Source organism: Acinetobacter sp. SH024 (assembly GCF_000163635.1).
Classification (GTDB): domain Bacteria; phylum Pseudomonadota; class Gammaproteobacteria; order Pseudomonadales; family Moraxellaceae; genus Acinetobacter; species Acinetobacter pittii.
On record NZ_GG753600.1, the window covers coordinates 323,082 to 380,752 of the forward strand.

At 37.3% G+C, this 57,671-nt stretch carries 54 protein-coding genes (2 of these 54 cut by a window edge); 22 read left to right on the forward strand and 32 right to left on the reverse strand.

Annotated features, from left to right (window positions below; genetic code table 11):
* Positions 1-259, forward strand: partial view of a DUF2797 domain-containing protein gene (locus HMPREF0013_RS07450; protein ID WP_005076175.1) — the 3' portion only. The gene continues 611 nt to the left of window position 1, outside the view; only the last 259 of its 870 coding nucleotides appear in the window; its start codon lies beyond the left edge, outside the window; its stop codon occupies positions 257-259.
* A gap of 36 nt (positions 260-295) precedes the next feature.
* On the opposite strand, the gene lpxB is transcribed toward HMPREF0013_RS07450, so the two are convergent.
* Positions 296-1,471: a lipid-A-disaccharide synthase gene (lpxB, locus tag HMPREF0013_RS07455; protein WP_002122187.1), complete on the reverse strand. Its 1,176-nt coding sequence runs from the start codon at positions 1,469-1,471 to the stop codon at positions 296-298.
* 220 nt (positions 1,472-1,691) lie between these two features.
* On the opposite strand from lpxB, the gene HMPREF0013_RS07460 reads away from it, so the two are divergent.
* The 4 genes from HMPREF0013_RS07460 to HMPREF0013_RS07475 all read left to right on the forward strand — a co-directional run bounded on the left by HMPREF0013_RS07460 (position 1,692) and on the right by HMPREF0013_RS07475 (position 5,984).
* Positions 1,692-3,791, forward strand: coding sequence for a TonB-dependent siderophore receptor (locus HMPREF0013_RS07460; RefSeq protein ID WP_002122191.1), 2,100 nt, complete (start codon positions 1,692-1,694; stop codon positions 3,789-3,791).
* Positions 3,792-3,857: 66 nt separating this feature from the next.
* Positions 3,858-4,157, forward strand: a complete 300-nt coding sequence (locus HMPREF0013_RS07465) for a hypothetical protein (RefSeq protein ID WP_005802273.1) — start codon at positions 3,858-3,860, stop codon at positions 4,155-4,157.
* Complete coding sequence (locus HMPREF0013_RS07470) at positions 4,150-5,706, forward strand: PepSY-associated TM helix domain-containing protein (RefSeq protein ID WP_005802274.1); 1,557 nt, start codon at positions 4,150-4,152, stop codon at positions 5,704-5,706. The genes HMPREF0013_RS07465 and HMPREF0013_RS07470 overlap by 8 nt, the downstream gene beginning before the upstream one ends.
* Complete coding sequence (locus HMPREF0013_RS07475; protein ID WP_005076181.1) at positions 5,703-5,984, forward strand: hypothetical protein; 282 nt, start codon at positions 5,703-5,705, stop codon at positions 5,982-5,984. Before HMPREF0013_RS07470 ends, HMPREF0013_RS07475 begins: the two co-directional genes overlap by 4 nt.
* On the opposite strand, the gene HMPREF0013_RS24305 is transcribed toward HMPREF0013_RS07475, so the two are convergent.
* Positions 5,959-6,075, reverse strand: coding sequence for a hypothetical protein (locus HMPREF0013_RS24305; protein ID WP_002122212.1), 117 nt, complete (start codon positions 6,073-6,075; stop codon positions 5,959-5,961). The genes HMPREF0013_RS07475 and HMPREF0013_RS24305 overlap by 26 nt on opposite strands.
* Positions 6,076-6,136: 61 nt before the next feature.
* Here HMPREF0013_RS24305 and HMPREF0013_RS07480 point away from each other — a divergent pair, with 61 nt between their 5' ends.
* Positions 6,137-7,024, forward strand: coding sequence for a sulfite exporter TauE/SafE family protein (locus HMPREF0013_RS07480; RefSeq protein WP_002122277.1), 888 nt, complete (start codon positions 6,137-6,139; stop codon positions 7,022-7,024).
* A gap of 96 nt (positions 7,025-7,120) precedes the next feature.
* Positions 7,121-8,230, forward strand: coding sequence for a 3-deoxy-7-phosphoheptulonate synthase (locus tag HMPREF0013_RS07485; protein ID WP_002122179.1), 1,110 nt, complete (start codon positions 7,121-7,123; stop codon positions 8,228-8,230).
* Positions 8,231-8,300: 70 nt separating this feature from the next.
* Here the strand turns inward: HMPREF0013_RS07485 and HMPREF0013_RS07490 are convergent, their stop codons facing one another.
* From HMPREF0013_RS07490 to ybaK, 9 genes are all read right to left on the reverse strand, one after another.
* Positions 8,301-9,044 carry an adenosylcobinamide-GDP ribazoletransferase gene (locus HMPREF0013_RS07490; protein ID WP_002122174.1) on the reverse strand — a complete coding sequence of 248 codons (744 nt, stop codon included), beginning with the start codon at positions 9,042-9,044 and terminating at the stop codon, positions 8,301-8,303.
* A gap of 106 nt (positions 9,045-9,150) precedes the next feature.
* Positions 9,151-10,719, reverse strand: coding sequence for a histidine-type phosphatase (locus tag HMPREF0013_RS07495; RefSeq protein WP_002122128.1), 1,569 nt, complete (start codon positions 10,717-10,719; stop codon positions 9,151-9,153).
* Positions 10,720-10,842: 123 nt separating this feature from the next.
* Positions 10,843-11,442 (reverse strand): histidine phosphatase family protein, encoded by a 600-nt coding sequence (locus tag HMPREF0013_RS07500; protein ID WP_002122157.1) that lies wholly within the window; start codon positions 11,440-11,442, stop codon positions 10,843-10,845.
* Complete coding sequence (gene cobT / locus HMPREF0013_RS07505; RefSeq protein ID WP_002122261.1) at positions 11,435-12,490, reverse strand: nicotinate-nucleotide--dimethylbenzimidazole phosphoribosyltransferase; 1,056 nt, start codon at positions 12,488-12,490, stop codon at positions 11,435-11,437. The genes HMPREF0013_RS07500 and cobT overlap by 8 nt, the downstream gene beginning before the upstream one ends.
* Position 12,491: 1 nt before the next feature.
* Positions 12,492-13,010, reverse strand: coding sequence for a bifunctional adenosylcobinamide kinase/adenosylcobinamide-phosphate guanylyltransferase (gene cobU / locus HMPREF0013_RS07510; RefSeq protein ID WP_002122244.1), 519 nt, complete (start codon positions 13,008-13,010; stop codon positions 12,492-12,494).
* The gene (locus HMPREF0013_RS07515; protein WP_002122173.1) at positions 12,998-13,624 is read right to left on the reverse strand and encodes a 2'-5' RNA ligase family protein; all 627 of its coding nucleotides are present in this window, start codon (positions 13,622-13,624) and stop codon (positions 12,998-13,000) included. Before HMPREF0013_RS07515 ends, cobU begins: the two co-directional genes overlap by 13 nt.
* 100 nt (positions 13,625-13,724) lie before the next feature.
* A complete protein-coding gene (gene mtlD / locus HMPREF0013_RS07520; RefSeq protein ID WP_005802285.1) occupies positions 13,725-15,872 on the reverse strand; it encodes a bifunctional mannitol-1-phosphate dehydrogenase/phosphatase in 2,148 nt (715 codons plus the stop codon).
* Between the two features lie 563 nt (positions 15,873-16,435).
* Entirely contained in the window at positions 16,436-18,667 is a 2,232-nt protein-coding gene (locus HMPREF0013_RS07525) for a TonB-dependent receptor (protein WP_002122230.1), read from the reverse strand.
* 158 nt (positions 18,668-18,825) lie between these two features.
* Entirely contained in the window at positions 18,826-19,293 is a 468-nt protein-coding gene (gene ybaK, locus HMPREF0013_RS07530; RefSeq protein WP_002117920.1) for a Cys-tRNA(Pro) deacylase, read from the reverse strand.
* Between the two features lie 189 nt (positions 19,294-19,482).
* Here ybaK and HMPREF0013_RS07535 point away from each other — a divergent pair, with 189 nt between their 5' ends.
* From HMPREF0013_RS07535 to HMPREF0013_RS07550, 4 genes are all read left to right on the forward strand, one after another.
* Complete coding sequence (locus tag HMPREF0013_RS07535; RefSeq protein ID WP_005076193.1) at positions 19,483-19,785, forward strand: hypothetical protein; 303 nt, start codon at positions 19,483-19,485, stop codon at positions 19,783-19,785.
* Between the two features lie 233 nt (positions 19,786-20,018).
* Positions 20,019-21,392 (forward strand): ABC1 kinase family protein, encoded by a 1,374-nt coding sequence (locus HMPREF0013_RS07540; RefSeq protein ID WP_002117909.1) that lies wholly within the window; start codon positions 20,019-20,021, stop codon positions 21,390-21,392.
* Between the two features lie 228 nt (positions 21,393-21,620).
* Positions 21,621-22,904, forward strand: a complete 1,284-nt coding sequence (locus tag HMPREF0013_RS07545) for an acyl-CoA dehydrogenase family protein (RefSeq protein WP_078210404.1) — start codon at positions 21,621-21,623, stop codon at positions 22,902-22,904.
* 23 nt (positions 22,905-22,927) lie between these two features.
* The gene (locus HMPREF0013_RS07550; protein WP_002117964.1) at positions 22,928-24,133 is read left to right on the forward strand and encodes an acyl-CoA dehydrogenase family protein; all 1,206 of its coding nucleotides are present in this window, start codon (positions 22,928-22,930) and stop codon (positions 24,131-24,133) included.
* A 126-nt stretch (positions 24,134-24,259) separates the two neighbouring features.
* Here the strand turns inward: HMPREF0013_RS07550 and HMPREF0013_RS07555 are convergent, their stop codons facing one another.
* Complete coding sequence (locus HMPREF0013_RS07555; RefSeq protein WP_002117927.1) at positions 24,260-25,471, reverse strand: alkane 1-monooxygenase; 1,212 nt, start codon at positions 25,469-25,471, stop codon at positions 24,260-24,262.
* 189 nt (positions 25,472-25,660) lie between these two features.
* On the opposite strand from HMPREF0013_RS07555, the gene HMPREF0013_RS07560 reads away from it, so the two are divergent.
* Positions 25,661-26,605, forward strand: coding sequence for an AraC family transcriptional regulator (locus HMPREF0013_RS07560; protein WP_016803370.1), 945 nt, complete (start codon positions 25,661-25,663; stop codon positions 26,603-26,605).
* 48 nt (positions 26,606-26,653) lie between these two features.
* Here the strand turns inward: HMPREF0013_RS07560 and HMPREF0013_RS07565 are convergent, their stop codons facing one another.
* The 3 genes from HMPREF0013_RS07565 to HMPREF0013_RS07575 form a co-directional block, all read right to left on the reverse strand.
* Positions 26,654-28,519, reverse strand: coding sequence for a SurA N-terminal domain-containing protein (locus tag HMPREF0013_RS07565; RefSeq protein ID WP_002117996.1), 1,866 nt, complete (start codon positions 28,517-28,519; stop codon positions 26,654-26,656).
* A gap of 131 nt (positions 28,520-28,650) precedes the next feature.
* A complete protein-coding gene (locus tag HMPREF0013_RS07570; protein ID WP_001043034.1) occupies positions 28,651-28,923 on the reverse strand; it encodes an HU family DNA-binding protein in 273 nt (90 codons plus the stop codon).
* Positions 28,924-29,092: 169 nt separating this feature from the next.
* Positions 29,093-29,548, reverse strand: a complete 456-nt coding sequence (locus HMPREF0013_RS07575; protein WP_002117904.1) for a phasin family protein — start codon at positions 29,546-29,548, stop codon at positions 29,093-29,095.
* A gap of 208 nt (positions 29,549-29,756) precedes the next feature.
* Between HMPREF0013_RS07575 and HMPREF0013_RS07580 the strand changes: the two genes are divergently transcribed.
* The 8 genes from HMPREF0013_RS07580 to fdx all read left to right on the forward strand — a co-directional run bounded on the left by HMPREF0013_RS07580 (position 29,757) and on the right by fdx (position 35,872).
* Positions 29,757-30,404, forward strand: coding sequence for a hypothetical protein (locus HMPREF0013_RS07580; RefSeq protein ID WP_002117991.1), 648 nt, complete (start codon positions 29,757-29,759; stop codon positions 30,402-30,404).
* A 109-nt stretch (positions 30,405-30,513) separates the two neighbouring features.
* Positions 30,514-30,987 carry an Rrf2 family transcriptional regulator gene (locus tag HMPREF0013_RS07585; protein ID WP_002117915.1) on the forward strand — a complete coding sequence of 158 codons (474 nt, stop codon included), beginning with the start codon at positions 30,514-30,516 and terminating at the stop codon, positions 30,985-30,987.
* A 1-nt stretch (position 30,988) separates the two neighbouring features.
* A complete protein-coding gene (locus HMPREF0013_RS07590; RefSeq protein ID WP_002117998.1) occupies positions 30,989-32,206 on the forward strand; it encodes an IscS subfamily cysteine desulfurase in 1,218 nt (405 codons plus the stop codon).
* A gap of 66 nt (positions 32,207-32,272) precedes the next feature.
* Positions 32,273-32,659, forward strand: coding sequence for a Fe-S cluster assembly scaffold IscU (iscU, locus tag HMPREF0013_RS07595; RefSeq protein WP_002117907.1), 387 nt, complete (start codon positions 32,273-32,275; stop codon positions 32,657-32,659).
* Between the two features lie 30 nt (positions 32,660-32,689).
* The gene (gene iscA / locus HMPREF0013_RS07600; RefSeq protein WP_002117986.1) at positions 32,690-33,010 is read left to right on the forward strand and encodes an iron-sulfur cluster assembly protein IscA; all 321 of its coding nucleotides are present in this window, start codon (positions 32,690-32,692) and stop codon (positions 33,008-33,010) included.
* Between the two features lie 90 nt (positions 33,011-33,100).
* On the forward strand, positions 33,101-33,619 hold the full coding sequence (gene hscB, locus HMPREF0013_RS07605) for a Fe-S protein assembly co-chaperone HscB (protein WP_002117921.1): 519 nt from the start codon (positions 33,101-33,103) through the stop codon (positions 33,617-33,619).
* Between the two features lie 37 nt (positions 33,620-33,656).
* On the forward strand, positions 33,657-35,516 hold the full coding sequence (gene hscA, locus HMPREF0013_RS07610; protein ID WP_002117967.1) for a Fe-S protein assembly chaperone HscA: 1,860 nt from the start codon (positions 33,657-33,659) through the stop codon (positions 35,514-35,516).
* 17 nt (positions 35,517-35,533) lie between these two features.
* A complete protein-coding gene (fdx, locus tag HMPREF0013_RS07615; protein WP_002117947.1) occupies positions 35,534-35,872 on the forward strand; it encodes an ISC system 2Fe-2S type ferredoxin in 339 nt (112 codons plus the stop codon).
* A gap of 54 nt (positions 35,873-35,926) precedes the next feature.
* On the opposite strand, the gene HMPREF0013_RS07620 is transcribed toward fdx, so the two are convergent.
* From HMPREF0013_RS07620 to HMPREF0013_RS07655, 8 genes are all read right to left on the reverse strand, one after another.
* Entirely contained in the window at positions 35,927-37,393 is a 1,467-nt protein-coding gene (locus HMPREF0013_RS07620) for an adenylate/guanylate cyclase domain-containing protein (protein WP_005802303.1), read from the reverse strand.
* Between the two features lie 56 nt (positions 37,394-37,449).
* Positions 37,450-37,884 (reverse strand): HIT domain-containing protein, encoded by a 435-nt coding sequence (locus tag HMPREF0013_RS07625; RefSeq protein WP_002117900.1) that lies wholly within the window; start codon positions 37,882-37,884, stop codon positions 37,450-37,452.
* A gap of 201 nt (positions 37,885-38,085) precedes the next feature.
* A complete protein-coding gene (gene mfd / locus HMPREF0013_RS07630) occupies positions 38,086-41,547 on the reverse strand; it encodes a transcription-repair coupling factor (protein WP_002117941.1) in 3,462 nt (1,153 codons plus the stop codon).
* Positions 41,548-41,681: 134 nt separating this feature from the next.
* Positions 41,682-42,038: a hypothetical protein gene (locus HMPREF0013_RS07635; RefSeq protein ID WP_002117971.1), complete on the reverse strand. Its 357-nt coding sequence runs from the start codon at positions 42,036-42,038 to the stop codon at positions 41,682-41,684.
* Between the two features lie 81 nt (positions 42,039-42,119).
* Positions 42,120-43,052: a Dyp-type peroxidase gene (locus HMPREF0013_RS07640; protein ID WP_025464091.1), complete on the reverse strand. Its 933-nt coding sequence runs from the start codon at positions 43,050-43,052 to the stop codon at positions 42,120-42,122.
* 141 nt (positions 43,053-43,193) lie between these two features.
* Positions 43,194-43,976, reverse strand: coding sequence for a glutathione S-transferase N-terminal domain-containing protein (locus tag HMPREF0013_RS07645; protein ID WP_078210398.1), 783 nt, complete (start codon positions 43,974-43,976; stop codon positions 43,194-43,196).
* A gap of 21 nt (positions 43,977-43,997) precedes the next feature.
* Positions 43,998-44,504, reverse strand: a complete 507-nt coding sequence (rraA, locus tag HMPREF0013_RS07650; RefSeq protein ID WP_002117938.1) for a ribonuclease E activity regulator RraA — start codon at positions 44,502-44,504, stop codon at positions 43,998-44,000.
* A 12-nt stretch (positions 44,505-44,516) separates the two neighbouring features.
* Positions 44,517-45,182, reverse strand: a complete 666-nt coding sequence (locus tag HMPREF0013_RS07655) for an NAD(P)H-binding protein (protein ID WP_005802305.1) — start codon at positions 45,180-45,182, stop codon at positions 44,517-44,519.
* Between the two features lie 212 nt (positions 45,183-45,394).
* Between HMPREF0013_RS07655 and rpsT the strand changes: the two genes are divergently transcribed.
* The gene (gene rpsT / locus HMPREF0013_RS07660) at positions 45,395-45,661 is read left to right on the forward strand and encodes a 30S ribosomal protein S20 (protein WP_002117906.1); all 267 of its coding nucleotides are present in this window, start codon (positions 45,395-45,397) and stop codon (positions 45,659-45,661) included.
* Positions 45,662-45,718: 57 nt separating this feature from the next.
* Here the strand turns inward: rpsT and HMPREF0013_RS07665 are convergent, their stop codons facing one another.
* On the reverse strand, positions 45,719-46,453 hold the full coding sequence (locus HMPREF0013_RS07665) for a histidine phosphatase family protein (protein ID WP_002117975.1): 735 nt from the start codon (positions 46,451-46,453) through the stop codon (positions 45,719-45,721).
* Positions 46,454-46,510: 57 nt separating this feature from the next.
* A complete protein-coding gene (locus HMPREF0013_RS07670) occupies positions 46,511-47,368 on the reverse strand; it encodes a 3'(2'),5'-bisphosphate nucleotidase CysQ family protein (protein ID WP_002117974.1) in 858 nt (285 codons plus the stop codon).
* A 294-nt stretch (positions 47,369-47,662) separates the two neighbouring features.
* On the opposite strand from HMPREF0013_RS07670, the gene HMPREF0013_RS07675 reads away from it, so the two are divergent.
* On the forward strand, positions 47,663-48,031 hold the full coding sequence (locus tag HMPREF0013_RS07675) for a hypothetical protein (RefSeq protein WP_002117993.1): 369 nt from the start codon (positions 47,663-47,665) through the stop codon (positions 48,029-48,031).
* 59 nt (positions 48,032-48,090) lie between these two features.
* Here HMPREF0013_RS07675 and HMPREF0013_RS07680 read toward each other — a convergent pair whose 3' ends face one another.
* From HMPREF0013_RS07680 to HMPREF0013_RS07710, 7 genes are all read right to left on the reverse strand, one after another.
* The gene (locus tag HMPREF0013_RS07680; RefSeq protein ID WP_031944137.1) at positions 48,091-48,750 is read right to left on the reverse strand and encodes an SOS response-associated peptidase family protein; all 660 of its coding nucleotides are present in this window, start codon (positions 48,748-48,750) and stop codon (positions 48,091-48,093) included.
* 107 nt (positions 48,751-48,857) lie between these two features.
* Positions 48,858-50,591 carry an ABC transporter ATP-binding protein gene (locus tag HMPREF0013_RS07685; protein WP_002117924.1) on the reverse strand — a complete coding sequence of 578 codons (1,734 nt, stop codon included), beginning with the start codon at positions 50,589-50,591 and terminating at the stop codon, positions 48,858-48,860.
* A gap of 12 nt (positions 50,592-50,603) precedes the next feature.
* The gene (locus HMPREF0013_RS07690; protein WP_002117973.1) at positions 50,604-51,746 is read right to left on the reverse strand and encodes an ABC transporter permease; all 1,143 of its coding nucleotides are present in this window, start codon (positions 51,744-51,746) and stop codon (positions 50,604-50,606) included.
* Between the two features lie 7 nt (positions 51,747-51,753).
* The gene (locus tag HMPREF0013_RS07695) at positions 51,754-52,692 is read right to left on the reverse strand and encodes an ABC transporter permease (protein WP_000881922.1); all 939 of its coding nucleotides are present in this window, start codon (positions 52,690-52,692) and stop codon (positions 51,754-51,756) included.
* 12 nt (positions 52,693-52,704) lie between these two features.
* Complete coding sequence (locus tag HMPREF0013_RS07700; RefSeq protein WP_005802309.1) at positions 52,705-54,738, reverse strand: M3 family metallopeptidase; 2,034 nt, start codon at positions 54,736-54,738, stop codon at positions 52,705-52,707.
* A complete protein-coding gene (locus HMPREF0013_RS07705) occupies positions 54,739-56,562 on the reverse strand; it encodes an ABC transporter substrate-binding protein (protein ID WP_016803302.1) in 1,824 nt (607 codons plus the stop codon).
* A gap of 15 nt (positions 56,563-56,577) precedes the next feature.
* On the reverse strand, positions 56,578-57,671 hold the 3' portion of the coding sequence (locus tag HMPREF0013_RS07710; RefSeq protein ID WP_005802311.1) for an ABC transporter substrate-binding protein. Its footprint extends 697 nt past the window's final position; only the last 1,094 of its 1,791 coding nucleotides appear in the window; its start codon lies beyond the right edge, outside the window; the stop codon is at positions 56,578-56,580.

Here is a 57,671-nt window from a genome sequence, read left to right on the forward strand (position 1 = left end):
TAAAATTCAAACTATTCGTGAAGAATTTAGTCAAAACCTTGAATTTAACGAAACGGTTGAACTACTAGAAAATGAATTGCCACGTGAGTTTGTATACCCAGTTGAACAATATCCTGAAAAAATTAAGTCTCTAAACTTAGATAAAACACCAAAAATTCGCGGTGTATTACAAGGTATTAAAGGCCAATATTTAATTTTTGATATTGGTGTTATCAACATTCGTAAATATACTGGTTACGAGCTGATTGTACGTGCCTGAGTAGATTTAAAAAGCCCCTAAAAATGGGGCTTTTTTTTACTTTTCAAGTACTTTTAAGATTGTTTGGACTGGGTCTTCTGTATTTCCAGAAATAAGCTGTTTATGCATAGTTAAATATTGCATCACTTGAATTTGAGCGGTTTCTATATTCATCAATTTTTCTATTTCAGCTGCTAAATTTTCAGGTGTGGCATCAGCTTGAATTAGCTCTTCAATTACTTTTTTACCCGCAATAATATTAGGCAAAGAGTAATAAGGAATTTTCACCAAGAATTTAGCAATTAAATAAGTTAACCAATGCAATTTATAGAATGTGACCATTGGGCGATGCATGAGCATGGCTTCTAATGTCGCTGTTCCAGAAGCTAAAGCAATAACGTCACTCGCATTCATGACTATACGACCAATTTTCGATTCACTATCCGTATTTTCTAAAATATGAATTTTTGCTTTTAATTGAGGCGCTAATTGTTCAACACCCTGCTCAATCTGTTGTTTACGAGCATCATTAATTGCCGGAATTAAAAATTGAATGTCTGGATGTTTGGTATGCAAAATATTGGCAGCCCCCAGTAACATAGGAAGGAGTCGCTCTACTTCACCTTTTCGGCTGCCTGGTAACAACGCAATATGCTTCTGATTTTCATTAAGACCTAATTGCTGTTTAGCAATTTGAATTGGATTCTCAAGTGGCAATTGTTTAGCTAGCGGATGTCCTACAAATGCTGCCGGAACTTCATATCGTTCATAAAAAACTTTTTCAAAAGGAAATAAACAAAGTACTAAATCTATGCTCTGTTTGATGCCATGAACACGTCCTTGGCGCCACGCCCAAACAGAAGGACTGACATATTGAACTGTTTTTATTGGAAGATTCTTTTCTTTAATACTTTTCGAAAGTCTAAGGTTAAAGTCTGGTGCATCAATACCAATAAAAATATCAACCGGATGTTGAGTCCATTGATTGATTAGACCATCACGCACGGCGAATAATTTTTTTAAATCTTTTAAGACCTCAACAATCCCCATCACAGATAGAGTTTCCATTGGGTAATAACTGTTAAAACCTTCAGCAATCATTTGGGGACCACCGATTCCCTCAAATTCAGCATCGATTCCCTGTTCTCGAAAACTACGCATAAGTTTCACACCAAGCGTATCTCCAGAAACTTCCCCAACTACAATACCTATTTTAAGTTTTCGGTTTGCCAAGGTGATTTACCCAAGAATTTGAAATAATGCATTCTAGCATAGAGGTTTATCAATCTTGAACTTGATCTATATGTACTTACCAAGAGCGGCCACAGCACAAGCTATCTAAAATTACACTCATTCACCATCTTTTAATCTAAATTAACAATGCAATTTGAATTGTAGCTTACATTTACAAACAATAAAATAAATGAGAATTATTTACATTATCTTTAATCTTATGAATTTCCCACCTCTACCATTTAAGCTTACCGTAATCGCCTGCGCGATTTGTTATGCGAACCTCTCTCATGCTCAGGACTCAGAGGTACAATCTTTACAGACGATTCAAGTTAAAGCATCAAATGCTGAACAGTCTTCTGAACAAACTAAAGCATATAATGTTAAAAAATCGAGTAGTGCAACCAAGCTTAATATTGAGGCTAAAGAAACTCCTCAAACCATTAACGTCGTTACTCGTCAGCAAATTGAAGATTTTGGGCTTACCAGTACCCGAGATATTTTAAGTAATACACCCGGTGTAACTGTAACCGGATTGGAAACAAACCGCACAACTTATACTGCTCGTGGTTTTGATATTTCAAATATTCTGGTTGATGGAATCGGTATCCCTCAAGTTGACAGCTATAACTATAACAATAGTGATGCAGATAGTTATTTCTATGATCGTGTTGAAATTGTCAAAGGTGCTGATGCCCTGACAAATGCTCTAGGGGATCCTGGCGCTACAATTAATTATATTCGTAAACGTCCCACTAAAGAATTTCAAGCAAATGCTGGGGTGAGCTATGGTTCATGGGATACACAACGTTATGAAGCGGATATCTCTGGTTCTCTTACACAAGATGGACGAGTACGAGGACGTCTTGTAGGTTATGAGAAAGTAGGAGATTCTTATCTAGACCGCTATTCAGAAGAAAAGAATGGATTTCAAGGAATTTTAGAAGCTGACGTTACAGACACCACAAATGTTTCAGCAGGATATTCGAAAACTCGTCAATACGCTAATGGTTCTCAATGGGGTGCTCTACCCTTGGTTAACTCCAAAGGTGAACCATTAAGTTATTCTCGTAACTATAATTATGCACCGTCATGGACATACTACGATTGGGAAATAGATAATTACTTTGCCAATATTGAACAAAAATTATGGGGAGACTGGAAGTTAAGATTAGGCTATAACCTTAAGAAATCAGATGTTAAAGATAAAATGCTTTATCTCAGTGGTTTTCCTTCTGCTAGTGACAATACGTCTGGTATTTCACTATATCCAGAAATTTATAATCAGAAATTTAAAGAAACTACTGCTAATGCAGACATTCAAGGTACTTTTAATTTATTAGGACAGCAACACGAAGCAAATATTGGTTATAACTGGTCAAAATATAGTGCTCAAAGTGTTTATTCGTATGGCAGTAGTTTAGGTGTTATTACCACAGACTTACCAAGCTGGACTCCTGAAGAACCGACTTGGGGAGACTTTACCTATGCAGACCCAGAAGAAAGAACCATGAAGTCCGTTTACGGTGCGACTCGTATTCATTTAGGTGAGGATCTGAAATTTATCTTAGGTGCCAACTACACTGAAATCGATACTTTAGAATATAAAAAGAATAAAGTTTCTCCATATGCAGGTATTACATATAACTTTACTCCTGAATATACAGGTTATATGAGTTATACCTCTATTTTTAGACCACAAACTGTTATTGATCTTTCTACTAAACAAACAGCTGTACCAGTAGAGGGTGAAAGCTATGAATTAGGTGTAAAAAGCGCTTGGTTAGATGGGGCTTTAACAGGAAATATCGCAATCTTTAGAACAGATGAAGATAATTTTGCACTAAACCCATTATGGGATCCGCTTTATAACAAATACTCATCTCCAATCGGAACAATTAGATCACAAGGTGTTGAGGTCGGATTAACTGGAAAATTAACTGATAACTTAGATTTAGTTATTGGTTTTTCAACATTTAGTCTAAAAAATATGGAAACGGGTGAAAGAGGTAGACCTAATATCCCGACTCAAACACTTAATGTTTTAGCTTCTTTTACTGTTCCACAGATTCCAAAATTAAAAGTTGGTGCAAGCATTAAGTGGCAGGACGATATACATGACACCTCTTACTCAACTGTAAAACAGGATGCGTATGCATTACTTAACGTTATGGCTAGTTATGATTTAAACGAACACGTACTGTTCCAAGTAAATGGTAACAACCTGACAAATGAAAAATATTTGACAGGTTTATCTGGTGGCCAAGGTTACTATGGCGCTCCAGCAAATTATACAGTTGCTGTAAAGTTTAAATATTAATACCGTAGCCAATCCCAATTTAGGGATTGGCTTTACTTATTATTCTTTGTTTATGTGTCAGTAAAGATGTCCAAAACTGTAAATCTCCCTGTGTCATATCGTATAAAAGTTTTCTATCGATTCTTGCTAGTTTTCGGTATGGGCTTTGCCTGTATGACGTATTTAAGTCTTGGACTCACTGGAATTTTCCTTTTGAATCTGGACAAAGCTGAGGCTATCTATCTTTCAGCATTTATATCGATTTTATTTTACGTAGTCTTTGTAATTGTTGGTTTCTGCATTCAATCATTAGTACGACTGACCATTTTATCAATCGCACTATTTGCCCTTTTCTTTATTGTGACACGGACGGTGGGTTATGCATAAAGGTATACGTCAATCTATGGCATGGCTACACTCATGGACTGGCTTAATTTTTGGATGGCTCGTGTTTGCCATTTTCTTAATGGGTAGCCTATCTTATTACCGCCACGAAATTAATTTATGGATGCAGCCTGCACTTGCGCAATATGAGGTAAAGCAAGATATTGCTATTAAAACAGCATATCAATATTTACAAGAAAACGCTCCAGACGCCAAATCTTGGTACTTAACTGTGGCTACACCAGAAAGTCCCGTCAACACCATGTATTGGGAAAAAGCTGACGGCGGTTATGGTAATGCCACACTTGATGCTAACACGGGAAAAGAACTTCAACTTTCGGCAACCCTAGGCGGAGATTTTTTTTACCGCTTCCATTACCAACTTTTTGGCATTCCAATAATAGTTGGGCGATTAGTCGTATGTCTTGCCGCATTTATTATGCTGATTGCTTTGGTTTCAGGCATTATTACCCATAAAAAAATATTCACTGACTTTTTTACTTTACGTACATTTAAGTCTCAGCGTTCGTGGCTAGACTTTCACAATATTTCTTCAGTCGTTGCACTGCCCTTCTTTTTAACCATTACATTTACAGGCTTAGCTATTTTCTTTTATTTATATCTGCCTTGGGGAATGCAAAAGATTTACCCTGAAAACCCTTATCAATATTTTACCGAAATACGTACAAAGACTGTACTTGAGAATCAATCGATTCAACCTGCTCAAAACTTAGCGATTGAGAAACTGCTGAGCCAAGTTCAACAAAGTTGGGGCAACCAACCTTTATCAACAATGAGTGTAAAAAATCCAAATACCAATCAAGCTCAAATTACATTTATTCAAAAAGAAGACCGCACTATTACTCGAAATCAGCCTCAAATTACATTAAATGCTTCAACTGGCAAAGTCTTAGCAGATACACGTAATCATAGTCCTATTGCAACATTGAATGCGGGTGTTTATGGCCTGCACATGGCAACATTTGCTCAGCCTTTGCTTCGTTTAGGATTCTTTTTCTCAGGCATTTTAGGCTGTGTAATGATTGCCTCTGGTTTGTTACTGTGGAGTCTTAAACGCCAAATTCAAAATAAAAGTAGTCAGTTTCATTTCGGGCACTACTTAGTCGACCGTTTAAATATTGCAGCATTTGTAGGATTGCCTTGTGCAACTGTCGCCTATTTAAGCACCAATCGATTGTTTACAGTTACTGCAACCACAATCAATTATGAAATTTATAGCTTTTTCTTGGTTTGGTTAATCAGCTTAATCATTGCATTAATCACTAAAAAACAGCATTTGTGGCGAACTCAACTTAGCGTTTTTATTATGCTGTGTCTTGCACTTCCAATCTTAAATCTAATTTATTTACTTAAACATGAGTATGTTCAAAGCCTCAGTGATTATTGGACCTTTGCACGTGTAGATGTATTTTTGTGGATCTTTGCAGCTTTAGCCATTTTTATATTTTGCAAAATTCAACCTATCCAGCATAAAGCCGTAGAAAAAATTCAAAAAAAACTGAATAAATTAAATACTGAGGTGAGCTCATGATTCTTATAGCTTTCATCTTAATTTTATTAGGGATGTATATGTTGTTTATGGCGAGCGAGAAATATCGATCGCCGAAATCAACAGGTCATTTCAAATCGTTAGCTCAAAAGTATTACCGATATTTCAAAATAGCCGCATTCATGCTATTTGGTTTATGTGCATTTATTCTTATTCAACAATATAAATTTTCAATTGGTTTTGTCAGTTGGTGGATCTTTGCAACGCCATTAACTTTTATTCTTATACTTTTAATTAACCCACTAAAGTCATCAAAATAATCATTTTCTTTAAAAAATGATGAAAAATAGTACAAGCTAAGCAAAATTTTCGTTGCTTAGCTTTTTTTTGCATAAGTAAATCATTATTCATGACAACTGTTTATCTCTAAAAGGAATAAGATATCTGCGTTTCGTGATAAGTGGCGATAAAGATGTCTGGTGCTTTTGAATTTATCTTAGCGGGTATGTTAGTTGGTTTCTGTGTAGGGATTACAGGAGTTGGTGGTGGATCATTAATGACACCAATTTTAATTAGCCTTTTTAGAATTGAACCTCATATCGCGATTGGTACCGATTTACTTTATGCAGCAATCTCAAAATTTTGTGGATCAATGGTTCACGCTAGAAAACTCAATATTGTCTGGCCAATTGTTTTATGGTTAGCCGTAGGTAGTATTCCTGCATCTTTCATTACTTCATGGGTACTTGAGCATTATTTAAGCCAGTCAACACACTATAAAGCTGTACTCACCATGGTGTTAGGTTTTATGTTGACCTTAACTGGTGTTTCCATCATTTTCCGTACGCGTATTGAGAAATTTTTTAATAAATTCAGAACTAAAGAAGTCACTCAAAGTGAAAATGAGCAGTTGGCAATCGATAAAAAACGTAGCTTTATCGTGATTATGGGTATCATTTTAGGTGTATTCGTAACTCTTTCATCAGTTGGTGCGGGTGCATTTGGAATCATGGCACTTGTGATTATGTTCCCGAACTTGCCAATGATCCGAATTATCGGGTCGGATGTTGTACATGCAGTATTGCTTACCTTAGTGGCTGGCCTTGGACACATGAGTGCTGGTAACGTCGACTTTACACTTCTGATGTGGTTATTGGTGGGTTCAATTCCAGCAATTATTATTGGAACATTAATTAGCTCTCGTATGCCTGAACGTTTAATCCGAAAAATTCTAGGGCTTACCCTATTTGCCCTCGGTGTTAACTTTATGGTTCATCCAGTCAAAGCAAAACCGAAAGCACCTGTGGTACAACAACAAGCAGTAGTTGCCGAAAAAACAGGCAACTCGACTGAAAGATAGTAAAATCAATAGGATTTTTCCAATCTGAAATACCATGAGATGTAGTATTTTCATAATTATTTCATGGTATATTCAGTACACAAAACAACCTTTAGTATGATCGAACCAGTGACAGCAATGACTACACATTCAAATTCCGTTTCAAAGCCAGATATCGACGACGTTAATATTAAAAGCATTCAAACTCTTGTAACACCAAATGAGCTTAAGTCAGAACTTCCGTTATCTGATGTTGCTTCGCAAACTGTTCTAAAAGGCCGCGAAACTATTCGTAATATTTTAGATGGTTCAGATAAACGTTTGTTTGTTGTTATTGGTCCTTGCTCTATTCACGACCCAAAAGCTGCTCACGAATATGCTGATCGCTTAAAAGCGCTAAGCGAAAAGGTTAAAGATACCCTATATCTAGTTATGCGTGTTTATTTTGAAAAACCACGTACAACAATTGGTTGGAAAGGCCTAATCAATGACCCAGATATGAACGACTCATTTAACATCGAAAAAGGTTTACGTATTGGTCGTAAACTCTTGCTTGAGTTAAATGAAAAAGGTTTGCCATGTGCAACTGAAGCACTCGATCCTAACTCTCCACAGTACTACCAAGACTTAATTTCATGGTCTGCGATTGGTGCACGTACAACCGAGAGCCAAACTCACCGTGAAATGTCTTCTGGCTTATCTTCACCAGTTGGTTTTAAAAATGGTACAGATGGTGGTTTAACTGTTGCAACCAATGCGATGCAATCTGTTAAATATGGCCATAGTTTCTTAGGCCTAAATGAAGATGGCCAAGTTTCAATTATTAATACAAATGGTAACCCTTATGCACACGTTGTATTACGTGGCGGTAATGGCAAACCGAACTATGACGCTGGCTCTGTTGCGGAAGCAGAAAATGCTTTAGCAAAAGCAAAAGTGAGCAACAAAATCATGATTGATGCGAGCCATGCTAACTCAAATAAAGACCCGTACTTACAACCGCTTGTTCTTAAAAATATTACTGAACAAATTTTAGATGGTAACAAGTCAATCGTAGGTATTATGGTCGAAAGTCACTTAAAAGGCGGCCGCCAAGATATTCCTGAAAATCTTTGTGATTTAGAATATGGTAAATCAGTAACTGATGGCTGTATTGACTGGGAAACTACCGAAAAGACGTTGCTTGAAATGCATGAAGTTTTAAAAGAAGTTTTACCAAACCGCTAATTCATCTTTTTAAGATTGAAAATTAAGCCCTCATTTTTGAGGGCTTTTTTATTTTTGGGTGAAATTCAAATCAAACTAAATAAAAATAACTCACACTAAAAGCAAAGAGTAGCACGGTTTCACTTAGCTCAATCGCTGCACCGACAGTATCCCCCGTAATACCGCCAATTCTTTTAATAAACAGATGTCTTAAATAAACCAGACTGATCAAAAAGCTAATAATGGCGATGAGCCCTTGCAACTCCCAATACAAAGGTAATAGTAGAACGAACCCAGTGATTATCCATGAAGTTGTATTAGGTAAGTGATCTGTCAAAGAACGCCCTAAACCTTTTTCACGTACATATGGTGTAGTTAAGAATAAAATAGATGGCACCACACGCCCAAGGATAGGAACAATGACTAAAAATAACGTTTGATGCTGTTCAATCAATACATAAACCAATGCAAATTTGAGCAAACATATGATAACTAAGCTGAGGACTCCAATTGGGCCACAACTTGGATCCTTCATGATTTGTAAAGTACGGAGTTTGTCTCCAAAACCACCTACCCATGCATCTGCCGTATCTGCTAGCCCGTCTAAATGCAGCGCACCTGTTAGCCAAATCCATAAAGTCATTATGATGGTAGCAAGCAAAAGAATGGGTAATTTGGCAAGAAGACAGGCAATAATAAAAAGTATGCCACCAATAATCAGCCCAACCAGTGGATAAAACAAAATAGCTCGACCATTTTGTTGCGCCGTCGGCATTGTCTTTAGCTCAATAGGCAGAACAGTTAAAAATTGCAATGCAATCCAAAAAGGTGTCATATCCAAGTCTCTAACTGGTCTATATTTAAAAGCAAATTGAATTATGAAGAAATAAAAATGGGAATAGCAATCCCTATTCCCATTAAAGACTTCAAAAACTGAAAATCTATTGCATTTGATAGCACTGTTTCAATTTGATGTAGTCGTAGTAAAAGCTAGTTGGCGTATAACGTGCATAGTTACATGCAGATTTGAACAAAGTTTCTTTTTCGTTATAAAGCATTTTAACCAAAGTAGAGCCTTGGCTATTTTGGTAAATATCCCATTGAACATTTGCCGCCATAGGTGAAACTACTTCACCACGCCATGCGCTGGTTGAGTAATTATAAGTCTGACGTAGTGGTAAAGGCTGCATCATATTATGTAAATCTAGACTGGTTGCTAGAGGAATAATAATTTCAGCATGGGCAAAACGTAAAACTGCTTTGTATGGTTGAGCTTTATTTACAACCGCATCAACTTGTTGGAACAAGTCCTGTTTGAGTCCTTGGGCAATTTCACTCGTGACTTGATTTGACTCTGTGAAACTTGGACCTTTTTCATAAAAATCATTCGCATCATTAAATTCAGCATAAAATTTTGCAGCGTCTAACGGCATATATTTATTAAAATCAATATCTTTCAACTCATCTTTCATACCACCAGAAATTGAATAGAGCTCATAAATATAAGCTGCTGCATCTACTGCACTAGCAATCGTATTTTTGCCCTTACCTTTTTCTGTAATTTGCTCACCTTTAGGTGAGGTGACTGTAAAAGATCCAGTGTTACTAAAACTATAACCTGTTGTACCAAGTTTTTTAATAAAGTCTGCTTTAAAAATCGGGCTGAGCACTGTTTGAGCTGTTTTTTCAGCCTCGGTATTTTTCGATAACTCATCTAACTTTTGTGCTAAATCTTTATTATTTTCTTCAAAATCTTGATAGGCCTGGCTAGCATCATAAATTTTTTGTTGGCTAGCACTCAAGGGTTGAACTAAGTCTTCGTCTGCATTCAAACTATGAAAATAGAGTTTGAAACGATCAACGCCACCATCTTCAACACTTGGCACGCTTTCACTCGATAAATTGGTATAAGACAATGGAACAATTTTATCTTTCAGTGGCGGTCGTTGTTTGATGAGTTCAGCAGTGAAGAATTTTGCACTATCTACAGCACGATCCACTCCAGAACTTTGTACCAATATAGATGCTTGCGAGTTTAAAAGAGTTGGTAAGCGCTGTAATAAGCGATCGGCAATGCCGCGGTGTTCTAAAATACCAGTCATGGTTTCATTCCCATAACCGTACTGGCGGATCCCTTCCACACCATAACCTAATAAGATATTTGCCTTCATCATGGCTTCTAAATCAGCACCTAATTGCTCACCTAATGGTGTTAAGGCATTTTCTGCTTTTGCCTGTTTCCATAAATTATAAAGTGCCAAATCATATTTCAGACTTGAGAGACCTCTTGAACCGTGACGTGCCACTAGCTCTGTAAAAACTGGCTGGAATCCATTCGGTGTTTGTTCATAGTTTTTTATTTCTTGTTGCGGTTGGTAAGGCGTTTTTGTTTGATAATATTTTGATTGGTTTGTGGATGGTGCAGTTTGAGCTTCTTGATCATCATTATCGTTACACGCAACGAGTAATAGTGATGCGGCGAGCACAGTCGTTTTAAATAAAATATTCATAAGTCAGATGAGTGGTTATAAGAAATGCCAATAGCTTAGTTTCTAGCAATGACAGTTCTATTACACAGGCTAAAATAATATTGTAAAAATAATAACTTACAAGTGTATAAAAATATAAAACTACTATCTTAATATAAAAGTTAATTGACCATCTGTTTCAGAAAATTCAAGAGAATATAATTTCCCAAGTTCTGCCGGCATTTTAAGTAAGTCATCTAGAGGCTGTTGTCTGGCTAAGCAAGCCAATAGCTTAATTACACCGCCATGAGTTATAACCAGTGCATGCTGTAAGTTTTGCTTTTGCATATGCTTCAGCAAATCTTGAAAGCCTTTAAGGACCCTTATTTGAAACTGGTTTAATGTTTCTGCGCGAGGTGGACAATATTGACTAGGTTTTTGCCAAAAATTTGCAAGTAATTCGGGTGAAGTTTCATAAATTTGCTGAGTTGAGACGCCTTCCCAATCACCAAAATACATTTCCTTTAAGTCATGATTTAGAAGTAAAGGCAGCTGAGTTGTCTTCGCAAGTTGCTCAGCAAAACAAGCACAACGCTTTAATGATGAACTTATAATGACATCCCATGCCTGATTAGTCACTTGCTCAATGGTTGACTGCATTTGCTGCCAACCTTTTGCTGTTAACTCATCATCTAAATGGCCACGTAAAGTATGGCTATATTGACTTTCGCCATGTCTGAGCAAATCAATTCTAAATTTACCCAATTTTATCCCCGCTTACAGCAGCTTGAGCAAAGGTAGCCATTTGGTTGTGTAATACACATGCCATTTTAACCAATGCCAAAGCAGCGCCAGCACCACTACCTTCACCTAAACGTAAATTCATTTTTAAAATCGGCTCAGCATTGAGTTCTTGTAAAATACGTTGGTGGCCATATTCTGCCGATTGATGGCCAAAAAGCATCCAGTCACGCACTTTAGAGTTCATCCGCACTGCGCATAAAGCAGCGACCGAACTAATAAAACCATCCACAATGATAGGTAAGCCCACCTGCGCACAGCGGATATAAGCACCTGTAATTGCCGCAATTTCCAATCCACCAACTGCACACAGTGTTTTGAACGCATCGCCAGTAACATGTTTATGATGAAGTTCAATTGCCTTTTCAATTACTTCAATTTTATGTCTTAACTGATCGGCACCAATTCCAGTACCGACTCCGGTTAATTGCTCGGCAGTATCATTTAATAAAAGACATGCTAAGGCAGAAGCAGAACAGGTATTTCCAATTCCCATTTCACCAGCAATATAAATATCTGCACCTTTAGATTTGGCCGTGTCTACACTGTTTTTTCCTAACTCTAAAGCAGCACGACATTCATCTGCATTCATTGCGGCTTGTTTAGCAAAATTTGCTGTACCGGCACGGATACAATGGCGTTCAACGCCCGCGTATTCGTATGCTTCACCAACTGTACCGCAATCAATCACTTGTAAATGTGCTTGATGATATTTGGCAATGACACTAATTGCTGCACCACCAGTCGTGAAGTTTTGTAACATTTGACGGGTTACGGCTTGAGGATATGCAGAGATATTTTCTTCAACCACGCCATGATCGCCAGCAAAAACTGTAATCCATGGATGGTTAATGTGTGGATGTGCATTTGATTGCAAACTAGCAAGTTTTACTGCTATCAGTTCTAGATCACCTAAAGCACCTGTAGGTTTGGTCAGTTGAAGCTGGTGTTGCTCAGCTTGTTGTTTTGCGTCCACATCAGGTTGCTGTACAGATTGTAACCACCAGTTCATTTTACTTATCACCTTTTAAAATCATTGGAAAACCAGCCACACAAAACACAACCTTATCTGCAATTTGCCCTAAACTCTGATGCAGCCTGCCTGCTTCATCGACAAATCGACGACTAATCTCACCGAGTGGCACAACGCCTAAACCCGTTTCATTACTTACTAAAATAATTTCTGACTGAAGCGTGGGTAAAATTTTTAACAGCTGCTCACATTCAAATTGCTGAACATTTTGATCTTCTAAAAGTAACAAATTGGTTAGCCAAAGTGTTAAACAATCCACCAGAATAATTTGATTAGGTCGATCAATTTTTTGCAGAATCTTTGCTAAATATAAAGGTTCTTCAACCAAAGACCAGTGAGAAGGACGCTGATTTTGATGATGTGTTATTCGGCTTTGCATTTCAGGATCAAGCGCTTGCGCCGTTGCAACATAAGTGACAGCTAATTGCCTATCTATTGCCGTTTGTTCAGCCAGCCGGCTTTTGCCGGAACGGGCTCCACCCAAAATCAGTTGCAACATGGATCACCTAAAAACAAAAGCTGATATGGATATAACTTACCTTGTAAAGTTTGAGCTTGATAATAACCAAATGTTAAATGCTCAACTTTAAAGTCAAATTCGGTCTGTTTATATTGTACAGGTAATTCAGAAATTTTTCGTAAAATCAAATCACTACTATAGTCTGTTTTATATAATCCCAAAGTGATGTGCGGACAGTAATCTAAAGCCGCAATTTCATTAGAAACTAGGCCGAGTTTTTGGCGTATCTGAAATAAGATATTTTCCGTGTCTCCTATTTCTACAAATAGAGCACTACTAAAGCTATCGATTGAACCAATTTTTAAATGAAACGGAGCAAAATCTTCTTTTTTTAAGATTTCTCTTTGCTGTACAAACTCACCAAAACTAAAGTCATCACCATAAATTTTAGTTTCGTTAGTTAAGAATCCACATATAAATAATGTGACATGATATTGGCGATGATTAGGTTCTATTAAAAATTCTGAAAAATGTGCACGCAAGGCATCTAAATAATCAACTATTTTTTGATCATTAATTTCTAAATACCATAACGCATAATTTTGGCGCCCAAGATGCCACTCAGGATAATCCCGTATAGATGTTGGCATCATGAACGTCGTGGGTTTTAGCAACACAGCTTTAATTCAAAATCATTAAGTTTTTGTATTAAAGCATGTTTGCCTTTCAGTTGTAGAGCATAATTAAAAGGATTTAGGCATATTGAGTTCGCGCTTTTTGTGAGTTGACAATATTCATGTTTAAAGGCTGTTTGCCTTGTTCAGAAAATAAATATTGAACTAATTGTGTTAACTCAACTTCAAGTTGTGCTTTTTGAGCAGCACTCATATCCAGTTTTTTAACTTGCTCGTGCAAATGTTTAATTGCATCAGTCTCTTCAATTTCTAAAAATTGAATCGCATAGGCATAACCCAAAGCAGCACCTTTTAATAGGTTTTTATAAGGTAAATCATGTGCGATATTTACCTCAATTGATGCGATTACTCTTTCATTATGAGTTAACTTGCGAAGTGGATCTCGTGCCACTCTTTGACAAGGATCTTTAAAAGCATATTCACATGAGTCTAGAAAGCTTTGTGCCATGCGGTCCAGATCTTTTGCATAATTAGGTAATACAATTGCAAGCCCTTGCTGTACTTCTCTAATTAAGTTTTCTGCAAACACTTTAACTGAATGATCCCCCATGGCAACACCAATAGACTCATAACCTAGTAAAGATGCGTACCAAGCAAGCATGGCATGCACGCCATTCCATAGTCGGTTTTTGATTAATTGAATGTCTGTAATCTGATTAACCAAGACAACTTGACGCAACTTTTCAAGTAAAGGGCTGCCTTTTTCTACATAAATTGGCATATCCGTTTCGCTATGAAACAGAATTAGATCCATGCTTTGTAATATATGGCCTGGCTGAAAATTACGGCGCATGTTATCAACATATAAAGATGCCTGATTTTGCTGATCTTGAGTCAATTTATTACAGTCTTCAATTTCGATTTGTTCCTCGTTTTCCACATCTTCTAAATGCTGTTCAAGAAAATTATGCTTAATACGAAGTTGGCGATATAAATTTTGATTAGATAGCTTTGAAACCATACGGTTTACAACGGTGTCGCAAAAGTAATGTTCTTTTAAAATATGCTCAGTCACATCTTCATCGTTGGTCAACTCTAGTAGAGCTTCTCTAAGATGCTTCATAACTAAATATTTCGCGCCGACTTTATTTAAAATAATTAGAAAAGTTAGTGGTTCAATACATGCTTCAAGTGATGAGTTAAAACGTGCATATAACCCTTTTGCAATTATTTTTGCCTCAACTTCGATGGCCTGTTCGGGTAAACAAAGTGCAATTAAACTTGAATGAGTATACATCTCCAACATTTGTTGTTCATTTTCAGAATCAACAATGGTCATATTCTCAATACGTTCATCATAAGAAAATTGCCCATAGCGAATGCTATATGTTCCAAATGCATTTACGGCTTCTCGAAAAAGACTATTACGTGTTGAAGCAATAATTCTTTTTGGTTTTGTGTACCCATCCCAATGTGACAAGATTTGCGCTACATAACCACCGCCAATAGCACCGAAACCATGTATTCCCACTGTCAGTTGATTCAGACTTTGCGGAAAAGTTTCCTGCATTTCTGGCATGTCCATAACAGGGATAAATTGGTCGAGATCGGTTAAAAAGTCATACATCTGATCATAATAAAAATGTGCTTTTTCCAGCATTTCGTCATTTGGTTCTTTAATATCTTTTAATAAAATCGTTAAACCTTTTGAAGTGTGAGCTGAAGTTAAACCATTTTCAGAATCTTCAAACATAAGACACTGGTTAGCGTCCAAGTGAAGTTGACTAGCAGCTTTTAAAAAGATTTCTGGATGCGGCTTTCCTTGCTCTACTTCATCACCACAGGTAATCACATCAAAAAATTTATAAACATTCGCATTAATTAAATATTCTTCAGCAATTGCCCTACGGCTTGAAGTCGCAACAGCCATTCTTAAACCCGATTTTCGTAAACGCTCTAAAACTTGAACTAAACCCTTTTTGATAGGTACGCCGTGTTTTCGAATATATTCGAGTTCCATCTCATCAGCTTTTTTTCGAATTTCTTTATATGGAACATTTACGCCATATAGACGTTGCGCCAATTGCTCAGCAGTAGTTGCACTTAAACCTAAACATTGCATTAAATATTCGTGTGAAAACTCCTGTCCAATGAGTTCTTGAGATGCCTGTTGCAATGTTTGAAACCGTAATCGCTCAGTGTCAAACATTGTCCCATCCATATCGAAGATAGCTCCGTGAACAGGTTTTCCATGAAAAATAAGCACGTTTTTACCTCTTTTTTTGATCATGTTTTATTCAGGGTATACAAAAAAACGGCTAAAAAGGCAGGATGTTAATAAATGAAACATTAGTGGTTATTTTTTAATCAAAAATATAATCGATCTGTTACTGTGTAGAGTTAAATATCCAAAATAGTTGAAATGTATAAATAACTATGAAATTAACTTTAACTACAAAAGCAGCAGGCCATCCTCGCCTGCTGCTTTTGATTAGTTCTTTTTGTTGCGCTGATAGTATTTATTTTTCTTAGTTCCATTTACCGCTACTTGCACCCGCATATTTTTATAATGTCGCGCAGGTGTCACATACCAGGAATCAACTCACCTTTTTCAACACCATTGTTATTGGAGTCTCTGGTATAACTTTAAATCGCCTAAAACTTAGCATTACAGTAGTAGACGTTAATCTTAATTACTAGAACGTTTCTCAACCTTCAATATAGATAATGATAATCATTTGCATTTAATAATGCAAGTTTATTTTATTATTTTTTTAAATTTATTAAGGAATACCTATGATTTATAGATATTCCCTATCTCACTTCACATTAATAATTAAATGTATAACTGAGGCCGTAAGTACGTCCTTCAGCTGGTATACTTTCTACAAGACCATATACTTTTTCTGCTTGTTGACTATAGACAGTTCGATAGTCTCTATTCCAAACATTATATACACCAAAATCTATACGTCCTTTCCAAGCTGGAAAATGAGCCAAAACATCCATCGTGCTATAGCCTTTAATTTTTACAGCTGAAAGTGAACCATCTTTTACTGCTTCATTTGTACCTTTTATAGCAAGCATTTGCACACGAGCGCCATAACCCTCATCGCTACTCCATTCGGCAAAAACCGTACCTTTTATTGGTGAAACTTGAAAAGCATTCAACTCTTTCCATTTACCATCCGTATCTTTATATTGACCTCGCGTATAACCAAGTGTTCCCCCAACTTTAAACTCTTCCATAAATGGATAGGTCGCCGTTAGTTCAGCACCATATACACGCTGGTCTTTGTCCATAACCTCAGCAACAGTTTCTTTATTACTGTTCTTGTAGAATTGAACAACTTTGTCTGAGGTATTATAGAAACCCGTTATACCTAGATTTAGACTCTGCTCTCCTTGTAAACGCCAGCCTAATTCATAGCTGTTTACACTAATAGGTTGGATATTAGCGGTTGATATATTAAATGCATCACGCATCATCCGTTGTACATCTGGAAAGCTAAAACCTTGAGAGAAATTAGCAAATATTTGCTGCTCATCTGTTAATTTATATATCGTTCCCAAATTGAATAAAACAGCATCGTCATTTACAGATCCGCTTGTTTGTATCCCATTTTTAGTCGAATACTGTTCTGTTTCAGCTTTAATATATTGGTAACGAGTACCAGCCTGGACATTCATACGGTCTGTTAAAGCGTAATCACCTTGTATAAAAACGCCAGCACTTTGAATTGTTGTATTTGGACCGGCATCGGAAGTTTTACCTGTAGGTTTATAGGTCAAACCTGTATTAAATGCTGTGAAATGCTCGTAGTATTGATGATCTTTTTCATGTTCATAATCTAAGCCATAAGTTAGATTAAGCTCACGATTCATAATATTTAAATCACTTTGTACTGTTGAGCGCAGACCAGCCACTTCGATTTCAGATTGAGATTGTTTTGCTTCCGTACCTTCCCCTCCTAAAAAGACTGGAAAGAAACGAGCATCTTCTTTACGGTAATATCCTTCTAAATTTAAGACCTGACCTAAAATATCTTTATTTTGGTATTGAGTGTTGAATGCATAGCGCTCTGTAAAAGGCTGATTAGATATTTCTAAACCCTTTTTCCCAATATATGAGTTAGGCGCTCCTCCATAAATATAATTTTTCCCATAATCAGGACCATAATTCGTATCTTGTTCATCTTTATAATATTGCGAACCCAAACTTAGTGATTGGTTATCAGTTAAATCTATATTTATACGACTATTAATATCAATTGTATCAGTATCAGGACGGCTACCTTGCATAGGTGCTATAGCAATACGATCACCATGGCTATCGAACTGAGATCCGCGACTAGTGAAATTAGCCCCTAAAAAACCATTTACATTATCTTTATTAAATGAAATGGATTGGCCAATTTCATAAGCTAGACTATCACTCCGAAATGTATCGGAAGACGTAATACCAAGTTTAGTTTCAAAACTTACTGGTTTAGTCGAATCAGCACGTTTCGTAATAATATTAATAATCCCGCCGGTAGAACCTGATCCATAAATACTTGTAGCTCCTGAAAGGACTTCAATACGTTCAATCATGCCTGGACTAATACTATTTAGTTGCCGAGCAACATCGCGTGAGCCATTTTGCGATACGCCGTCAATCATAATCATGACCTCACGACCACGCATTGTTTGCCCATAGTTGGTAGTTGTTCCACTACTCACCCCAAGTGATGGAACCAACTGAGCCAATATATCGGCAATTTTTCGTCCAGCAGTTGCCTGTTGTTCAATTTGCTGCTTTTCAATCGTTTGAACTGTGCCTGCAATTTCAGCAATATTTTTTGGCGTCCTTGTCGCCGTCACTATAATTTTTTGCAATTGAGCTACAGGCTTTTGTGTCGGTTGATTATTAAGGGCTGCCTTTTCAATACTTGTATTTGCATAAACCTGCTGCGCAAATATTGCTGCTAGAGCAATACAACAAGGTTTTAATTTAAAATATCGTGATTCTGCACACATCAGATGATTTGAGTTAGCCCCAACCTTTTTGTATCGATGCATTTTCCCTTTCTCCAAACCCAAAAGTTATTAGATAGTTATAAGGCTCGGGATAATACTAAATATAAATAATAATGAGAATTGTTTTTATTAAAATAACTTGATTTAATACTACCAATCTTAAAATTAGTTAATTTAATGAGATAAGAAAAAGATTTATTTTACTCATCAAGTACATCAACAAATTGAGCATTTAAGAGTTGTGCTAGATCTTTCGGGTTTAAGCCAATATCTAGTCCCCGTTTTCCTCCACTCACATAGATTTTGCTGAACGCTTGTGCAGATGCATCAATAACGGTTTTTAAACGCTTCTTTTGACCTAAAGGACTAATCCCTCCGACCAAATACCCCGTTAAACGTTCAGCGTCTTTTGGATTGGCCATTTGCAATTTTTTGCAGCCAAACGCCGTAGCCACTTTTTTTAAATTTAATTGATGATTAACTGGCAATACTGCAACAAAAAAATTCTTATCATCGCTAACCATCAATGTTTTGAATACTTCCCTTACATCTAAATTTAGTTTTTCTGCTGCTTCTAATCCAAAACTTTTAGCATTTGAATCATGTTCATATTCATGAATAGAAAATTCGATTTTATTACTTTTTAACAGTCTACATGCAGGAGTCATAATAAGTAGTGTTATAGATGAAATTATTTGGATTATAGGTTTTTTAGAAAAATTTTTAAATTTGCTTAGGCTATTTACAAGAATTACATAAAAAATCAAACAGCAACTGAATAAAAAATAATCTCAACTTGATATTCATGGCTCGACTCCATATATTTTATTTAGATTTAAGTCTGAGCTGACAATTTTATGAGTTATAAACACAACAATCTGATGGCTATGCGCCACCGTTTTTGGGATGAATCTTCAGATTATGTCTTAAATGAAAAGCAGTTTTTACAGCAGACGTTAATTGAACAAGGCATCTTTAATAATGCAACACTCGAGGATGTTAAGTATTTTTTCTATACCTTACCCAGCATTATTATTGTAAAAGCTCATGCACTTGGTTTTATGCATGATTCAGTCAAACAAATGTTATTACAGCATATTCAGTCCAATCGCCTTCACTTAATGCAGAAGTCTGAATTAAAGATCCAATTTAAAATGTAATTTAAGTTTTTGTGAAAGATCTGTTTTTACCCTAGTTTTACTCACCTGAACGCTGTAAGTTTCTTAAATTTTAAAATTGCTTAGGCTATTTTAAATTAATGAAATAAAGATAGCCATTTCGACTGATCATTCAGTCTGAGAGAACTATTTTAATACGCTCAAAACATGTAATATTCGTTACAATTTTAGATCACCAGCGTTTGGCTGCATGATGCGCATAGGATTCTATTTTCATGTCAAATCAGAAAGATAAGCTTAAGAGTTTAAAAACTTCTTCCATGGATCGACGCTTATCAATCGCGAAAGCTTCTTTACTTGCAGGAACACGTTGGGCAACTGCAAGTGCCTCTTCTTTATTTTCTAATGAGGAAGAAAAAGAAAAGAAACGCAAAAAAGCGATGAGCGAGCAAGCTAATTATCTGGTTTCTGAAATAGGTAAACTTAAGGGTTCTATTGTTAAGATTGGCCAAATGATGGCCCTTTATGGTGAACATTTTTTACCTGAAGAAATTACACAAGCATTAAACACCTTAAATAACCAGACAGTTGCTTTGGATTGGCCTGCAATTAAGCCGCACCTTCAAGAGCAATTGGGCGCTAAATTAAATGATTTAACAATTGATCATGAGCCAATTGGTACGGCCTCTCTCGCACAAGTACACCGTGCAACGCGTAAATCAGATGGTTTAGAGTTAGTTTTAAAGATTCAATATCCAGGCGTTGCAAATGCTATTGACTCCGATATGAGCTTGTTTAAAAACATGCTTAAACTGACGCGTATGGTTCCACAAACCCGTGAATTTGATCAGTGGTTTGATGAAGTACGTGAAATGATGCATCGCGAAGTTGACTATGATGTTGAAGCTGCCACTACTCGTCGCTTTGCTGAACGCTTAAAAGATGATGAGCGTTATATTGTCCCTACAATTGTAGATGAATATTGCACTAATCAAGTGCTCTGCATGACTTTTGAACGTGGTGTGCCAATTAATAGTCCTGTGATGTTGTCATTACCTCAAGAACGTCGTAATCAACTCGGTGAAGCGTCATTAGAGATTGCGGTTCGTGAAATTTTTGAATGGGGTGAAATGCAAACTGACCCTAACTTTGGTAATTACCTTGTTCGTTTAGGTAATGGCCAAGACATTCAAGACAAAATTGTATTATTAGATTTTGGTGCTATTCGCCAGTTTGATGAACACTTGCTATCAGTTGCCCGTCAACTCATTCAGGCAGGTTATCAACATAATAAAGATGTAATGGTCAAAGCCATGACTGGTTACGAGTTCTTTGATGCGATGCCTGAAAGTATTAAACCAGGTATGGCTGATGTCTTTTTACTTGCAACAGAAGCATTCAGTACTCCTGCAAATAACCCAGATATGCCCGCTGGTCTTATGGATGAACACGAACGTTATGACTGGAAGAAAAGCCAGCTTCATAGCCGTGTTATGCAACAAGCTAGTAAATCAATGGCTTCACGTTATTTTTCAGTTCCGCCAAAAGAGTTTATGTTTATTAGCCGTAAATTCATTGGAGCCTACACATTTATGACGGTTATTGATGCAAAAACCAATGTGCGACGTATGATTCGTAACTTTGCTTGATTTAATGAAAGACTAGAATGATTCCATGTCATTCTAGTCACTCCTTCTCGGCTCCCCAACATTACAATTATTTTAAATAAATAAAATCAAAAACTTATAATTTTCTTATTTTCTATTTACCATTTATCTACTCATTTTTCGAATGTCAGTAACGACATAGTTTTTTAATATAAGGCGTGTCAGCATAAAACAATAACAATATGTTAGGACACCATAATCATGACAAGTATGATCAATAAAGCTCAGGGTTTGGGTTTATCGCTGATCACAAGATTGGCTGGAAGCGATGTACTTGATCAACTCAAGTTGCGTAAATTTGTTGAAAAATCTCTTTATCAAGGTTCAAAAGTTGGCTTTAGAGCATTAACGCAGACTCAAAAAACATTTAAGCCCAAGCAAATCTCTCAACAACGTTTACCTCGCCAACAAAAAAATTTATTTGATTTAAGTTTAACCGAAGAACAACAAATGACTTCTGAAGCAATGTCTCAATTTGCTCAAGAGGTTTTATTGGGGTTAGCTCATGATGCCGATCAGGAAGCTCAGTTTCCTGAAAGTCTTTGGCAATATGTTGAAGATTTAGGACTTAACTACTATGCACTTCCAGAAGCACTCGGTGGAGTAGCGGCCGAACAAAATATCGTTAGTAACTTGTTAATTGCTGAAAAACTAGCTGAAGGTGATTTCAGCCTTACAGCAGGATTACTCAGTACATTTAGCGTTATTAATGCAATCACACGTTGGGGTTCTACTGAAGTTCAGTCGATGTACCTACCATGTTTTGCAGAAGACTCAGACATTACAGCAACTTTTGCTGTTCAAGAAACAACTCCAGCATTTAATGCTTATGCTTTAAAAACAAAAGCATCACTTGAAAATGATAAGTTTTTTATTGATGGGGAAAAAACATTAGTGATTTTAGGCGATTTAGCTGATGTATTTTTAGTAAGTGCAGACTTTAACGGTAAACCAGATGTATTCGTCGTGCAGTGTAATGAAACAATTTCAATAAAAAACACTCCGGCCATGGGTCTTAAAGCGACAGAAACAGCAACTCTTCGCTTTAATCACACTCCTGCTCTACGTTTAGGTGCAACAGATTTTGATTACACAGCCTTTGTAGATTTAGGCAACTTAGTGTGGTGTGCAATGGCTGTAGGTACATGTGAAGCTGTAAAAGCTTACTGTATTAAATATGCCAATGAACGAACCGCGTTCGGTGAACCTATTTCACATCGTCAAAGTGTCGCTTTCATGATTGCAGATATGGCAATTGAAATTGATGCAATGCGTATGTTGATTTTAAATGCAGCAAGCCTTGCAGAGTCAGGCAAGCCATTTCACCGCGAAGCTTACTTAGCCCATCTACTTTGTGCTGAAAAATCCATGAAAATTGGCACAGACGGTGTGCAAATTCTTGGTGGACATGGTTTCACAAAAGAACATCCTGTTGAACGTTGGTACCGCGATTTACGGGCTACTGCAATTTTACAATCTGGCTTACATGCTTAAAAGATCAATCAGAGGATACTTTAATGAATTTACAAAATCCTAAAAAATTCAAAATGATGATTGATCAAGCACATGATGTTGCGATCAATGTTTTACGCCCTATTTCTCGTAAATATGATAAAGCTGAACATGCATATCCAAAAGAACTTGATATGCTTGCCTCCCTCATTGATGGCATGAATGAAGGTGGTGAAGGAATTAATGCTGGTGCTGCGGGTGCTGGAAAGCGCGGTGATACCGACAATGAAGGTATTCGCAATGGAACCAACATGTCGACCGCTCTTGGAATTATTGAGATGTGTTATGGCGATACAGGCTTATTACTGAGTATGCCTCGTCAGGGTCTTGGAAACTCAGCAATTGCTGCTGTGGCAAATGATGAACAATTGGAGCGTTTCAAAGGAACATGGGCAGCAATGGCCATCACCGAACCGGGTTGTGGCTCCGACTCTGCCGCTATCCGTACCACAGCAACCAAAGATGGTAATGACTATATTTTAAATGGTGAAAAGATTTTTGTGACCTCTGGCGAACGTGCAGACTCTGTCGTTGTTTGGGCCACACTTGATCGTAAACTTGGCCGTGCAGCGATTAAATCATTTGTAGTGCCCAAAGGTACGCCTGGCATGAAGGTCGAACGCCTCGAACATAAATTAGGAATTAAAGCATCAGATACGGCAGTGATTAGTTTTATTGACTGCCGTGTACCTGCTGAGAACCTTTTGGGTAATGCCGAAGTGGATGTTGCTAAAGGTTTCGCCGGAGTAATGGAAACTTTTGACAATACTCGGCCTTTAGTTGCAGCAATGGCAATCGGTTGTGCAAAAGCTTCACTAGAGCGTATTAAAGAGATTTTTAAAGATCAGCTTGATCCTGATTACTCGACTCCCTACCTACATGCTTCTAACCTTGCAGCTCAAATCTACCATATGGAGGCTGAATGGGAAGCTGCTCGTCTGCTCATGTTAAAAGCAACATGGATGGCTGATAACAAAAAGCCAAACTCTAAAGAAGCTTCTATTGCAAAAGCAAAAGCAGGTCGTGTTGGTAACGAGATCACTTTAAAATGTGTCGAGTTAGCAGCAAGTGTTGGCTATAACGAAGACGAACTACTTGAGAAATGGGCACGTGATTCAAAAATTCTTGATATTTTTGAAGGTACTCAGCAAATTCAACAATTAATTATTGCGCGTCGTGAGCTTGGTAAATCTTCAAGTGAATTAAAATAAGAGCATCGCAAGGGAGTTTAAATTCCCTTGCTGCTTAGTACTACCATCTATAGGCAAAATAAAAACCCTCTAATCACATGATTAGAGGGTTTGGTATTTCAGGAATATATATTATTTATTCAACTTTTATGTTTCTAATGATTGATCTACTGCACCAAATTTTTTGAAGATTTTTGCACGTCTTTTTGGTGAAATATTCGCTTTATTCAAATCACCTTTATAGTGATCAAAAACTCGCTTATCCATTATTTTGAACCACAACGAAGGAATTAACGCAGGTAATAACATACTTGCATAACCACTTGGTAATTCTGGTGCCTCATCAAAATGACGTAATGCTTGGAATGGACGAGTCGGATAAGCATGATGATCTGAGTGACGCTGCAACTGGTACAGAAATAAGTTTGTTACTACGTTATTGTTGTTCCAGCTATGCTCTGGCATTGTGCGCTCATATTGACCATTTTCTTTTTTCTGACGTAATAAACCATAATGTTCAATATAGTTAATAATTTCAAAAAGACTAATGCCATAAAATGCTTGTGTCGCTAAATATGGAATTGTACTTTTACCAAAAATTCCAACCATAGAGGCATGAAAAGCAGCACTCATTCCCCAACCTTGTAATAATTCATTATCTGCTGACCAGAACTCTTTTCCTTTACGTTTTAAACGATTCTTCTCAATTTCAATTGCAGACTTAAAAGAACCTACAACTGTACGTGGCCAGAACTCATAAAATGTTTCGCCCATACGTGAAGAAGCCGGATCTTCAGGAGTTGCTGCACGTTTATGGTGTCCATAAGGATGTTCGATACGGAAATGGTTATAACCTGTAGGAACCAAAGCAAGATGAGATAAAATATGATCAATACGATCATGCTTATGGCTTAATTCATGGGCTGTATTAATTGCAATACCATTAATTGCACCCATTGAAATACCAAGCAAAATTTTATCAATAAATGAAGTAGTTTTACGGCTTGTTAAATAACATGCGTAAACGTTTGCTGCATATTGTAATGGGATAAAGCTCTTCACTAAACGTGAGTAATACGGATCTTTTTCAAGAAGCTTAATTTCTTCATCGGTTGGATTACGTGCATCCTTCCCAATAACAGTATCAATTGCAGGGATCACAACATGTAATAAAAGTGGACCACCTAAAGCGAAAACTTTTTTTAATGGGCGTGGACCAAAATGGTAACCAGCTAAAATACCTAAACCAATTACAGGTAGAGCTGGACTAATCATCCATAAATAGCGCTTACGATCTATCTCACGCATAGACGCTGGCACTGGCATAAGTTCTTGCTGAACATTTACTGGTGCATTCATAGTCATATTTCCTTTTTCTATATATCTATATAGTTAAAGAAATAGTACTTACTTAACAGTAGTAACCGTCCAAAAAACCTATTTCAAAGTCTTTGGCATTTTCTTCCACTTTTTTGTCCTAAAAACACATGTTGATCTATTCTCATAGCTCACTATAATTTTATTAAAATAATGATTGATCATTTAAAGATGGATGCACTAAGTAAATTTTTTGATGATATTCACCTTAACAAGTCTGAATACATCTATTTAAAAGCACAAGGAGAATGGGCTTTTAAAACACAAGATCAATCTGCTTTACTTGCTTATATTGTTTTAACTGGTTCAGTATATATTCAACTTAATGCGTCAGAAAAAATAATTGCCACAGCTGGTGATATTATTTTAATTCCTTCTGGAAAAGCACATAATGCCACCGACTCAAAATCAACAGCAACTAAATTAGTAGATTCTCTAGATATTACTTCACTTTTTAATGGCCATAGACAAGACGCGATCGAGTTTGGTACTTCTTCTCCAGATAAAACATTATTACTATGTTTACGCTGTCAGATCGATACTCATATGGCAGGTCCTTTGATTAATGCATTGCCTTCTATCATGCATATTCAGCACGAAAATCAAACCAACCCACCAGAATGGCTACAAATTGGGCTTTATTTTTTAGCAATTGAAACTCAAAAAATCAGGCCGGGACATGACAAAATTATTGATCATTTAGTCAGTATTCTTCTCATTGAATGTATTCGTGATCATGTTCAACAAATGACAGATCAACAAAACTGGCTAAGTGCGTTAACCCATCCTGAATTGAGTAATGCCCTATCCGCTATTCATAGCCAACCAGAAGTCGCTTGGACAGTTGAATCTTTAGCAGAACGATGCTGTATGTCACGATCCAAATTCGCAAATCTATTTAATAGTATTATTGGGGAACCACCTCTAACTTATTTGCAACATTACCGTTTTCGTTTAGCAAGTCAGTACTTACGCACAAGTAATTTTTCAATTCAGCAAATATCAAACAAAGTCGGCTATTCATCCGAAACTGCTTTTAGTCAGGCCTTTAAAAGAATTTTTGATTTATCACCTAAACAATATCGACAGCAATATATCGAACATCATCTCGATTAATAGAAAATAAAAAAAGCGCCGAAGCGCTTTTTTTATTTGATCAAATTATTATTTAATTTTTGCATGTGATTTTAAATATTGGCTGTAATCTTCCAATATTTGTTGACCACGAGATTGACGATAAAGTTGTTTTAGCTGTTGTAATTGATCAGCAGGAATAGCATTAGCGGCTGATGAATTTACATTTGAAACTGCAACGACTACCAGCTCATTTGGCAAGTTTGCTGTTGTAACAGACCACATACCCGGTTTTGGGGTAGCTAAACTAAATGCTGCACGTTCAATTTCACGCTTTAAACCCTGTGAACGACTAAATACGCCAGCTGATTCAAATGCGACTTTATTTTTAGCAACTACTTGTTCTGCTGGTTGAGTTTTAAACTCAGTCAACATGGTAGCAATTTTTGCTTGGGCTGCTTTACGCGCTTTTGCATCGATAACTTTGGCTTTTGCTTCATTCATCGCTTGCGCTAATGGTTTTACACCAGCTGCGTGGTAATCACGCACTTTAACCCATACCGTATCACCATTTGCTAATTGAATATTAGATGATGCATTACGGTCACCATTTTTCACATCATCATTAAATAACTTAATTTTGACACTTGGATCACTTAAATATGGGTTTTGAGTTGCTAAAGTTACACCATTCAATGATTCAACTTTTGCACCTTTTACTTCTTGTACAACAGCTTCTAAAGAATCATTACCAACAATTGTTTCATTCAAACTGTTTACGGCATCTGAATAAACCGTAGCAACTTTATTCTTTTCAACCTCAGCCGTTAAACGCGCTTTCTCAGCTTCAAATGAAGGGATTTGGTTAGCTTGAGTTTCTGCTTCAATAATATGATAACCATATTGTGTTTTTACTGGCTGCGAAACTTGTCCATTTTTCAAACTTAAAACAGTTTTATCAAATGCATCCGAGAAAACACCTGAAGCATATGCTTCAACTAAACCACCTTTTGCTTTTGAACTAGGATCTTCAGAGAACTGCGATGCAGCTTGTGCAAACGAAAGACCACCCTGAATTTTCGCATAAACTTCTTTTGCAAGTTTTTGAGCAGCGGCATCATCACGAGCATCAGTAGTAATTAAAATGTGCTTTACAGTTCGTTTAGCATCTTTTTTCTGAGTTTCAACAAACTTTGCATAAGCTTGCTGAAGTTCAGCTTCGGTTGCAGGAGCTGGTTTAGTCATCATTGATGGAGATAAGACAACATAATCAACATCAACTGAAGCCTGTTGCTTAAATTCATTTTGATGCTTGTTATAGTAATCTGTAGCTTCTTGATTAGATGCCGTTAAACCTGTTTTGTAAGCATCTAATTTAATACTAGCTAAATGTAACGTACGTTGTTCAGTTTGCAAATTCGCAATTTGCATTAGATCAACTTTGCTTACTAAAGAGTAATCAGCAAACGTTGACGTTAACATTTTCAAAGCATGATCTTGACGTAGGCTTGCTATTAAACCCTGACTCGTCATGCCAATAGAACGTAAGTAATTTTCATAGAGTTTTTGTGAGAATTGACCATTCTCTTGCAAACTAGGCTGCTGAGCTAACATTTGCTCAATTTGAGCATCACTCAAAGAGATACCTAATTTTTCTGCTTGCTGTATTAATAGATTACGTGACACCAAAATATCGAGTGCCTTAGCCTGAATGACAGGCAAATTAAGTAAACTTTCATCCCCTTTAACAGCAGCTAAATATTGTTCTTTGTAAGACTGAGTTAAAGTTTCAAGGTCTTTTTTAGATATTTCTTGGCCGTTTACTGTTTTTGCAACATCAGCCTTGTTTCCCCTATTAAAATATCCTTCAATACCTACAAGTGCTAAAGGGGTCAAAAACAAAATTAGAAGGACTTTGCCGAGCCAACCCTTAATGACTGTACGAAACGATTCCATAAGTATTCCAATATTTTATTTCGAGGAGAATTTTAACTGAAAAACCACAATCAATGAATGAGCAATATTGGTCAATTCAGATATTTAATAAAAAACGCGCCTATATTGGCGCGTTTATTCATCTTAAAAGATTAAGCTACTGAATCTTTAAGACCTTTACCAGCTTTAAAGCTAGGTACTTTAGTTGCTTTAATTTGAAGCTCTTCACCAGTTTTAGGGTTACGACCAGTGCGTGCAGCACGTTCTTTAACACTGAAAGTACCAAAACCAACTAAAGTTACTGTGTCACCTTTTTTAAGTGCTTCAGTAATTGACGCAATTGTCGCATCGAGTGCCTTGCCTGCATCAGTCTTAGATACTCCCCCTTTTTCAGCAATTGCATCGATTAATTCTGATTTATTCATGAATAAAACATCCTCTTAATATCGTTTGTTTAAGGTCCAAGGCTATAGTTTAAAAGGCCATGACGCCTTTATAGCAATGCTTTAGGGGAAAACGCAATACTAGAGCAGGGCTTTTAGCAAAAATAAATGCTAAAAAACTGTTATATATTTGCTAAATCCCAACATTTTTTTACTTTTTATTCAATTTTTCTTTCAAATGTTGATTTTCTTCTATTAAAGCATCCACCTTAATATGCAGTTGTACAAGCAGCTGTTCGATGTGTTGCAAATCTTTCGGCGTCACCAACCCAATACGGTTTAAAGAGTGATTAACACTCGTATCAAGAATCTTTTCTACTCTGTCTTTTGTTTCAGAAACAGACTCTTTTGCTTTTTCTGTGACCTTGCCAACAGTATTGTCTGCCAAGTCTCCAGTTTTTGATTCTAGCTCCTCACCCACTTTAACCAAAGAATCAAAGAGCTTATTTCCCTCTTCTTCCGCACGTGAAAAAGCACCAAGTCCTGCTAGCCAAATTTGCTTAGTATACTTCCTAAAATCTAAAGCTGATTTTCTTGAACTTTTTGATTTTAATTTATTTTTTTCTTCCGACTCTTCTATCTGGGTATCTGTATTTGCATTATCCATTAATCTAAACTCCTAATCAGATGAGAGAAATGATGACTGATTTGACCACAAAATATTTCTATAATATCAAAGTAAAGACTTGATCCATTTACAAAACTGTTCTACAAAGCAAATAAGTCATGTAAATATATTTAACACGACATTGTGTTAAGTTTGGGATAGGATGTCCCATTCTTCGGTTAATTGCTATTTCTAAGGATAAACTTTTATGAGTGAAACGCAACAAAGACAAAAACATCCGCGTCTGTTGCTGAATATTGTTCTAATTATTTTAGAAACTTTTTTTTCATTTATTCTCACCCACGATGGTGCCCTTCGCTTGCAAGCGAAAAAGTTTATTTTGAACAAAACAACGATTCGTATTAATAGCTATTTACCTTTCTTTGACTTCTATGTTCAATTTACAGAAAAAGGTTTGTTATTCGATATTCACTCTTTTGATAGACGTATTGATCTTGAGATCAATAGTACGCTTATCGATTTAATTAAAATTTTTGGTTTTTCTAACCAACGCAGTCTTAAAAATATGCGTATTGATGGTGATGAGGAAACGAAAAAGGAACTTCTAGATTTAATTTCTCATTTAACTCTACCAAAATTGCTAGTTGACTGGAAACAGTGGTTTAACACTCCAGATGATGAAGCTGAAACACTTGCTTCACGTAAACGGATTGCTCCATTACTTGAGAAAATTGATCAACAAAGATCAGAGATCAACTCCCTTCACGTGGAAATTAAACAGTATCAAAATCGAATTACTCGCTTACAACGACGTCAACGAAATATTAACCTCTCCTTTGGTATAATTAGCCTAATATTTATTGTTTATTTCATATATAATTTGTGGGTTGCCTAATTTATTTTTCTATTTTGTTCCTACACTTGAATTAAAAATAAAAAAACTTGACTATTTTAGTCGGGATTCATAAAATCCTATTATCTAGTCTTAACATGTGTATCGAATCATGCGCCTTACAACTCGCGGTCGCTACGCAGTGACTGCTCTACTTGATTTAGCTTTGCAGCCAACTGAACAAACGATCACGCTCGCCGAAATTGCCGCACGCCAATCCATTTCAGTTGCTTATTTAGAACAGTTATTCGCAAAACTTAAGCGTCATGGGTTAGTTTCTAGTGTTCGTGGTGCAAATGGTGGTTACCATTTGGCTCGAAATGCTGATGAAATTACTGTGTTAGAAATTATTGAAGCTGTAAATGAAACGGTTGATGCAACACGTTGTGACCATAAAGGTAACTGCCAAAATGGTGCAATGTGTCTCACTCATGATTTATGGCAAGAACTCTCTCATCATATTGCCGACTATTTAGCAAAAATCTCTCTTGCCGACCTCATTAGCCGAGACAACGTTCAAACTGTTGCATTACGCCAAAATGTGACTGGCACAGATTCAGCTCTTTTATCGGGTACAGGTATTTGATATGAAACGTCCAATTTATCTTGATTACGCAGCAACCACTCCAGTAGATCCGCAAGTTGCAGAACGTATGATGGAGTGTTTAACTTTCGACGGTACCTTTGGTAATGCTGCGTCTCGTTCCCACGCTTATGGCTGGCAGGCAGAAGAAAAAGTTGAATATGCACGTGAGCAAGTAGCAAATTTAATTAAAGCTGATCCACGTGAAATCGTTTGGACTTCTGGTGCAACTGAATCAGATAACCTTGCCCTTAAAGGTGTAGCTCAATTCTATGCATCTAAAGGCAAACATATCATTACAAGTAAAATTGAACACAAAGCTGTTCTAGATCCTTGTCGTGAATTAGAAGAACAAGGCTTTGAAATTACTTATTTAGAGCCAGAACCACAAACAGGTTTAATCACTCCTGAAATGGTTAAGGCTGCCCTTCGCCCAGATACTATTCTTGTTTCTCTTATGATGGTAAACAATGAAATTGGTACAGTCACAGATGTAGCGGCGATTGGTGAATTAACACGTGCCAACAAAACATTTTTCCACGTAGATGCAGCACAAGCAGCTGGTAAAGTTGATATCGACTTATCTACGATGAAAATTGACCTTATGAGTTTCTCTGCTCATAAAATTTATGGTCCAAAAGGTATCGGCGCATTATATGTACGTCGTAGCCCGCGTGTTCGTCTAAAAGCACAAATTCATGGTGGTGGTCATGAGCGTGGTATGCGTTCTGGTACTTTGGCTACTCACCAAATCGTTGGTATGGGTGAAGCTTTTGAAATTGCAGGCAAAACAATGCATGCAGAACAAGAGCGTCTCCGTAAACTTCGTGACAAACTTTGGAACGGTTTACAAGACCTTGAACAAGTGTTCTTAAATGGTCACCCAACTCAAAACGTTGCAAACTATTTAAACGTTAGCTTCAACTTTGTTGAAGGTGAATCTTTAATGATGTCGCTTAAAGATGCTGCTGTATCAAGTGGTTCTGCTTGTACTTCTGCAACTTTAGAGCCTTCATATGTTCTTCGCGCATTAGGTTTATCTGATGAGCTAGCACACAGCTCAATCCGCTTTAGTTTTGGTAAATACACAACTGAAGAAGACATTGACCACGTGCTTACAATTACCAAAGCCGCTGTTGAGAAATTACGTGAACTTTCTCCGCTTTGGGATATGTACAAAGAAGGTATCGATCTTTCTACAGTTGAATGGGCAGAACACTAATTATTGAAATTAGTGTTTTACCCCTCATATTAATATTAGGCTGACCCCGAGGTTTGGAGAAGCGAAATGGCTTATAGCGAAAAGGTAATTGATCATTACGAAAACCCACGTAATGTTGGTGTTTTAGATAAAAACTCTGAAAATGTTGGTACAGGCATGGTGGGTGCACCTGCATGTGGTGACGTGATGCGTTTGCAAATTCAGGTAAATGATAGTGGTGTGATTGAAGAAGCACGCTTCAAAACTTATGGCTGTGGTTCTGCAATTGCATCAAGCTCACTTGTAACTGAATGGTTAAAAGGTAAGACTCTTGATGAAGCTCAAGCGATCAAAAATATTGATATCGCAACTGAGCTTGCTCTTCCTCCAGTAAAAGTTCACTGCTCTGTACTAGCTGAAGATGCAATTAAAGCTGCGATTGATGATTACCGCAGTAAAAAATCTAAAGCTTAATTTGTTACCATTGTAAACGTTGGAGTTTTCATGATTCATTTAACTGAAAATGCTGCGACTCATATTAGCAATTACCTTAAAAATCGAGGTAAGGGTGAAGGCATTCGCGTGGGTGTGAAAACTTCTGGTTGTTCTGGGTTGGCTTATGTTCTCGAATTTGTTGATTCTGTCGATGAACATGACCAAGTTTTCGAACAATTTGGCGTTAAGGTTTTTGTAGATCCAAAAAGTCTTGTCTATTTAGAAGGCTTAGAAATGGACTACGTAAAGAATGGCCTTAACGAAGGGTTCGAATTTAACAATCCCAATAAAAAAGGTGAATGTGGTTGCGGTGAGTCTTTCACTGTATAACTCCCTCTTCTCCTTCCATCCTTTTCATTAAAACAGTGACTTTTTATAGCACTGTTTTAATGTATTTAATTAACGTGGACCTCCTTTCTAATGAATCATTTTGAGTTGTTCAATTTACCCGTAGAACTCGATATCGATTTGGCGAGCTTAAAATCTAGTTTCTTAAGTTTGCAACAGCAATATCACCCAGATAAAGCAGAAGATAAAGATCAGGCATTGATCAAATCAAGTGAAATTAATCAAGCTTTTAAAGTACTTTCGCAAGTAGATAGCCGCGCTGCTTATCTATTAGCATTAAAAAAGCAAGATCATCACCTTGATCAATCCATTAGTGATTTTGAGTTCCTACAATCAGCTCTAGAACTTCGTGAGCAACTTGATGAAGCAACTTCACAAGAGCATTTAAGTACTCTTAAGCAAGAAGTTTTTCAGTGGATTGATGGCTTAGTTCGCGAATTTAAAATTGACTACTCAGATGAAGATTGGGGCGAAGCTCGAGATACTGTACGTAAATTACGTTTCTTTCAGCGCGTTCTTAACGATATTGAAAAAGCAGAAGATCAACTGTTGGATGATGAAGACAACTTTGATTTAGACGATGATTTTTAATTTGCTTTTTCCAATTTATATTCAAAGGATTTAACTCATGGCACTTTTGCAAATTGCTGAACCGGGTCAATCCAGTGCCCCACATGAACACCGCATTGCGATTGGTATCGACCTAGGAACAACACATTCTTTAGTTGCGACAGTGTTATCAGGCAAACCAAAAGTCCTTAACGACGAAAAAGAAAGACGACTTCTTCCTTCTATTGTGCATTATGGAAATGATGTCACTCATTATGGTGAAGAAGCAAAACCTTTCATTATTGCTGATCCAAAAAATACAATTGTTTCTGTAAAGCGTTTTATGGGACGCTCAAAAGCAGATATCAAATTTCAACACCCATATGAATTAGTGGGTTCTGAAAATGAGATGCCAGCTTTCGAGACACGTTCTGGTCGTAAAACGCCTGTTGAAATTTCAGCTGAAATTTTAAAACAACTAAAAGAACGTGCTGAATCTAGTTTACAAAACCCAGTAAATGGAGCCGTAATTACTGTTCCAGCTTATTTTGATGAAGCACAACGTCAAGCAACACGCGATGCTGCACAGCTGGCTGGGTTGAATGTACTACGTCTTTTAAATGAGCCAACTGCTGCTGCTGTGGCTTATGGTTTAGATCAAGAAACGAATTTAGCTACAGATCATAACTATGTGATTTATGACCTAGGTGGTGGTACTTTCGACGTATCAATCCTACGTTTTTCACAAGGTGTCTTTGAGGTATTAGCTACAGGTGGTCATACTGCTTTAGGTGGTGATGATTTAGATCGTCTCATTGTTAAGTGGGCTAAAAAACAATTAAATATTGATACGCTAAGTGATGAAAACTATGCAGTATTTATTGTTGCTGCTCGCCAAGCAAAAGAACAGCTCTCTACACAAGAATCCGTTCAGTTAAAACTACTTGAAAATGTACTAACACTTGATCGTTCAACCTTTGAGAGCATTATTCAAGTTGCTTTAGACAAAACAATTAGTGTTTGCAAACGCGTTTTACGTGATGCAAAACTTGAATTATCAGATATTCAAAATGTTGTTTTAGTAGGTGGTTCTACCCGTTCGTATGCTGTTCAGCAAGCAGTTCGCAATGTATTTAACCAAGAACCACTTTGCACAATTAATCCTGATGAAGTTGTAGCGATTGGTGCTTCTATTACAGCCAATCAATTAATTGGAAACAGCCAAGACGGCTCACTACTTTTAGATGTTACTCCTCTTTCTCTTGGCTTAGAAACCATGGGTGGATTAGTAGAGCGTCTTATTTCTCGTAATACAGCTATTCCAGTTGCTCGCCGCCAAGAGTTTACTACTTATCAAGATGGCCAAACTGCCATGCTTATTCATGTAGTTCAAGGTGAAAGAGATTTAGTCGAACACTGTCGATCGTTAGGAAGATTCGTTCTTCATGGCATTCCCCCAATGACTGCTGGTCAAGCACGTATTGAAGTTACCTTTCAGGTAGATGCAGACGGCTTGCTTACTGTTTCAGCTCGTGAAACAACTTCAGGTGTACAAGCTCAAATTGATATTAAACCATCTTATGGTTTATCAGAGTCTGACACTGAACGCTTGTTAATTGAAGGTTTCCAACATGCAGAAGAAGACAAAAATCTGCGTCATTTAAAAGAAACCAAGGTTGAAGCTCAACGTGAGCTTGAAGCATTAGAACAAGCTTTGAAAGTTGATGCTGATTTACTCAATGCTGAGCAGCTCGAAGCACTTAAAACCGCTGAAAATATGCTTAAAGTACAACTTGATGGCAATGATATTCAAGCGATTGAAAAATCTGTAGAACAACTTAAAGTACATAGTGATGCTTTTGCTGCACTACGTATGAATCGACATATTGACCACGCCTTAAAAGGTACAAAACTTGAAGATTGGTCAAATTCAAACTAAAGGTATAGGTGATCAATATGCCCCGCATTAAAGTACTTCCTCACGCTCAATTTTGTCCTGAAGGTGCAGAATTTGAAGTTGAACAAAATGCAAATCTTTGCCAAAGTTTGCTTGATCGAGGAATTAAAATCGAACACGCATGTGACATGTCATGTGCTTGCACTACTTGTCACGTAGTAGTTCGTAAAGGTTTTGATAGCTTAGAAGAAATGGATGATGTTGAAGCAGATCTTTTAGATCGCGCTTGGGGTCTTGAACCGGATTCTCGCCTTTCATGCCAAGTAAAAGTTGTGGATGAAGATTTAGAAATTGAGATTCCTAAATATACAATTAACCATGCTTCAGAAAATCATTAATCATGTTAATAAAAAAGCTGCTTTTAAAGCAGCTTTTTTTATATTTTATAAACTCTAAACCTGATCTTGCTGGTCTATTTCTAAAGGTTTAACTTCATCTTCAAGTCTTAGCTGCGCTATACCTTGAGTATTCACTAAATTTTGTTGAACTTTAATTCGTTGAATCATTTTCTCAAGCACTTCTACTAATTCAGGATATTCATAGTTTTGTACTTCTTCCAAATTAAGTACCAAGTGAAAGCCTTTATACTCATAATCGAACCATTGCTGATGATCCGATTTATTGCCTGTATATTTCTCCATCACTTGCCATGTCTTTACCGCACCTTGAATACCTTTTAGATAAATCGGTGTTTTAGGAGCGCACAAGAAATCACTTTTAATTAATTGATAAGTATCGTCTGAAATTAAGATTTCATCTATTTCAGCAGCATATTGCAAACGAGCCGCTAAATTCACATCACGACCTACAATCGTATAAGCCATACGATGTGTTGCCCCATAATTTCCTACGTGGCAATAACCAGTACTAATGCCCATTCGGATATGCAATGCTGAGTAACCCATTTTTTTCCAGCGCTCGCGCAACAATTTCATTTGCTGACGCATAGCGATTGCCATTTCTACACAGGCTTTAGCATCTTGCTCCACACCTTGTGAATTCGGATCACCAAAAAATATGAGAATGGCATCCCCCATAAATTTATCGACAGTAGCCTCATACTGTTTAGCAATTTCAGTCATATGGCTTAAATAATCATTAAGCAAAAATGCCAAATCATCTGGAATCAAAGTTTCTGATAACTCTGTAAAACCCTGAATATCAGAAAAAAACACTGTCATTTTTTTACGCTTATATTCAATCTTTGCTTCAGCCTCACCGCGCATAATAGACTGCCACAACTGTAGTGGCGCATAACGGCTTAACTGATTAGCAAAAGCAATATAGCGGGTCATTTGGTCATAGTAATGTTGACGCTGCTGACTGATTTTTTTAACCCAGCGATGCTGGTAGTAGTTTCCGATGGTAATAAACATAACCAAACCAAGAAGTGTAATTACAGTCAACTCTTGGCTAGTAGGCTCAAAATATGTATAAAAACCAAATAAAAAGAAAGTACTTAAATAAAAAATAATCGCGCCTAACAAACTGGTCAAACAAATGACTGCGAAAGAAATACGACTATTAATTGCTGAATAAAATAATGCAAAAATTGCAATAAATGTAGGCACCAAATTAAGATGCAAACCAGCCAATGTAACTGCTACAACAATTGCATCGATTGCAAAGAAAACACTTTTTTGAGTTTTTTTATCGAATTGGTACTGAAGCCAATGTTCTAACTTCGAACTAATAAAAAGCAGAAATAGGAAAAAAGGTGGAACATAGATCTGATAATTTGTATTAGGTGAGGTAAAAGCATAGATCACTAAAATTAATGACAGAATTGAATATCCCATCAAGCGATGAAAATATGCAAACTGTTTAGGCTCTCTATCGATAAACCTCTCTAATTGCACCCTATCCTCCACACCTCAATGTAGCCACATTCATATAAATGTGGCATTGCATTGATTTAGTCCATGCGCCAATCAAATGGCATATCACCTTGACCACGTAACGCAAGCATAAGAGTTTGACGCATATGAGCCAGCACATCATTTGTATAAGGAACCGCAGGTGTACCCCATACTGGTTTAGGCCATGCAACGTCATTCTGATAACGTACAACATGATGGAAATGCAATTGAGGCACCATATTCCCCAAAGCTGCAACATTCATTTTATCAGCACGGAATACACGAGATAGCTGGCTAGATAACCAACTTGATTCACGTAAAAACTGTTCTTGGTCAGCTTGGCTCAACTCATATAATTCTGTGATTCCCGGCACACGAGGGATTAAAATCAGCCAAGGGAATTGCATATCATTCATTAAACGACATGTTGAAAGCGGAAAATCGCCTACAAAAAAAGTATCTTGAGCAAGTTGTGGATGCAAACTAAACATATCTTTTATAAATGACAATAAACAATAATGGCTAATACTATCACATCAGTTTTAATGTGAGTATTGCTAGTGTCTGGTTTGATTACAAATAACAATGATTTTATGCACTTATTCCCCCAATAGACCGAGAAATCGTGCATAAAATTTTGTTATCAACATATAAAGGATTTGTATAGAATGAAAATCACTTTAAAACACTATTTAAGCATGTAATTCATTCAATAATTTCGCTAACAAATCATTAATAAATTGGACTCGTTTTTCCTGTTCTTCAAGCTGAACCATAACTTTTAAACGTTGACCACCTTCCATACGATAATAGGTTGGATGCTTTTGCATGAGTTGAATAATAGTAATGGCTTGAACAGGTGTATCAGGCGAGAATTCAATATTGCCGCCTTGAGTATTAATATCGATTTTAGTAATACCTAGCTGTTCAGCTTTCAATCGAATTTGGTGAACACTAAATAAGTGTTTCACCGATTGCGGGGGAACTCCAAAACGGTCAATAAGCTCCATACGAATATTGTCGAGCTTTTCTTGGGTATCTGTATTACTAATACGCTTATAGAATAATAAACGCTGATGCACGTCACCTAGGTACTCATCTGGAATCAGTGCAGGAATATGTAAATTAATTTCTGCAGTTAATGATAAAGGTGCATCAAAATTCGGCGTTTTCCCTTGCTGAATCGCTTTAGTAGCTTTTTCCAGCATTTCCATATACAAACTATAACCAATTGCTTGCATTGAACCACTTTGCTGCTCACCTAAAAGCTCACCTGCGCCTCGAATTTCTAAATCTTCTGTAGCCAGCATGAAACCAGCACCAAGAGTTGAAGCACGTTGGATTGCATCAAGGCGTTTTTCAGCATCACCTTTTAGATGCTTTATCGAAGGAACTAATAAATAAGCATAAGCTTGGTGATGTGAACGCCCCACACGGCCACGTAATTGGTGTAGTTGAGCTAAACCAAGTTTGTCAGCCCTTTCTATCAAAATAGTGTTGGCATTTGGAACATCAATTCCAGTTTCGATAATTGTTGAACATACCAATACATTGTATTCTTTGTGATAGAACTGTTGCATGACTTGCTCAAGTTCTCTTTCCCTCATTTGCCCATGAGCCACTGCTACACGAGCTTCAGGAACAAGCACGCGAATATTTTCAGCTGCTCTCTCAATCGTATCAACTTCATTGTGCAAGAAATATACTTGGCCACCACGTAGTAACTCACGCAAGATCGCTTCTTTAATAGACGCTTCGGTATGTTCTTGTACAAAGGTTTTAACAGCTAAACGACGGGCTGGCGGTGTAGCAATGATAGATAAATCACGCATTCCCGAAAAAGCCATATTTAAAGTTCGTGGAATTGGTGTAGCTGTAAGTGTTAACATATCAACATCTGCGCGTAATGCTTTAATACGCTCTTTATCACGCACACCAAAACGATGTTCTTCGTCGACTACCATTAACCCTAGATCTTTAAACTGTACATTTTCTTGTAAAAGTTTATGGGTACCCACCACAATATCGACTTTGCCCTCAGCAAGATCTTCAATATTTTTCGTATGCGTTTTATTTGAACCAAAGCGTGATAATACTTCAATACGAACAGGCCAGTCGGCAAAGCGGTCTTTAAAAGATTCATAATGCTGTTGAGCAAGTAATGTCGTCGGTACTAATACAGCGACCTGCTTACCATTTTGCACCGCAACAAATGCTGCTCGCATTGCAACTTCTGTTTTACCAAAACCAACGTCCCCACAAACAAGTCGATCCATCGGTTTAGCTTGTTGCATATCATAAAGCGTCGCTTCAATAGCATTGGCTTGATCAAGTGTTTCTTCATACGCAAATCCGCTTGCAAATTGCATATAAAGCGACTGATCGACTTCAAAGCCAAAACCAGGTTTTGACTGACGACGTGCCTGTATATGTAGCAACTCTGCTGCAACATCATGAATTTGTTCTAAAGCTTTACGTTTAGCCTTACTCCACGCGTCAGTTCCAATTTTGTGTAATGGTGCTAAATCTGGATCTCCGCCACTATAGCGGCTAATGAGATGCAAGTTAGTCACAGGCACGTAAACTTTTGCCTCTTCAGCATAGTCTAGTTGCAAGAACTCATAGTCTTGCCCTTCAATTGCCAAAGTAATTAATCCAGCGTAACGCCCTACACCATGGTCAATATGAACAACAGGAGCACCTATGCTTAATTCGGTCAAACTACGAATTAGGAATTCTTCTGAAACTTCTTGCTGACGTTTACGACGACGTTGGACTACCCGATGCTCATATAACTGATTTTCTGAAATAACAGACAATTCATCAGTTAAAAGCAAACCACGGTCTAATGGCGCATTCGTAATCGCAATCGCAAACTGACTTTTCTGGAATTGCTCAAAACTATCTACACTAGGAATATCTCCCAGACTGGCACGCAAACCATCTCTTAAACTTTCTCGTCGACCAGCACTTTCTGCAACCAATAAAACAGGATGATTTGCTTCATCAATATATTTTTTAACTACGGCAAATGGTTTGTCTTTTTTCGGATCAACTGGCAACTTAGGTGGTTGCTCAACCTTAAGATTTAGAGCCCCAACTTTTTCTTCAACTGCTTCAGCACTCACAAGCATACGTGGGAACTGATTTAAAGCACTTAGTAAGTTATTTGGTGCAATAAATAACTCATCAGGTGGGAGAATTGGCTGGTCTGCGTTATGACGTCTATCTTCATAGCGACGGAAAACTTCTTTCCAAAAACTGGTTAAATCAGTATCAATATCATTATTTGTAATTACAATGCAATTCTTTGGAAAGTACGTTGTGAGTGTACTTTGAGATTGCATGTAAGTTTTATCAAAAAATAACGGTAAATAAAACTCAATTCCCGGAGATGCAATTCCATCAAGAACATCTTGGTAAATTGGGTTTTTCTTAGGATTTGCAGTCGGAAAAAGTTCAGAATAACGGTCTCTAAAAATTGAACGAGCTTCTTTTAATGGGAACTCTTTTGCTGGTAAGACGGTAAAACTTTTTAAAGTAGTTGTTGTTCTTTGCGTTTCTGGATCAAAGAATTTTAAAGTATCAATTTCATCATCAAAAAGGTCAATACGGATAGGTGCATCCTGACCAGATGCAAAAATATCCATAATGCTGCCACGTACAGCAAACTCACCATGGTCGTAAACTGTATCTACTAAATGATACCCAGCTTGTACTAAACGTAGCTTCTGTTGTTCTAAATCAAATTTTTGCCCCACACGTATATCAAAATGCTCACCTAAAACCCAAGAATATGGTGCAACTCTTTGAGCTAAAGTGCTTGCTGAAATGAGCAATACACCTTTTTGCGGCATATTGGATAAAATCGCGAGTCGTTCTGAAACAATATCTTGATGAGGTGACAAGCGGTCATACGGCAAAATTTCCCAATCAGGGAAAATTGTCGGTTTTATGCCATAAAATTCAAGTTCACTTTCTAACTGAGCAACATGTTGGTTATTTCGAGCTACTACAACGAGCAAAGATGAATGCTGAACGGCAATTTCTTTGAATAATAATGCAGCAGACGAACCTAATAACGACCCTACCCAACGCTTTTCACCGGCTTTGAGCTGTTGTAAATTCAATTGAGAGATTTCTTGTTGAAACATGTATATGGCTTTTATCAGCTAAAAAGATATGAGCTCAATAGTAGCATGATGTTTTTAGTGAAATGAGTTATTTTTTTGAAAATCAAACTACTAGTTGGCCCTACTTTTTATATTTTTTAATCAATTAACTATGATTATTTATCACGCAAAAACAAAACGTAATATTGATTTAAAATTTGTATAATCGCTTTGAGTTGAAGTAGCTTTTCTTGAGTATTTTCCAATCTTGCAACATAGCGCTGTGTTGCGATTTCTAAATCAATCTTTTCATTAATTTGTGGCGTAATTTGAAATAACTTTTGAAGATTATCAAAATTCTGTAATTTACGGTTTGAGAAATATTCAAGATGCTCTGACCACTTCTGATTAATCGCTACATCATTAATGATAGGCCCACGTTCAGAATCAAATTTCAATTGATTCTCTTGCAAGTAAAGTTGTTCTGGTGCTTCTTTTGAGCCTTGAAAAAGCTGCGTTATCTTTTTAAACATTTCATCACATCATATTTATTTCAATTTAAATAATGCAAGTAATCTAGTCACTCCCATCATTTAAGTCTTCTAAACTAACGACTATTCATCGCCTAAATCATCAAGAAAATCTACAGTTGGTACAAAAAATAAAGTACCTGTTTGAGCAGTACTAAAGTCAAGTAACCGATCTAGGTTACCATGCTCATTGCCTAAAAACATGTTCTCAAGCATTTGTCGGGTTGTACTAAATTTACGCGAGTAGCCAATAAAGAATGTACCATATTCATTTCTAGAAGGATTTGAAAAGGGCATATTAGCTCGCATAATTTTAAGCTCATTGCCTTCTGCGTCATGAGCTTTACTAACGACATTATGAGCAGTTAAAGGTTTTTCATCATCGCCGAGCTCAACATCATTGAACTTTTTACGGCCAATCACTTTTTCTTGTTCTTCGTCAGTTAATGAACGCCATTTGTCCATATCATGTGTATATTTTTGGATAAAAGCATAACTTCCCCCGGTAAAGTCAGGGTCTTCATCGCCTACTAATGCCCACTGCGCTGCAATAACAGGTTCAGGGTTCTCAGTTCCATCCACAAAGCCAATAATTGCACGACCATCAAAATAACGAAAACCATGAACCTCATCAATTGGATACGTTACTTTACCAAGCTGTTGATTAATTATATTGCCCAGCTCGTAACATAAAGTCTGACGATCAGCACGTATATGGAAAAATAAATCACCTGGAGTTGAGACAGCCGTGTATTTCGGACCTCTAATTTCTTGAAATGGCTCTAACTCTTGAGGCTTGGATTGCTCTGGAAATAAGATATCCCATGCATTAGAGCTAAAACCTAAAGTAGCATTAAATTTACTATCTGGATAACGATTAAAGAGACTTCTGGTTAGTGCTGAAAAATTAGCAGCAAAATCTTTTACTTTTTCTATTACAGAATCACCTTGAGCTAGTCCCAATACAATAAATAATGCATTTTCACCAGGAGCACTCGTTACAGGTTGAATTCTCATACATTCCATAAAATATGCCTTTTTAGGTATTTAAGCTTATTAATTTAGCATACTCATATTTTTTTCAAACAACCTGTTAAGAAATCTGATGTTGATAAGAGTTTAAGAAAACGCCTAAACTCTTACTCAGATTAAGCTTAATCAACGTCCATATTGCTTTTTTAAATACTTTACGATTTGAGCCGACTCAAACATCTTCACTCCCGTATTTGGGTCTACCAAGTATGGTACTTGCATTTTACCTTGCATAATCGGCAACAGCTTTTCTCTTTTTCCGCCTTCTAAAGGTATGTATTTACCAGGTTTTAAGCGAAGAATAGCAGGTCCCATATCTTGCCATCTCTCTTTAGCCACATTATGCAAAATATATGGTAGCTCAAGTTCAGAGAGTAGACTTCTTACAATTCGTGAATACGGACTTGCTTCAAAACTCCATAACTCAAGTTTTTGTTCAGGTGCAGCTCTATCAACAATTTTTTTATTTATCCATATTCCACGAGCTCCATTTAATATAGTTCCTGCAACTGCAACATAAGGCATGTTTGGGTAACTCGAAAATTTCTGCGGTGTTTTCCCTGTCTTACCATAATGTTTAAATAAATGATGAATAATATCCTGTGATTCATATAGCTGATCGCCAGTATTTTCATCAATTAAAAATGGAAACTGTAATTTACCGCCTTTTTCTTTTACAACTGAACGATACTTTGTTCCACCTTTAGGACATGGATAAATTTCAACGTCCAGATTCAAAAGTGTAATCACTTCACGAACACGACGGCAAAATGGTGAACCTTCAAATTCATATAATTTCAAAGCCTTTACAGGTTGTTGTGGAAATGCTGTTCCTGAAACACCTCTACCACCTTCAGCAATTGCAGATACAACTGCTTGAAGTACTTTAATTTGATGAATCACCATCATGCCTTCCTTTATATTAGAGAATTAGACTAATTTTTCTTTTGCTATCACAATCCCATTATTATCAGCATAGATAAAATCACCAGATTGAATTGTGACTCCACCAAAATACAAATTAATATCTACCTCACCAATGCCCTTACGATTACTTTTTTGTGGAATTGCAGCCAATGCATGTACTCCCAAATCTAAGGTCGCAAGTGCATCAACGTCTCGTACACAACCGTAAATCACTACACCATTCCAGTTGTTTTTAACTGCTGACTCAGCAATCAAATCACCCATGAGTGCACAGCGCATAGATGCACCTCCATCCACAACTAATACTTTACCTGTACCATCTGTTGCCAATAACTCTTTTACACGTGAGTTATCTTCAAAGCACTTTACTGTTACAACCTGTCCCCCAAAAGTTTTACGTGCTCCATAACTTTGAAAGAACTTGCCATCCATTGATGGGATTACAACCTGTAAGTCTTTTTCAGGGTTATCATCTAATAAATCACATGTTACAAATGGTACTGTCGACACTTTAATACTCCCTTATCGAGTTTGTTGTATGCTCAGATTATCATATCGTTTAAAGGCTTCAATTTGCGTTAGCGCCGCTACGACCATCGTATGAGCCAATTGCTCCGCAGTTACTGGCTTATATTTGAATGGCTTTTGAAATTTATTCTCAATAAGTTTAAATAGACTCTGCCCTAAGTCTTCAATAAACCGTACATCGCTGCGTTTACCAATCAGTAAAGACGGTCTAAAAATAGATAGTTTTTCGAGTTCTAAGCTCTCAATATAATCCTCTAACTGTCCTTTCACTTTATTATAGAAAATTGGAGAGTTTGCATTTGCTCCAAGGGCACTCACTAGCAATAGATGAATGTGCTTATCTTGCACTAGATCTGCTAAATGAGCATTGATTTCATAATCCACAGCGTAAAAAGCCTGTTTTGAGCCTGCCACTTTTAATGTTGTTCCAAGACAGCTAAATGCATGGGTATGGCCATTCACATCTTCATCATTGAGTAATAAAAAATCCTCTATAACGAGTTGAGTAACTTTTTTATATGTATTAAGTAGTTGTGATTCTTTTCTTACCACAACAGTAATCGCTTCAAATTCTGGTGTTTGCTCAAGCTGTTCGACAAGCGCTAAACCCACAAGTCCCGTAGCACCTATCACAATTGCTTTTTTAGTACTTATAGTCATTTTTTATCCAACCCTCTTCAAGTTTGTATCAAATTTAACCTTTTCTTACCGTTTTAGCAGCCCCTAAAACCGCTTAAAATGCTCGCAAGGCTTGACTTCACGGTGTTGATTCATCACAATATGGCACTTGTTTACGGGCTGGTGATGGTTACACCAGTTTACTGAATTGACCACAGCCCGCCCAGACCAACTTATTTTCAAGGAGTGCAAGAGTGGCAAACTCTGCTCAAGCTAAAAAACGTGCGCGTCAAAACGTTACAGCGCGTAAACACAACGCAAGCTTGCGTTCTATGGTTCGTACCTACATCAAACGTACTTTAAGTGCAATCGCTGGTGGTGATTATGCTGTTGCTACAGAAGCTTACAAAAAAGCTGTTCCTGTAATCGACCGCATGGCTGATAAAGGCATCATCCACAAAAATAAAGCTGCTCGTCATAAGAGCCGTTTAAATGCTCAAGTTAAAGCGTTAGCTAACTAATTTGAACATGTAAAAAAAGCCCAATAGGGCTTTTTTTATTATCTATTGTTTTTGAGCTTATAGCACTTTATGAAATTTAGCTACATTCAGCTCATAGGCCTTTCCTCTCCAAATCCACTTTAATTTACAATTTGGAAACTCTTCACCTTCAAACCATACAAATAATCCTTCCATCATTTCCGGCCAGTCTTCTTTCTTAATTTTATTCTCGCCAGAAATTACAGCAACAATTGCTGCAATAATCGTGTCATGACTCACGGCTAAACTAAGACCGCCTTTAGTTTTTGGATGAGTCCGGTAAATAAGCTCTAGTACATCTAAAACACCTGTAATGGGATGTTTCATACCAGGTAATGCATTATTTACAAAACTATTAATAAAACCTAAAGCACCCTGCTTTTTAAAATAAGGAGCAGCTTGTTGTATATCCAACACAAAGCTACCCGGTTCAACAAGTAGCCCTTGCTCAATAATTTCAATCGTATGAGTATTTGATTGGGGACTTACATCGTCAGCCCCTTCAATCATGAGTGCCGCCGTATCAACACAGCGTTGTATTGGACTTGAAATACAATGCTGAATAACACGATCTGTATTTTTGATTAAGTAATTACCCCATGCCTGCGCAAGCTCACGTCCTTGAGGAGTAAGTTGGAGATCATAACCAGCCAAGCCCTGCCCATCTACAAGTTCTCTTAAAGAATGGCGCGTAAATAAGGTTACAGGAGTTGAAGCATCGGGCAATAAATCAATTGCTTCAAACATACTTTTAGGCAATAAATCGAGTGCCATCTTTATCTTGTCATCTTTTTTCAATACTTTGTCACTATAACATGTCTGGCATAACTCTCAATCGATAACACCTGATTGGGCTAATGCTTCAAATGCTATTTTTTTGCTTTCCTGATCACGAAAAGCGATAAAGCCCTTATTTAAAACCGTGTTTCTTTGGTTATATTCAAAAGGTTTTCCATCCAGAGTAAGTAAACCACCGCCTATACTTTCTAAGAGACCTTGACCAGAACTGGTATCCCATTCAGAAGTAGGATGAAAGCGTGGGTAAATATCTATTTCACCTTCTAACATCATGCAAAACTTATAGGCACTTCCTGCTTCTCGTCGAATAATGCGATGTTCTTTTTCAATAGGTTGAATAAATTTTTGGTATTTTGGATTTTTACTACCGTGACTAAGTCCTATTTGTATAGGGGCATCTAACGAAGTTGAATTGACCTGATATTGATACCATTGTTGTTGGCTAAAGCTATATTTAAAAGGTAAATCTTGCAGATATCCTAAGTACACAACTTGTTCACATGGCACGGCAATAACTGAGAAAACTGTTTCTTTGCCGTTGATCAAGCTTAGATTGATCGTAAATTCATCACGTTCATGTATAAATTCTTTGGTTCCATCGAGTGGATCTAACATCCAACAAGTAGACCATTCATGACGGGCACTATAATCACTTTCTTCAGACAATACAGGCAACTCTGGACTAATCTCTGCAAGATGCTTTAATAAAAATCTATTTACCTTTAAATCTGCTTGGGTTACAGGTGAATCATCTTGCTTTTCATGAATAGTAAACTCATAACCCGCAGAATAGTTTTGATATTCTTCTAGTAAAATCTGACTCGCCTGTTCCAGAATAGGCAGAAGTTGATTAATTAAATTATCTTGTGGGCGTGTAGTTGTTATAAACATAAATATGCTCTACATAGTTTCACTTCTATTATAGGTGAATTATGAACAATTCTATATTCGCCAACAGTTTGATTTACTAAAATAGTAATTTATCTTAATCATTAGGCCGTTGCTTTCCGCTTATGCTATTTAGGTAATATAAATAATTTTAATATTTATAAAAGTCTTTATTCCGTACAAAAAACAATCTATAAGTTATGAAAAATAAACAACTTAAATCAGATTTATCCATTTCCTTTTCATATATTTCTTGGTATGTTCAAGGACACAATAACAAGATGGAAGAAAGTGCACATGATGCTATATGGATATCATTTCTCGACAATAGAACATAACTGGGAAGACCTTAAGCCCTTAAATGAGTTTCTACAAACATTTGCAGATGATGATGGTGATGTCTCAACACGAGATAAAGAATCACTCAAAGAAATCATAGCGAAATCTGATACAGCGTTGGCTCTCGCTAGAGAAATGGGTTGGGATGGTAGCTATACAGGCTGTCCTTATCTATTCTGGTTACCAAGTAAAAATAGCCAATCTTTTGAATATGGTTTTGTATTTAAACAGACCTCAGATAATACAACTTTTGTGATTTCACCGATTGAATTGAGCTATTTAGCTGAAGATCCCGAGGTACAAACATTAAGTAAAGATATTGAATAAGTGATATAGGTTATTGATTCAAATTTGAGATCAATAACCTCATCTTAATATTAGGTAGATTAGTCAAACATACTTAACTGAGGTGTAGGTTTTATAATTTTTTCTTTGGGGACATGAGAGCATTCAAACTCTTCAACTGGAAAACCTTCGATAAAGCTGGAAATATCTGGTGATTCTAAACTTAACCATTCATCTAGTCGATCATGTGGAATCACAATAACTGATCGTTTAACATCGCCTGGCTCGTGAAAGTCTTTCATCATTGGATGGTCTATAGCGTCCATGGTCAACATACTTGCAGAACGAATAATCGTTTCATTCATTTTGCAAATTTCGTAGATCGCTGCAATAAAAAAAGCCTGCCCATCTTTACGGCGTACCCCCCACCGCTCAGGCTTATCATTTATATACTTACTTTCATAAAATTCGGTCACTGGAATCACACCAAATTTACATTTAAGTGCAGCTTCTTGAAAACTCGGTTTTTGGAAAATAGTCTCATGGCGGGCATTGTAGGTATGTTTTGCTATATTTGTATCTTCTGCCCATTTAGGAACCAATCCAAACATCACTTCGCGCCATTCAAACCCTTGAGGTGATTTGAATAATAGTGGCATTGTTCCAGCAGGATAAACCTCTTCGGCATAGCTAAAGCCGACCACAGGCAACTGAAGTTGCTGTAATTGGGCAAGCGTTAAAGGTTTAAAATTGGCGCACATAACAAGAATAAAATACTCTACATTTACTTCTTTTATTTTATAAGCATTTACCACATAAACCAAATAAAAAGGCACTCGAAAGTGCCCTTAACGACATAACTTTACGCTTATGAAACGTGTTGAATCCCTTGAGGAATCGCCTGTAATAGTCGTTTAGTATAATCATGTTGAGGATGTGCATAGAGTTCATCTGAATTGGCTATTTCTACAACCTCGCCATGATTCATGACCATGACCTGATCAGAGATATATTTCACGACCGATAAATCATGTGAAATAAAGATATAACTTAGTCCAAACTCATCTTGTAAGTCTTGCAATAAATTAAGTACTTGTGCCTGAACTGAAACATCGAGCGCAGAAACAGATTCATCACAAATTAAGATTTCAGGCTTTAGCGTTAAACAGCGTGCAATGGCAATACGTTGACGTTGTCCACCTGAAAACTCATGCGGATATCGGTAGTAAGCTTGTTCAGGTAAATTGACTCGCTCAAGCAGTCCGAGAGCAATTTGCTTGCGCTCAGCATCATCTTTACCAACGTTATGAATTTGCATAGGCTCTAATAAAATCTGCCCGATGGTAAAGCGCGGATTAAGAGACGCATACGGATTTTGAAAGATGATCTGGATTTTCCGTTGATATTTAGCAAACTCTTTTTCAGTTAATGAAAGAATATCTTTACCTTCGATGAAAGCCTGCCCACCAGATGCCTGATGTAAACGCATGAGTAATAGCCCAACAGTCGTTTTACCTGATCCAGACTCTCCGACTAAACCCAAAGTTTTACCCTTAGCCAGCTTAAAAGAAACTCCTTTTACGGCCTGAAACTCTTCTTTGCCAAATAGACCTTTACGGCTATAAAAGCTTTTTTTCAGGTCTTTTACTTCTAAAATGATTTGTTCATCACCATTTAAGCCACGTTTGCGCTCGGGAATTTCTGAAGCATCAAAACTTTGCTCGACCAATACATCATCTTCTTGACGCATAAAATCGCTCGTTACAGGCAAACGATAAGGCCGTTGTGACATTTGCGGGCGGCAATATAACAAAGCTCTCGTATATACATCTTTAGGCTGTTCAAGGACCTGTTCAGCAGCACCTTGTTCTCTTATCTCGCCATGACGCATTACAATGACTTTATCTGCAATTTCACCGACCAATGCTAAATCGTGGGTAATAAAAAGCATCGACATTTGACGACGTTTACGCAATGACTCGAGTAAATCAATAATTTGCTTTTGGATCGTTACATCAAGTGCCGTAGTCGGCTCATCGGCAATGAGCAGTTTAGGCTCACACGCAATCGCCATAGCAATCATGACACGTTGCTGTTGACCACCCGAAAGTTGATTTGGGTAAGCGTCAATTTTAGTTTCAGGTGAAGGAATACCTACTTCTTTAAGCAACTCTAAAACGCGTTGTCGGGCCTGTTTACGATTCAACCCCATATGTAAACACAACACTTCTGCAATTTGATTGCCAACCGTAAAAACTGGATTTAATGATGACATCGGCTCCTGAAAAATCATGGCTATGTCTTTACCACAGATTTTGCGCATATCTTTACGAGATAAGCTCAGTAAATCTTTGCCTTCAAATATAATTTTACTTTGCTCATCAATTTTACTCTGACCTACAGGCAACAATCCCATAGTTGCCAAAGAAGTAACCGATTTACCACTACCCGACTCACCTACTAAAGCAACCGTAGTATTTGCAGGAATATCAAAAGTAATTCCTTTTACGGTTTCAATATATTGCTTATCTTCACCTTTAAAACTTACTCGTAAATTTTGAACATGCAGTAACGGCGCATTCTTATTTTCTTGTTCTAACATTTGACCTTCCTCTTATTTTAGCTTTGGATCTAATGCATCACGAAGTGCATCAGTAAACATTGAAAATGCCGTTACCAAAACAGCCATTGCGACAGAGGCTGCTACAAGCTGCCACCATTTGCCTAAAAGAAGTTCACTTTGTGCTTCATTTAGCATACTCCCCCAAGACACTACGCCTACTGGCACACCGAAGCCTAAGAAACTCAAGATGACCTCAGATTTAATGAAAGACACCACCAAAATTGACATTTGGACCAAAGCGATATGGCTGACATTTGGGAAAATATGAATGAACATACGGCGGAAGTGACCAACACCAATTGCTTTGGCAGCAAGAACGTATTCACGTGCAGTATGTTTCATATATTCTGCACGAATTAATCGATAAACACCCGTCCAGCCCGTTAAACCTAAAATCAGAACAATAGACAAAATACCTTTTTGTTGAAGTACTGCAGCAATCGCGAGAACTAATAACAAATATGGAATTGAGGTAAAAATGTTATAAAACCAGTTGAGAATATCATCAACCCAACCACCGAAATATCCAGAAATTGCGCCTAAAAGTGTACCAATTCCTACTGCAAGTAAAGCCGATATCACCCCAACAATAATTGAAGTTTCAGCACCTTTAATAGTTTTCTTTAAAACGTCCTGTCCCCATTTATCAGCTCCAAACACAAGGGTACTTTTCAGTTCTGCTTGTTGATCAAGTAAATGTCCTCCAAGTTGCTGATCGATCGCTTTCATATCATCGGCTAATGGGTCAACTACACCATAATAATCAATTGCACTTCCCGCACTCTTTTCTTGTTTAATTTCAGCCTTAAGCTTATCAATTACATCTTTTAAAGGATCGACTGGATTTTCTGGTAACTCTTCTTCAATCGCTGCCGCCTTTTGCCCTGCATCTGTTGTCTTATCTGCCCCTATAAATGTAGGCGGTGCATAACTTACGGCTACCTCTTTATTCCAGTCAGATGCAATCACGCCCGTCATTGATAGAACCAAGATAATAAAATAAAGCAATACAATCACTAGCGATGACATTGCGATCTTGTCGGCCCGAAGACGACGCATGGCAAGTTTCCACAGGCCAGATGAATGAGCTTCGGCTTTTGTTTGTTGTTTTCTTTTTGATAAAACGCTCAGCATAGCCCACCTACTTCAACTGTACACGTGGATCAACCACTTTGTAGACCAAATCGGCAATCAGGTTAAAAATCATGGTTGCAGCTGCGATGTAAACTGTAATTGCTTTAATAACAGGAAAATCACTCCGCTCAACTGCAATAATCACCTCTCGACCAATCCCGGGAATACCAAAAAAACGTTCAATTAAAAATGCGCCTATGAGCAATGCAGGTAAAGTTGACATCACATCGGTAATAATCGGAATTGAAGCGTTCCGCAGTACATGTACACCTAAAATTCGGCTTTCACCTACACCTTTAGCACGTGCTGTTCGAACATAGTCCTGATTAATTTCATCAAGCACGAAACTACGATATAACCGTAAAGTCGGTGCAATACTCACCACCAACATGATTAGAATTGGTAGTAAGGCAAACTTAAATAAATTATCAGTAAAGGTGTCGCTCCAGCCTTGCACAGGAAACCAACTTAGCTGATACGCCAGAACATATTGAAAAACGATAATGTAAACTAAGATACTGATCGACATGCCAATAGTACATAGCATCATGACCATACGGTCGGTTAGAGAGCCCCGTACCGCAGCAACAGCTAATGCCAAAATAATTGAAATAACCGTCTGTAAAATAGTCAGTGGGATTAAAAGCGTAAGCGAGGGTCCTAATCGGGTTAAAATAATTTGAGAAACGGGTTCGCCAGTACTCCAACTTGCACCATAGTCAAAAGTCAGTATCTGTTTAATGAAAATCCAGAGCTGAACGTAATAAGGTTGATCTACACCTAGCTGCTTACGAATGTTTTCAATCTGCTCAGGATTAGACATCTTGCCCGCTAAAATATAAGCAGGATCGCCACCTACCCAGTTAAAAAGAATAAAAATAAGTAAGACTACCCCCAACATAGTTGGAATCATCTGCCATAAACGCCGAATAACATATGCCAGCATAGTGATAATTCCTTATTTAATCCGTTGTCCGGTAATTTCGTTAAAGAATGCTTTATTGTCAGGATCACGACCGAGGAAATCTTTAACTAATTCAGCTGCTGGTTTTTGGCTACCTTGCGACAAAATGGTTTGACGGTAACGTTGCCCTACTTGTGGGTTATTAAGGTTATCCCCATAAGCAGAAAGCATGTCTAAAGCTAGAACCTCAGACCACATATAGCCGTAATAACCTGCTTGATAACCGCCCATCAAATGCCCAAACTGCCCCGGAAATTCGGTTGTTGGTACATAACCTAAGGCTGTAGCAGCTTCCATTTTTTGCCAATTTTCTAAAGGTTTTACTTTTAAGGCATCGGCAGTATGCAATGACATATCATACTGTGCATAAAGAGTTTGACGCGCATAACGCAAGCCACGACCATAGTTATGTACAGCTTTTAAACGGGCAATTAACTCATCGTCAACACGTGGGCAGGCTGGATCGCAATAATCGGCCACTTTAGATAAGGTTTCTTTACGGCGTGCCCACTCCTCATACATTTGAGATGGTGCCTCTACGAAATCACGTTCTACGGATGTTCCAGACTGACTCGCATAACGTGTATTTGACAAAATGCCGTGTAAAGCATGACCAAACTCATGGACAAAAGTTTCAAGCTCATCGCTATTTAGCCCTTTACGATTAAAGTTCGTGACTAGGGCTGAAACTGGTAAGCGGTTTGTTAATGTACTACCACCATATACTCCCCAAACGGCAGCATGGCCATACTTCCCTTCACGAGGGAATTTATCCATATATAAGCCACCAAGGAGTTTTCCTGTTTTCTTATCAACTACATCGTAATATTCAACTTCATCCTGCCATGCTTTAACTTTGACAGGTTTAAAATCAATACCATAAAGATCAGATGAAACAGCAAACAACCATTTTTGAGCAGCTAAGGTTGGAAAATAATCACGAAGTTTTTCCTGATCGATCTGATATTTACTCTTACGAAGCTTTTCACTCCAGTAAGCTTCACTCCAACGTGTGATCTCGGTTTTTTCTAATGGTGTTTTTAATGTTTGTGCTTTAAATTCACGGAGTTCTTCTACTTCTTTACGTTCAAGTGGCGCTACTGTTTTTTGGACTTCTGCTAAAAATTGATTTACAGCCTCAGGCGTTTTAGCCATACGGTCTTTTAAAACCCAATCTGCATAACTTGCTTTTCCAAATAACTGAGCAAGCTCATAACGCAAATCAATTGCCTGTTTAAGTAGTTTTAAATTTTGTTCAGTACCCCGTCGCGTAAAGGCAATTTGATATCTTTTTCGGGCATCATCATTATCTGCCAACTCCATAAAAGGACGATATTCCGGATATTCAAAACCTAATAAATAGTTGCCTTTAGCATTTTTCTTTAATGCTGAAATATAACTTTGAGGTAAGCCTTTCATCTCTTCAGGAGTAAACTCAAGTTTCTCTGGATTATCACGGACGTTACGGGCATATTCTTGTTCGAGTTTGGTCAACTCATCCAGAATAGCTTTCATTCGTGCACGTTTTACTGGCTCAAGTTGAACGCCTGTGTCTTCAAACTGATCTAAGATATCTTGACGATATTTTTGGTCTATCGGATCAGTAGCTTTTGTATTCTTAATGACGTTATATAATTTTGAATTTTGAAATATATCAGTATGAAACTGATTAATTTTGATTTCACAGTCTTCTGCGGCCTTACGTAACTTTGCATCTGGGTCTACGTTACTATATAGACTTATAGGACCTGAGAAATCTTCAAAATGCGCAAAAACTTTATCCCATTTTGCCAATATAGGTGCCGCTGCTGCATTATCTTTAACAGGTGTTTTTTCAAAATTTGAAATCTCTTTCTGAATCTTTTTTAAATTCGCATCACACCATCCTGGAAGTTGTTGTGCTTTAAGTAATGGCAAAGTAGGACGTGTTGTCTCTGCCGTTGCAAATTGACTTATACCCATGGTCAACACACATAAGGTTGTCATTTTCAGTAAATTATTTTTCATCGTATCTCCAATTTTTTTCATTTAATGATTAGATTTAGTATTTGTATCAATATCGAAATACATCCACTCTGCATGTAAAATTGGATGCTTCTTATATCCAATGATTTTTGGTTGAGCCAGCATATTCCGGTAGCGTGCATATGAGATTTGAACAGGCATATAGACTTCTAACAACCGTGTCATTTTTCGATAAAGCGCATCTCTCTCAGCACCTGCTTGCATTTGTTGCGTTTGGCGATACAACTGATCAAACTCTGGTGTAGAACCACAAGACCAGTTCGTCATATGTGTATTGGGTCCATAAAAATTTTGCATAAAATTATCCCCATCTGGATAATCGGCTATCCATGCAGAAGACCCGAACATCCCGTCGCATTGTTTTTGCGCACGAATAAGATCTGCAAAGAGCATGGGTTTAAAGACCATACGGATATTCAAACTATCAAAATTTTTCTTCCAGAGCTCAGCGCTTTGCTGACCAATACTGTCACTACGCGCCATATATTCAATGACAAGTGGTTTTCCGTCTGGTTGCGTACGCCAACCTGAGGCATCTTTTTTATAGTGATATCGATCTAATAGTAAATTTGCTGCTTTCACCGAATATGGGGTACTGGTTCTGTATTGAGGATCATTACCCACTACACCTGGTGGAATTGGAAAATGTAGACGCTGTGCATCATCATTTCTTACTAGTTTAATTTCTTGATCTATCGAACGAGACATCGCAATCGCACGGCGTAAAGCAATTTTCTCTTTACTCATTCCCCCAACAACTGGATTTTTAAGATTCCAATAAATATAGCTAATTTCGGGGTCAACAATGCGAGATAACTGCACACCTTCTTTAGCAAGTTCAGGTCTTAGTTTGCCGTCTTTAACCGCTTTTGCGACCAGTTGGCCTTCAAGCTGAAATATATCAACCTCACCACGCTGAAATGCTAGCCACCGCGATTGGTTTTCTTCCATTACCTGAATATCAATTGTGCCGATTTGAGGCATTTTTTTACCTTTAAGTCGCTTCACAATTGCCTGATCTTCAGGGCTGCTGGCATTAAAGTTCCAAGTAAAGCCGCGATAATCAGGATTCGCTTTTAAAACAATGCGCGATGCTGGTACCCACTTGCTCAACACATAAGGACCTGTACCTACAGGGTGGCCCATTACATAACCGGCTTTGTCTTTATACTTTTCGATGACTTCACGTGCCACTGCACCTGTCGGGTCATGGGCGAGTAATAAAGGAAAGTTATAGTCTGGCTTAACTAAACGAATCACCAAAGTGTATTTATCAGGTGTTTGTAAACCACTTACCTTTTGATCATAGTTAAATTTTCCGGACTTATTGGCTGCTTTGACTAACGCATCCATACCTTCAATTTTGTTTTCTAATAGCCAGCTATTTGGAGAGCGCAGATTCGGGTCCAATAAACGCTTAAAAGAATACGCATAATCATTGGCTGTTAATTCTCTAGGTTTGCCTTTAAAAACAGGGTCTGGCGTAAAATAAATTCCCTTTTTAATGCGAATGGTATAGGTCAAACCATCAGCACTGACTTCTGGCATAGCAGTTGCTATTTGCGGAATAAGCTTTGCCGGCCTTGCTAAATAATCATAGGTATATAGAGTTTCAAATATCGATGTGGTTACATGCGCAGAATATAAATCATGGATATAAGCCGGGTCGAAACCTGTCTCAGCTGTTGGAAATACATAACGTAAAACTTTATTCGGATCGGCTGGGCTTTTCGCAAAAATACTTGTAGATCCCGTTAAGGCCATACTAGCGAATAGCAAGCTGATACTACAGTGCTTGAGCTTTTGTTTTAAATTTTCAGTCATCATGATCTTTATCTAAAATTATTTTTTAATAGGAGTAATATCAAGATATTGCCAGTTTGTATTCATCATAGGATGGGGTTTAAAACCTTGAACTTGTGGCCGTACTAACCAGTTACGAATTCGAGTTACATGAACAATCCATGGGTTATCAGCTTCAATCTGGCGATTGAGCTTTTCATAATATGGTAGACGTTGTTGCGGTGGTAAATGAATGGCCTGAGTATAAAGAGCGTCATATGTTTTAGACTGATAACAAGCATGGTTTCCCTGTCCAGCATTTGGTCCATAAAGCAACTGTGCAAAATTATCTCCTTCAGGATAGTCAGCAATCCATACCCCACTCCAAATCATATATTTACATTGAGTTGCGGCTTTTAAGTTATCTGCAAAATTACTTACCTTAAAGTCAGCTCGAATGCCAATTGCATCCAGATTCTTTTTCCAGAGTTCTGAGTGGATAACTGAGGCCGAGCTATTTTCTGTATTGATTTTTAAAATCAAAGGTTTCCCGTTTGGCTGGGTTCTATAACCATCAGCACCTTTTTTATAACCATAATAATCAAGTAATTTATTTGCTAGCAGCGGGTTATATCCTACGCTACTTTTATATTTCGGATTATAGCCATTCACACCTTCAGATATAAACATTTCAGCCCGAACAGCTTGCCCTTTATAAGCCTGTTTTATACTTTCTTTTTGGTTGTACGACAAAGTAATTGCTCTACGAAGAGCGATCTTTTCTGGGCTAAAACCACCAATCACCGGATCACGCATGTTCATCATCGTATAGGTAATTTCAGGTTCCTTATATGGGAAGTGTTTAATTCCTCTCTTCTTAAAAGAAGCTTTAAGCTGATTTCCATCTAAAGCTTGAGGAACTGCACTCGCTGTAAGTTTGTCAAAGTCGAGTTGACCCGACTGGAAAGCTAACCATCTTGACTGCTCTTCTTCAATAATACTGACTACCACCTTTCCAATTTGTGGCATTTTCTTTCCAGACATTTCCTTAACAAGCTGGTTATCCCAAGGTGTTCCTGTCGACTTAAAGTTCCAGACAAAACCACGATAATCAGGATTAGCAATCAACTCGACCTTACTTCTTGGTACATACT

Bases quoted from the DNA above. Each gene is read 5' to 3' on its own strand.
- HMPREF0013_RS07460 (WP_002122191.1), top strand. From the start codon at position 1,692: ATGAATTTCCCACCTCTACCATTTAAGCTTACCGTAATCGCCTGCGCG.
- HMPREF0013_RS07465 (WP_005802273.1), top strand. From the start codon at position 3,858: ATGTCCAAAACTGTAAATCTCCCTGTGTCATATCGTATAAAAGTTTTC.
- HMPREF0013_RS07470 (WP_005802274.1), top strand. From the start codon at position 4,150: ATGCATAAAGGTATACGTCAATCTATGGCATGGCTACACTCATGGACT.
- HMPREF0013_RS07475 (WP_005076181.1), top strand. From the start codon at position 5,703: ATGATTCTTATAGCTTTCATCTTAATTTTATTAGGGATGTATATGTTG.
- HMPREF0013_RS24305 (WP_002122212.1), bottom strand. From the start codon at position 6,075: ATGAATAATGATTTACTTATGCAAAAAAAAGCTAAGCAACGAAAATTT.
- HMPREF0013_RS07480 (WP_002122277.1), top strand. From the start codon at position 6,137: ATGTCTGGTGCTTTTGAATTTATCTTAGCGGGTATGTTAGTTGGTTTC.
- HMPREF0013_RS07485 (WP_002122179.1), top strand. From the start codon at position 7,121: ATGATCGAACCAGTGACAGCAATGACTACACATTCAAATTCCGTTTCA.
- HMPREF0013_RS07490 (WP_002122174.1), bottom strand. From the start codon at position 9,044: ATGACACCTTTTTGGATTGCATTGCAATTTTTAACTGTTCTGCCTATT.
- HMPREF0013_RS07495 (WP_002122128.1), bottom strand. From the start codon at position 10,719: ATGAATATTTTATTTAAAACGACTGTGCTCGCCGCATCACTATTACTC.
- cobT (WP_002122261.1), bottom strand. From the start codon at position 12,490: ATGAACTGGTGGTTACAATCTGTACAGCAACCTGATGTGGACGCAAAA.
- cobU (WP_002122244.1), bottom strand. From the start codon at position 13,010: ATGTTGCAACTGATTTTGGGTGGAGCCCGTTCCGGCAAAAGCCGGCTG.
- HMPREF0013_RS07515 (WP_002122173.1), bottom strand. From the start codon at position 13,624: ATGATGCCAACATCTATACGGGATTATCCTGAGTGGCATCTTGGGCGC.
- HMPREF0013_RS07525 (WP_002122230.1), bottom strand. From the start codon at position 18,667: ATGCATCGATACAAAAAGGTTGGGGCTAACTCAAATCATCTGATGTGT.
- ybaK (WP_002117920.1), bottom strand. From the start codon at position 19,293: ATGACTCCTGCATGTAGACTGTTAAAAAGTAATAAAATCGAATTTTCT.
- HMPREF0013_RS07535 (WP_005076193.1), top strand. From the start codon at position 19,483: ATGAGTTATAAACACAACAATCTGATGGCTATGCGCCACCGTTTTTGG.
- HMPREF0013_RS07540 (WP_002117909.1), top strand. From the start codon at position 20,019: ATGTCAAATCAGAAAGATAAGCTTAAGAGTTTAAAAACTTCTTCCATG.
- HMPREF0013_RS07545 (WP_078210404.1), top strand. From the start codon at position 21,621: ATGATCAATAAAGCTCAGGGTTTGGGTTTATCGCTGATCACAAGATTG.
- HMPREF0013_RS07550 (WP_002117964.1), top strand. From the start codon at position 22,928: ATGAATTTACAAAATCCTAAAAAATTCAAAATGATGATTGATCAAGCA.
- HMPREF0013_RS07555 (WP_002117927.1), bottom strand. From the start codon at position 25,471: ATGAATGCACCAGTAAATGTTCAGCAAGAACTTATGCCAGTGCCAGCG.
- HMPREF0013_RS07560 (WP_016803370.1), top strand. From the start codon at position 25,661: ATGGATGCACTAAGTAAATTTTTTGATGATATTCACCTTAACAAGTCT.
- HMPREF0013_RS07565 (WP_002117996.1), bottom strand. From the start codon at position 28,519: ATGGAATCGTTTCGTACAGTCATTAAGGGTTGGCTCGGCAAAGTCCTT.
- HMPREF0013_RS07570 (WP_001043034.1), bottom strand. From the start codon at position 28,923: ATGAATAAATCAGAATTAATCGATGCAATTGCTGAAAAAGGGGGAGTA.
- HMPREF0013_RS07575 (WP_002117904.1), bottom strand. From the start codon at position 29,548: ATGGATAATGCAAATACAGATACCCAGATAGAAGAGTCGGAAGAAAAA.
- HMPREF0013_RS07580 (WP_002117991.1), top strand. From the start codon at position 29,757: ATGAGTGAAACGCAACAAAGACAAAAACATCCGCGTCTGTTGCTGAAT.
- HMPREF0013_RS07585 (WP_002117915.1), top strand. From the start codon at position 30,514: ATGCGCCTTACAACTCGCGGTCGCTACGCAGTGACTGCTCTACTTGAT.
- HMPREF0013_RS07590 (WP_002117998.1), top strand. From the start codon at position 30,989: ATGAAACGTCCAATTTATCTTGATTACGCAGCAACCACTCCAGTAGAT.
- iscU (WP_002117907.1), top strand. From the start codon at position 32,273: ATGGCTTATAGCGAAAAGGTAATTGATCATTACGAAAACCCACGTAAT.
- iscA (WP_002117986.1), top strand. From the start codon at position 32,690: ATGATTCATTTAACTGAAAATGCTGCGACTCATATTAGCAATTACCTT.
- hscB (WP_002117921.1), top strand. From the start codon at position 33,101: ATGAATCATTTTGAGTTGTTCAATTTACCCGTAGAACTCGATATCGAT.
- hscA (WP_002117967.1), top strand. From the start codon at position 33,657: ATGGCACTTTTGCAAATTGCTGAACCGGGTCAATCCAGTGCCCCACAT.
- fdx (WP_002117947.1), top strand. From the start codon at position 35,534: ATGCCCCGCATTAAAGTACTTCCTCACGCTCAATTTTGTCCTGAAGGT.
- HMPREF0013_RS07625 (WP_002117900.1), bottom strand. From the start codon at position 37,884: ATGTTTAGTTTGCATCCACAACTTGCTCAAGATACTTTTTTTGTAGGC.
- mfd (WP_002117941.1), bottom strand. From the start codon at position 41,547: ATGTTTCAACAAGAAATCTCTCAATTGAATTTACAACAGCTCAAAGCC.
- HMPREF0013_RS07635 (WP_002117971.1), bottom strand. From the start codon at position 42,038: ATGTTTAAAAAGATAACGCAGCTTTTTCAAGGCTCAAAAGAAGCACCA.
- HMPREF0013_RS07640 (WP_025464091.1), bottom strand. From the start codon at position 43,052: ATGAGAATTCAACCTGTAACGAGTGCTCCTGGTGAAAATGCATTATTT.
- HMPREF0013_RS07645 (WP_078210398.1), bottom strand. From the start codon at position 43,976: ATGATGGTGATTCATCAAATTAAAGTACTTCAAGCAGTTGTATCTGCA.
- HMPREF0013_RS07655 (WP_005802305.1), bottom strand. From the start codon at position 45,182: ATGACTATAAGTACTAAAAAAGCAATTGTGATAGGTGCTACGGGACTT.
- HMPREF0013_RS07665 (WP_002117975.1), bottom strand. From the start codon at position 46,453: ATGGCACTCGATTTATTGCCTAAAAGTATGTTTGAAGCAATTGATTTA.
- HMPREF0013_RS07670 (WP_002117974.1), bottom strand. From the start codon at position 47,368: ATGTTTATAACAACTACACGCCCACAAGATAATTTAATTAATCAACTT.
- HMPREF0013_RS07675 (WP_002117993.1), top strand. From the start codon at position 47,663: ATGATGCTATATGGATATCATTTCTCGACAATAGAACATAACTGGGAA.
- HMPREF0013_RS07680 (WP_031944137.1), bottom strand. From the start codon at position 48,750: ATGTGCGCCAATTTTAAACCTTTAACGCTTGCCCAATTACAGCAACTT.
- HMPREF0013_RS07685 (WP_002117924.1), bottom strand. From the start codon at position 50,591: ATGTTAGAACAAGAAAATAAGAATGCGCCGTTACTGCATGTTCAAAAT.
- HMPREF0013_RS07690 (WP_002117973.1), bottom strand. From the start codon at position 51,746: ATGCTGAGCGTTTTATCAAAAAGAAAACAACAAACAAAAGCCGAAGCT.
- HMPREF0013_RS07695 (WP_000881922.1), bottom strand. From the start codon at position 52,692: ATGCTGGCATATGTTATTCGGCGTTTATGGCAGATGATTCCAACTATG.
- HMPREF0013_RS07700 (WP_005802309.1), bottom strand. From the start codon at position 54,738: ATGAAAAAAATTGGAGATACGATGAAAAATAATTTACTGAAAATGACA.
- HMPREF0013_RS07705 (WP_016803302.1), bottom strand. From the start codon at position 56,562: ATGATGACTGAAAATTTAAAACAAAAGCTCAAGCACTGTAGTATCAGC.